Here is a 57,671-nt window from a genome sequence, read left to right as displayed (position 1 = left end):
CTCGAAGTGCCGCAATACGGACACCTCGCTCGGCTCATCCGTACATCAGTGCCTTACGGAGCCACACGCCCGTTCTTGTTGAAGGCCGCGTGGGTGAGCGGCATCAGCCGGGCCCACTGCTCCTCCATCTTCTCGCCGACCATCTCGATCTCCCGCTGCGGGAAGGACGGGACCTTGGCGAGCTCGTGCTGGGTGCGCAGGCCCAGGAAGTGCATCAGGGAACGGGCGTTGCACGTCGCGTACATCGACGAGAACAGGCCGACCGGCAGGACCGCGCGGGCGACTTCGCGGGCGACACCCGCGGCGAGCATCTGCTGATACGCCTCGTACGCCTGGCGGTAGGAGTCCTCCATGACGCGGCCCGTGAGCTCCTGCTGGGCCTGAGTGCCCTCGACGAAGACGTACTTGCCGGGGCGGCCCTCCTGGACCAGCTTGCGGGAGGCGTCCGGGACGTAGAACGTCGGCTGGAGCTCCCTGTAGCGACCCGACTCTTCGTTGTACGACCAGCCCACGCGGTGCCGCATGAACTCGCGGAAGACGAAGATCGGGGCGCTGATGAAGAACGTCATCGAGTTGTGCTCGAAGGGGCTGCCGTGGCGGTCCCGCATCAGGTAGTTGATCAGGCCCTTGGAGCGCTCCGGGTCCTTCTGGAGCTCCTCGAGGGACTGCTCACCGGCGGTCGAGACGCGTGCGGCCCACAGGACGTCGGAGTCGGTCGCGGCGTGCTTCACCAGCTCGACGGTGACCTCGCTGCGGAAGCTGGGCTTGAGGTCTTCGGTGGGGGTCTCGCTCACTGGCGGGGTCCTTCCATGTGCATCACTCGGGCGGCGCCCACTCTATGGCCCGGCACTGACAATCGGTCCCTCGGTGACCCGCTACGACATTCTTCGACCAATTTGCCGAAACAGGGCACCTTTTGGACGATTCGAGCGTCTGTCTAGTCAACAGAGTCACGTTCGATTCACGTGAGCCCCGTGTGTGATCCGTGTGAGGAGAAGCGCAACCCATGTTCCGTCGGCGCGAGCCCGTTCCGTTCGCCTTCATCGCCGAAGCCGACAAGTTCCGCAGCAATGTCACTCCACCGCCCCGTGAGCGCGCATCGGCCAGTCAGATCGTGGGCCGCACCCTGGTCGGACTCGTCGTGGTCGCCGGGCTCGTGGGGTCGATGCTCTTCGGCATGCCCGCCCTGTCGCCCGACCAGTCGCCGGCGCAGAACCAGCAGTCGGAAGCCTCCGACGGCCGCTGACCGTCGTAGGCGCCCCCTGACTCATCCGGACCCCCAAGGGTGGCTGGCGACAGCGGGGCTCGGTAGCCTCACCGGGCACAGCCCATGCGTGGATTGAGTGAGGTTCAGTCGTGCCCCTGCCCTTCCTGACGGCGGACCGCGCCTTTGACGAGGCAGCGGAAGACACCGCCCTGCCGTTCGACGATCGCGACCACTGGCGGCGTCCCTACCGGCCGGGACCGTGGCGGGTGGGGGCCGCGGCGCTGCTTCTGCTGCTCGCCTCGTACGTCCTGGTCGCCGCCGTGATCATCGCGTTCGCCGACTCCCTCGCGGGGGCGGCGGTCTGCGCGGGGCTCGCGGTGGCCATCATCGCGAGCGCGCTGCGGCTGCTGCGCATGGGCACGTGGGTGAGCGCGCACGGGCTGCGCCGGGTCGCCTTCCTCACGACGCAGACCGTGCCGTGGGAGCAGGTCGTGACGGTGCGTACGACACAGCAGCCCGTGCGGTGGATGGGGCTGCCCCGCACCGTGCAGGGGCAGGCACTCGTGCTCGTACGCCGTGATCGGCAGGCCGACGGGCAGGCGCCGTTGCTCACCGACCGCAACGCCGACTTCCTCGCCCGGCACGAGGCCTTCGACCGGGCGGCCGACTCCATCGAGGTGTGGGCCGACGAGTACCGCCGCACGGCTTGAGGCGCTAGGCGCTAGGCGCTGACGGGCCTGCCCGCGTGGAGGGCGATCGCGCGCTGCATCGCCTTGCGTGCCCGCGGAGTGTCCCTGGCGTCGTGGTACGCCACCGCGAGGCGGAACCAGCAGCGCCAGTCGTCCGGTGAGTCCTCGGTCTCGGCCTTGCGCCTGGCGAAGACCTCGTCGGCCGAGTCGCGGTCGATGCGACCGCCCGGGGTGCGCTTCAACTCGTCGACGGGGAGGCCGCCTTCGGCCTCAAGGTCGGCGGCCAGACGGTTGGCGCGCTGGACGAACTGGGTGTTCTTCCAGAGGAACCAGACGCCGATGACCGGCAGGATCAGGACCGCGACACCGAAGGTGACGGTGAGCGCGGTGCCGTGCTTTATCAGGAGCACGCCGCGGCTGCCGACCAGGACGAAATAGACGACCAGGACGGCAGCCGTGACGGCGTAAGTGATCTTTGCTCGCATGACGGTCAGTTCAACTCGGTTCAGCTCGCGTCAGTTCAGGTCAAGGAAGTGTTCCAGGCCGAACGTGAGGCCCGGAGTGTTCACCACACGGCGTACGCCGAGCAGGATGCCCGGCATGAAGCTGCTGTGGTGCAGCGAGTCGTGCCGGATGGTGAGGGTCTCGCCCTCGCCGCCGAGCAGGACCTCCTGGTGGGCCAGGAGGCCGCGCAGCCGCACGGAGTGCACCGGAACGCCGTCGACGTCCGCGCCACGGGCACCGTCGAGCGCCGTCACCGTGGCATCCGGCTGCGGGGCGCTGCCCGCCTCCGCGCGCGCCGCCGCGATGAGCTGGGCGGTGCGCTGGGCCGTGCCACTGGGGGCGTCGGCCTTGTTCGGGTGGTGCAGCTCGACGACCTCGACGGACTCGAAGTACGGCGCGGCGATCTGCGCGAACTTCATGGTGAGGACCGCGCCGATGGAGAAGTTCGGTGCGATCAGGACACCCGTCTCGGGGGACGCGGCCAGCCAGGTCTTCAGCTGCGCGAGGCGGTTGTCGGTCCAGCCCGTCGTACCGACCACGGAGTGGATTCCGTGGCGTACGCAGAACTCGAGATTGCCCATCACCGCGTCGGGGTGGGTCAGTTCGACCACGACCTGGGCGCCGGTCTCCACCAGCGTCTCCAGCTGGTCGCCGCGGCCGAGTGCCGCGACCAGTTCCATGTCGTCGGCGGCTTCGACGGCTCGCACGGCCTCGGAGCCGATCCGGCCCTTGGCCCCGATGACCGCCACGCGCAACTTGCTCATGTGCCTGATTCCTTAAGGGAGTTAAGGGGGTTAGGAGACCGCTTCGTGCAGGCGGGCGGCCTGCTTGTCCTTCAGCGGGCCGATGGCCGACAGTGACGGGCGGTGGCCGAGGACGTCGCGGGCGACCTCACGGACCTCGTCCGGGGTGACCGCCGCGATCTTGGCCAGCATGTCGTCGACCGACATCTGCTCGCCCCAGCACAGCTCGCTCTTGCCGATGCGGTTCATCAGCGCGCCGGTGTCCTCGAGGCCGAGGACGGTGGAGCCCGCGAGCTGGCCGATCGCGCGGCCGATCTCGTCGTCGCTCAGGCCGTGCTCGGCTACGTGGTCGAGCTCGTCGCGGCAGATCTTCAGTACGTCGTGCACCTGGCTCGGGCGGCAGCCCGCGTACACGCCGAAGAGGCCGGTGTCGGCGAAGCCCGACGTGTACGAGTACACGCTGTACGCAAGGCCGCGCTTCTCCCTGACCTCCTGGAAGAGGCGGGACGACATGCCGCCGCCGAGCGCGGTGTTCAGGACCCCGAGGGCCCAGCGACGCTCGTCGGTGCGGGCCAGGCCCGGCATGCCGAGGATGACGTGGGCCTGCTCGGTCTTGCGGTTGATGACCTCGACGCGGCCCGCCGTGCGCAGCGCGCGGGAGCCCTGGCGCGGGATGACCGGCGTCGCGTCGGTGCGGTGGAGGGCGCCCGCCTTCTCGAAGGCGGCGCGGACCTGGCGTACGACCTTGTTGTGGTCGATGTTGCCCGCGGCCGCGACCACCAGACGCGTCGGGTCGTAGTGCTTCTTGTAGAAGCGGCGGATCCGGTCGGCGGTGAGGGCGTTGATCGTCTCCTCGGTGCCGAGGACCGGGCGGCCGAGGGGGGTGTCGCCGAGCATCGTGTGCGCGAACAGGTCGTGCACGCAGTCGCCCGGGTCGTCCTCGGTCATCGCGATCTCTTCGAGGATGACGCCGCGCTCGGCGTCGACGTCCTCCTGGAGGATCAGGGAGCCCGTCAGCATGTCGCAGACGACGTCGATGGCCAGCGGCAGGTCGGTGTCGAGCACGCGCGCGTAGTAGCACGTGTACTCCTTCGCCGTGAAGGCGTTCATCTCGCCGCCGACCGCGTCGAGCGCGGCCGAGATGTCGAGCGCGCTGCGCTTCTTGGTGCCCTTGAAGAGCAGGTGCTCCAAGTAGTGCGTGGCGCCGTTCAGGGACGGCGTCTCGTCGCGGGAGCCGACGTTCGCCCAGATCCCGAAGGTCGCCGAGCGTACGGATGGCAGGGTCTCGGTGACGACGCGGAGGCCGCCCGGAAGCGTCGTACGGCGGACCGTGCCGATGCCGTCCTTGCCCTTGAGGAGGGTTTGGGTACGGGCGACGGCCCGCCCCTCCGAAGAGGGGCGGGCCGTCGTCGTGGTGCTACGCGACGTCACTTGTCGGTGTCGTCCTTCTGGTCGTCGCCCTCTTCGCCCTCGATGACGGGGATGAGGGAGAGCTTGCCGCGGGAGTCGATCTCGGCGATCTCGACCTGGACCTTCTGGCCCACACCGAGGACGTCCTCGACGTTCTCCACGCGCTTGCCGCCGGCGAGCTTGCGGATCTGCGAGATGTGCAGCAGACCGTCCTTGCCCGGGAGCAGGGACACGAACGCACCGAAGGTGGTCGTCTTGACGACCGTGCCCAGGTAGCGCTCGCCGACCTCCGGCATGGTCGGGTTGGCGATGCCGTTGATCGTGGCGCGGGCAGCCTCGGCGGCCGGGCCGTCGGCGGCACCGATGTAGATGGTGCCGTCGTCCTCGATCGTGATGTCGGCGCCGGTGTCCTCCTGGATCTGGTTGATCATCTTGCCCTTCGGGCCGATGACCTCACCGATCTTGTCCACCGGGATCTTGACGGTGATGATGCGCGGCGCGTTCGGGGACATCTCGTCCGGAACGTCGATCGCCTCGTTCATCACGTCGAGGATGTGCAGACGCGCGTCACGGGCCTGCTTCAGCGCGGCGGCCAGGACCGAGGCGGGGATGCCGTCGAGCTTGGTGTCGAGCTGGAGCGCGGTCACGAACTGCTTCGTACCGGCGACCTTGAAGTCCATGTCGCCGAACGCGTCCTCCGCACCGAGGATGTCGGTGAGGGCGACGTAGTGCGTCTGACCGTCGATCTCCTGGGAAATGAGCCCCATGGCGATACCGGCGACGGCGGCCTTCAGCGGCACACCGGCGTTCAGCAGCGACATCGTGGAGGCACAGACCGAACCCATGGACGTCGAGCCATTCGACCCGAGGGCCTCGGAGACCTGACGGATCGCGTACGGGAACTCCTCGCGCGACGGCAGGACCGGAACGATCGCGCGCTCGGCGAGCGCGCCGTGGCCGATCTCGCGGCGCTTGGGCGAACCGACACGGCCGGTCTCGCCGACCGAGTACGGCGGGAAGTTGTAGTTGTGCATGTAGCGCTTGCGCGTCACCGGGGAAAGGGTGTCGAGCTGCTGCTCCATGCGGAGCATGTTGAGGGTGGTGACGCCCAGGATCTGGGTCTCGCCACGCTCGAACAGCGCCGAGCCGTGCACGCGCGGGATGGCCTCGACCTCGGCGGCGAGCGTACGGATGTCCGTGACGCCACGGCCGTCGATGCGGACCTTGTCCTTGATGACGCGCTCGCGGACCAGCTTCTTGGTCAGCGCGCGGTACGCACCGGAGATCTCCTTCTCGCGGCCCTCGAACTGCGGGAGCAGCTTCTCGGCGGCGATCTCCTTGACGCGGTCCAGCTCGGCCTCGCGCTCCTGCTTGCCGGCGATGGTCAGCGCCTGGGAGAGCTCCGACTTCACGGCGGCGGTGAGCGCCTCCAGGACGTCGTCCTCGTAGTCCAGGAAGACCGGGAACTCGCCGGTGGGCTTGGCGGCCTTGGCGGCGAGGTCCGACTGGGCCTTGCAGAGGACCTTGATGAAGGGCTTGGCGGCCTCAAGACCGGCAGCCACGACCTCTTCGGTCGGCGCCTCGGCGCCGTCCTTGACGAGCTGGATGGTCTTCTCGGTGGCCTCGGCCTCGACCATCATGATCGCGACGTCGCCGTCCTCCAGGACGCGACCGGCGACGACCATGTCGAAGACGGCGTCCTCGAGCTCGGTGTGCGTCGGGAAGGCGACCCACTGGCCCTTGATGAGCGCCACGCGCGTGCCGCCGATCGGGCCCGAGAAGGGCAGGCCGGCCAGCTGCGTCGAGCAGGAGGCGGCGTTGATCGCGACCACGTCGTACAGGTGGTCGGGGTTGAGCGCCATGATCGTCTCGACGATCTGGATCTCGTTGCGCAGGCCCTTCTTGAAGGAAGGACGCAGCGGGCGGTCGATCAGGCGGCAGGTCAGGACCGCGTCCTCGGAGGGACGGCCCTCACGACGGAAGAACGAACCGGGGATCTTACCGGCGGCGTACTGCCGCTCCTCGACGTCCACCGTCAGGGGGAAGAAGTCGAGCTGGTCCTTGGGCCGCTTGGAAGCGGAGGTGGCCGACAGCACCATGGTGTCGTCGTCCAGGTACGCGACGGCGGAGCCTGCGGCCTGCTTGGCCAGGCGGCCCGTCTCGAAGCGGATGGTGCGGGTGCCGAAAGTGCCGTTGTCGATAACAGCCTCGGCGTAGTGGGTCTCGTTCTCCACTAGCGTTTTCTCCTCGTCTTCGTCCCTTGGCCCGTGTGGCACGGGGACGGTGGCGGAGAAGCGCCCTTCTGGTGCGGGCCGGTCTTCGATCGAAGCACCCGGGCGGTACGCGATTGCTCGATGCGCGAGTTCTCCTCGACGCTCTAGCTTTCGCCGTACCCCGGGGGCCACTACCGAGGACCGGCGGCGGCGTTCCTCGAGGTGCGCTTCTCCTCGTTCGTGTGACGTCGTCTCGTCGCTCCGTGCGACGCCGTTACGTCTTTGAACCGTGCAGTCCGATTCTGCCCAGTCCGGTATGGGTGTGCGTATGACGTTGTGCGACCAGACTACAAAGGGCCGGTGACACTTCGCACGTAGAGCATGCGTACATCACGTACGGCACGCTTGCATACAGCAAAGGGAGCGGCCCCCTCTTGCGTGGGGAACCGCTCCCTTCACGATGTCTTACTTCGCGCCCGCCGCACCGCGACGGATGCCCAGACGGTCCACCAGCGCACGGAAGCGCTGGATGTCCTTCTTGGCCAGGTACTGCAGCAGACGGCGGCGCTGACCGACCAGGATCAGCAGACCACGACGGGAGTGGTGGTCGTGCTTGTGGGTCTTGAGGTGCTCGGTCAGGTCCGAGATGCGGCGGGAGAGCATGGCGACCTGGACCTCGGGGGAGCCGGTGTCGCCCTCCTTCTGGCCGAACTCGGTCATGATCTGCTTCTTCGTAGCGGCGTCGAGCGACACGCTTACTCCTCGTAGTCTTTACGTGGCCACCGAGTGCCCCTGGTCTAAGTCTCAGGGGAGCTTCCGTTACTCGGGAGGCGAGGTCCGCTGGGCGCTGCCTCCAGGTCCTCTTCGAGGTGATCCGGGGGCGCGTACACATACGGCCGTTACACAGGGTACCAGGCGGTCCGCGGACGGCTGACAGGGGCTTGGCAAACCCCTGAACAGCGGCGGAGCACGCCAGTACTGTGGGCCGACAGCTCATACGTACGTCGCGAAGGGACCGTTCCACTATGACCGACGCCCAGGAGAAGGCCCGCAAGGAACGCGAGAAGAACGAGCTCTACGCCCTGGACATCTCCGACGTCGAGTGGCACAGCGCGCCGGGCACCGAGACGCACGAGGAGCGGGTCGAGATCGCGTACCTCCCCGCGGGCGCCGTGGCCATGCGGTCGTCCGTCGAGCCGGAGACAGTGCTTCGGTACACCGAGGCGGAGTGGCGGGCGTTCGTACTCGGGGCGCGGGACGGGGAGTTCGATCTGGAGCCGTCTCCTCGTAATGGCGGGGCGTTGGCGGAGTAGTCGCGCCGCTCCGGTGGTGTTGCGGCAAGACGTCTTGATTTGCCGCCTGTTGATGCCTGTTGGTGCCTGTTGGGGTGGTTTGGCCACGGCCTTTTGAGGGTGCGGAGAGCTTCGGGGTCGGGCGTGATGGAAAGGACAGCGTTCGGGGGGCGGGCTGCCCTGCCGTGCTGGTGCTTTTGGTGATTAGGCTGGGACAGGGCGCGACTCAAGAACCCGCGAGCGGGTCGTTCGCGTCTCTCACGGGGAGAGCCAAGGCGGATCGGACGACAGGAACGGTCGCCCCCCACCACGGCACGAGGGTGCTCGACCACACCAGGAGGCATTGTGAACAGCGATCGGGACGAGATCCGCGGGGGCTGGGACTCACCCGTCGATGATCAGTCCGACGCGGAGTCCGCTGCCGAGACGACGGGCGAGTTCACCATCGACTACGCCCCGCCCGCCTGGTACACGCAGAATGCGTCCGGCAGCGCGGGGGAGACTCCGTCGGCGCCGCCGGCTGCTGCTGAGCCTCCGGCTGCTTCCGCTCCGGCGACTGCTTCCGCTCCGGCGGCTGCTTCTGCCCCGCCGGCTGCTTCTGCCCCGCCGGCTGCTTCCACTCCGCCGGCTGCTTCCACTCCGCCAGCCGCTTCCGCTCCGTCTGCTGCTCCGGTTCCGCCCGTCGGGCCGCCTGTTGCTGTGCCGAAGCTGCCTGTGGGGAGCGGGTTCCAGCCGCAGCCCGCTGCACCTTCTTCCGATTCTTCCGAAGGTGTTTCGCCCTCGGGGGGTGCCGCCGACTGGAGTGGTGCCGTTGCCGGTGTGGCCTCTTCCGTGCATGTGACTGGGGTCGTTCCGAAGCCTGAGCCTGAGACTGCGCCTGAGCCTGTGGCCCCGGCCGAGGATGAGTCCGTTTCCGAGGACCTTGGCAGTGGCGATCTTGAGAGTGGCGCCACCATGCGGTTCTCCGCTGTCGCCCTGAAGCGGGAGATCGAGGAGCGGGCCGCCGCCGCGGAGGCGGATGAGGCTCCCGCCGCGTCCGCTGACGTGACCTCCGAGGACGTTGAGGTTGAGGTTGAGCGGGATGCGGGTGACGTAGGTGATGGCGGCGGCCTTGAGGGACAGGTTGAGGCTGCTGCGGAGGAGTCCCCCTCCGAGGATGAGTCCTCTTCTGTTTCTGTCGTTGAGCCCGTTGCGGGTCTCGGTGACCGTGGTGGCGACGAAGGCAGCGATGAGGACGCGGTGTCCGACTCTGTTCCGCCCTCCCTTGATCTTGATGTTGATGGGGCCGGCGACGGTGGCGATGGCGATTCCGATGCCCTTGTAGGTGTCGGGGGGCTCGATGACGTCGATGGGCTCGACGGCTCCGCCGAGATCAGCGACGCCGTTCCGGTGGACGCCGCCCCGAAGGACGTCGTCCCTGAAGACGCTGCTCCGGAGGATGCCGGTCCGCAGGATTCCGGTCCGCAGGATGCCGCTCCTGAGGGCATCGCTCCTCAGGACGCCGTGCCCGCCGTGCCCGTCGACGACGTGCAGGACTCGGTGCCGCCCTCCTGGACTCCCCCGCCCGCCCCGCACGGTGGGCTGCCGCCGCTGCCGCCCGCCTTCCAGCCTGCAGCGCCTACTTCCGCGCCCCAGTGGCCGGTTCCCGCGCAGGCCGAGTCGCCCGCGGAGCCGGCGCCCGCTCCCGAGCCGGTGCAGCCGCAGGTTCCGCAGCAGGCCGCGCCGGCCCCCGCGCCTGTTCAGCCGCAGGCTCCGCAGCCCGCGCCGCACGCTTGGCCCGCGCCCACCGGGCCCGTGGCTCCGGCTCCGGCACCGGCACCGGCACCGGCACCGGCCGCGAACGCTCCGGCTGCCGACGCTCCTGTGCCGCCGAGTGGGTATGGGTTCCCGCAGGCCGGTGCTCCGGTTCCTGCTCCTGCTCCGACTCCGGTTCCGCCGGCGCCTGCTCCGGCTCCCGCGCCCGCACCTGCCGCCGATGCGCCCGTGCCGCCGACCGGGTACGGCTTCCCGCAAGCGGCGGCCCAGGCTCCGGTCCCTGCGCCTGCCCCCGCCCCTGCGCCGAATCCCGCGCCTGCCCCGGCTCCCGCGCCCGTCGCCCCTGCTCAGCAGGGCAGTTACGGCTTCCCACAGCAGGGTGCACCCGCTCCCGCCGCCAACCCCAACTCCCCTGCCCCGCAGGGAAGTTACGGGTTCCCGCAGCCGCCCGCGCCGCAGGCACAGCAGCCGCTGCCGCCCGCCGGCGCACAGCCGCAGCCGCAGCCGCAGCAGCCCGTCGCCCCGGCCAACCCGAACCCCACCCCCAACCTGCCCGTCCCGCAGGCAACGGCCCAGCCCCCGGCCCCCGTACAGCCGCAGGCACAGCAGCCGCTTCCGGCCCAGCAGCAGCCTCAGCCGCAGCAGCCGCAGGCCCCGCAGCCCGGCCAGCAGCAGCCGCAGCCGCAGCCGCCGATCGACCCCCGTACCGGTGCCGCCTGGCCGCAGGCCGTGCAGCACGATCAGCGGGAGCGCACCAACCCCGGCGCGCCCCTCGGGTACACGGCCGCCGTCGAGCTCTCCTCCGACCGGCTGCTGCGCAACACCAAGCCGAAGGCGAAGAGCAGCCGGCCCGCGTCCGGCGGTTCGCGGTTCAAGCTCGGCGGCAAGAAGGAAGAGGCCGAGCGGCAGCGGAAGTTGGAGCTGATCCGGACCCCGGTGCTGTCCTGCTACCGCATCGCCGTCATCAGCCTCAAGGGCGGCGTCGGCAAGACGACCACCACCACCGCGCTGGGCTCCACGCTCGCCACCGAGCGGCAGGACAAGATCCTCGCGATCGACGCCAACCCCGACGCCGGTACGCTCGGGCGCCGCGTCCGGCGCGAGACCGGGGCCACCATCCGTGACCTCGTCCAGGCGATCCCGTACCTCAACTCGTACATGGACATCCGGCGGTTCACCTCGCAGGCCGCGTCCGGGCTCGAGATCATCGCCAATGACGTCGACCCGGCCGTGTCCACCACCTTCAACGACGAGGACTATCGGCGCGCCATCGACGTACTGGGAAAGCAGTACCCGATCATCCTGACCGACTCGGGCACCGGGCTGCTCTACAGCGCCATGCGGGGTGTTCTCGACCTCGCCGACCAGCTCATCATCATCTCGACTCCGTCCGTGGACGGGGCCAGCAGCGCGTCCACGACGCTGGACTGGCTGTCGGCCCATGGGTACGCCGATCTGGTGTCGCGGTCCCTCACCGTCATCTCCGGAGTGCGCGAGACCGGAAAGATGATCAAGGTCGATGACATCGTGTCGCACTTCGAGACGCGGTGCCGGGGCGTTGTCGTCATTCCGTTCGACGAGCACCTCGCCGCCGGTGCGGAGGTCGATCTCGACATGATGCGGCCGAAGGTGCGGGAGGCGTACTTCAACCTCTCGGCGCTGGTGGCCGAGGACTTCGTGCGGGCTCAGCAGCAGCAGGGGCTGTGGACTTCGGACGGGAATCCGCCGCCGACTGTGGCTCCGCCGATGCCGGGGCAGGGGGGTTACCCCGTGCCGGGGCAGCAGCCGTACGCTCCGCAGCAGCCTCAGCAGCAGCCGTACGCTCCGCAACAGCCTCAGCCGCAGCAGCCGGTGCAGCCTCAGCCGCCGGTGCAGCAGCAGCCGTACCCGCAGCCGGGCGCCCCGCAGGGGTGGCAGAACGCGGGTCCGCCGCAGGGGCCGGGGCAGCAGCCGTACCAGGCTCAGCCGCAACCGCAGCCGGGCCAGCCGCAGCCTGGGCAACTGCCCCCCGCACAGGCGCAGCAGCCGGTGCAGCCCGGTCAGCCGTACCAGCCCGGCGCCCCGTTCCAGCCGGGCCAGCCCCAGGCGCCGGACGCGCCGCAGCCTCCCCAGCAGTAGCCTCACTTGACCCAACTGGGCCCGCACCGCTCCTCGGTGCGGGCCCTCCCCGTTTCCCAGCCGCCTCGTTCATCGCTCACCCGGCAGCTGGGGCTGTGCCCACCCGTTCCGCCCTGCGGAACGCCTGCCCACAGCAACGGACGGCAGCGGGGCGGCTCGCCGAGGTGGATGGGGAGGTGGGGGTGCCGCAGGTTTGGGAAGGTGGGGGGTACCGCGGGGTTGGGGAAGGTGGGGGGTGCCGCGGACGCCCCCAGGACCACCGCCCCACCGACCGCCCCCCACCTGCCCCTCCCCCCACCGCCACCCCCCGACCAGCCACGCTTCACAGGTCTTGACCAATGCGGATGAAATCCGGGTCAACTCGTTATTTCCGCAGGCCACATGGGGTTCACCTGCCGTTGACTGACGCAGACTGGCGCTGGTAGACACACACATCAACCAGCTGGCGTTACTTGATCAACTAGCCATCCCTGTGCGAGTGATGACGCGAGGTCACCGACCCATGGACACACAAGATCAGCACGGCAGAGTACGGTCCCACACCCCGGCGAAGGCACCACCACGGAGCACGAGCCGCACCCGCGACCCCCGCCGGATCCGCATCCTCCTTGCATCCGCAGCCGCCGCCTTCACCCTCACCGCAGGCCTCGCCACGCCGCTCAACCCGGCGCCCCAGCAGGCCGAGGCCAAGGCCGACGGCGGGAAGAAGGTCCTCACCGTCGCCGTGGCGCAGAGCGTCGACTCGCTCAGCCCCTTCCTCGCGCAGCGGCTGCTCAGCACCAGCATCCACCGCCTCACGTACGAGTACCTGACGAACTACGACGCGAAGAACAACAAGGCGATCGACGGCTTCGCCACCGACTGGAAGCCCTCCGCCGACAAGCTGACCTGGACGTACACCATCCGGGACGACTCCAAGTGGTCGGACGGCAAGAAGGCGACCGCCGAGGACGCCGCGTGGACGTTCAACAAGGTGATGTCCAAGGAGGGCACCGCCACCTCGAACTCCAACTTCGTCACCAACTTCAAGAAGGTGACCGCGCCCAGCCCCACCAAGCTGGTCATCGAGTTGAAGGAGCCGCAGGCCACGATGGCCGCGCTCGATGTGCCGATCGTTCCCAAGCACGTCTGGGAGAAGGTCGACGACATCTCGAAGTTCAACAACGACAAGGACTTCCCCGTCGTCGGCAACGGCCCGTTCATCCTGACGGACTACAAGGTCGACCAGTACGTGAAGCTCAAGGCCAACAAGGACTTCTGGCGCGGCGCGCCCAAGTTCGACGAGCTGGTCTTCAAGACGTACAAGGACCAGGACGCGGCCGTCTCCGCCCTCAGGAAGGGCGAGGTGTCGTTCGTCGCCGGACAGCCCGCGCTCACTCCCGCGCAGGCCGCCTCCCTCAAGAACGAAGAGAACGTCAAGGTCAACGAGGGGCCCGGACGCCGCTTCTTCGCCATCGCCACCAACCCGGGCGCCAAGACCCTGGACGGCAAGAAGTTCGGCGACGGCCATCCGGCCCTCCTCGACCAGAAGGTCCGTCAGGCGCTCTTCCTCTCCGTCGACCGGAAGGCGCTCGTCGACAAGGTGTTCCAGGGGCAGGCCGTCGAGGGCGCGGGCTACATTCCGCCGCGTTTCTCCGACTACGCCTGGAAGCCCTCGGCCGACCAGGAACTGGCGTACGACCCGAAGAAGGCGGCCCGGCTCCTCGACGACGCCGGCTACAAGAAGAACGGCGACGGCAAGCGCGTCGGCAAGGACGGCAAGCCGCTCGACCTGCGCATCCTCTGTCATGCCACGGACCCGAACGACAAGGCCGTGGGCAAGTATCTGAAGGAGTGGTGGGGGGATCTCGGCGTCGGGCTCAAGGTCAACTGCCTCGATGACGTCTCCGTGCCCTGGTACGCGGGTGAGTACGACCTCGCCTTCGACGGCTGGTCCGTCAACCCCGACCCGGACTTCGTGCTCGGCATCCACACCTGTGCCGCGCTCCCGAAGAAGGCCAAGGAGAGCGCCGCCACCGACAACTTCATCTGCAACAAGAAGTACGACGACCTCTACGCGAAGCAGCTGGCCGATTACGACCCGGCCAAGCGCGCCGAGACCGTCAAGGAAATGCAGTCCTGGCTCTACGACTCCGGGTACATGAACGTGCTCGCGTACCCGAACGCCGTGGAGGCCTACCGCACGGACCAGATCAAGTCCATCACCACCATGCCGACGGCCGCGGGCAACATCTACGGCCAGGACGGATATTGGAGCTGGTGGTCCGCCGTGCCCGCGGATGGGAAGAGTTCCTCCAAGGATGGAAGCTCGACCGGTGTCATCATCGGTATCGCCGCCGCCGCGGTGGTGCTCGTCGGCGGTGGAGTCCTGTTCGCCCTGCGCCGCCGTTCGACCGCAGAGGACCGCGAGTAACGCATGACCGCTGACAGCAATCCCGCACTGCTCGACACCGAGGGCGCCGCGGCGACCGACGATCCGGCACCCGCCGGGCCGTCGGGCCGCGGCCCCCGGGCCCCGGGCACCCGCGCCTATCTCCAGTATGTGGCGGGCAAGCTGGGCGGCGCCGCCGTCTCGCTGTTCGCCGTCCTCGTCACCAGCTTCTTCCTGTTCCGTCTCATCCCGGGCGACCCGGTGAAGCAGATGACGGGCGGAAAGCGCGTCTCGGCCGAGCAACTGGCCGCGATGCGCAAGGAGTTCGGCCTCGACCAGCCGGTGATGACGCAGTTCTTCGACTACTGCGGCAACGCGCTGACGGGCGACTTCGGCACCTCGTACCAGTTCCACGCCCCGGTGATCGACAAGATCACCGACGCGCTGCCCGCGACGCTCCTTCTCACCGGCACCGCGTTCGTCCTCTACACCCTCATCGGCGTCTGGCTCGGCACCCGCACGGCCTGGCGCAACGGCGGGCTCGGGGACCGCGTGCACACCGGCCTCGCGCTGACCCTCTACTCCGTGCCGTCCTTCTGGCTCGGTCTCCTCCTCATCATCACCTTCTCGGTGGGTGCGGGCCCCATTCCGGGGCTCTTCCCGACCGGCGGGCTCGAATCGGGCGGCGAGACCGGCATCGCGTACGTCATCGATGTCGCGCACCACATGGTGCTTCCCGTCATCACGCTCGTCGCCGTCGGCTACGCACAGACGCTCCTCGTGATGCGCTCCTCGCTGCTCGACGAGATGGGCAGCGACTATCTGACGACGGCCCGCGCCAAGGGGCTTCGGGACGATCTCGTACGCCGTCGGCACGCCGTCCCGAACGCGATGCTGCCCACGGTCACGCTGATGTTCGTGAACCTCGGCACGGTGGTGGCGGGCGCGATCCTCGTCGAGACCGTCTTCTCCTGGCCGGGGCTCGGCGGGCTCTTCTACTCCGCGCTGAGCGTGCCCGACCTGCCGCTCGTCCAGGGTCTGTTCTTCGTGTTCGCCGCCGCAGTGATCCTGATGAACACCCTGGCCGACGTGATCTATCCGCTGCTCGACCCCAGGGTGGGCCGATGACGACCGATGCAACGAAGACCGACGTCCCGGTCGCCAAGAGCCCGCGGGCGCTCGCGTGGACCCGCAGACGCCACTCCGTCGCCCGCTTCTGGCGCGAGTACCGCACGCACCGGGCCGGTCTTTTCGGCCTGGCCGCACTCGTCGTGTTCGCGCTCGTCGCCGTCTTCGCGCCGCTCCTCGTCGGCTCGGACGCGCAGAGCGTGACCGACGCGCCGGGCAAGCCCATGGAGTCGCCGAGCGGCGAATTCCCCCTGGGCACCGACCAGTTCGGGCGCGATCTGCTCGGGCTTCTGGTGTGGGGCGCGCGGATCTCGCTCACCGTCGGGCTGCTCGCCGCCGTGCTCTCGGTGGCCATCGGCACGATCGTGGGGATCACCGCGGGGCACTTCAAGGGCTGGTACGCCACCGTGATCATGCGCGTCACGGACTGGTTCCTGGTGATGCCGACGCTGGTGCTCGCCATCGCGCTCGCCTCGGTGATGTCCAAGTCCATCTGGACGATCATCCTGGCGATCGGCGTGACGACCTGGCCGACGACCGCACGTCTGGTCCGCGCCCAGACCCTGGCCGTGGAGTCGCGCCCGTACATCGAACGCGCCCAGGCTCTCGGCGGCGGCCACGGCCATGTCATGGGCCGGCACGTGCTGCCCAACGTCATGCCGCTCGTCCTCGCGCAGACCACACTCGTCATCTCCAACGCGATCCTCACCGAGGCCACCCTGGCCTTCCTCGGCCTCGGCGACCCGACGGTCGTCTCCTGGGGCGGGCTGCTCCAGGACGCGCGCGAGGCGGGCGCGGTCAGCGCCGGCGACTGGTGGTATCTCGCCCCGCCCGGCCTGGCCATCGCCGTCGTGGCGCTCGCGTTCACGCTGTGCGGGCGCGCCGTGGAGTCCGTGCTCAACCCCAGGCTGGGGGTCTCCCGTTGAGTGGATCGAACAAGGTGACGGAGACCAAGGTGGCAGAGACCAAGGCAGCGGATCAGCGCCTCCTCGACGTAAGAAATCTCGAAGTGACGTACGCGTCCGGGGCCGCCGCCGTGCGCGGTGTGAACCTCACGGTCGACGCGGGCCAGAAGCTCGGCGTCGCGGGCGAGTCCGGATGCGGCAAGTCCACGCTCGCGCTCGCCCTGCTGCGGCTGCTGCCGGCGGGGACGAAGGTGACCGGCGAGGTACTGCTCGACGGCGAGGACGTCCTCACCATGAAGTGGGGCCAGGTCCGCGCGGTCCGCTGGGCGGGCGCATCGGTCGTCTTCCAGGGCGCGATGCACTCCCTCAACGCCGTGCACCGCATCGGCGACCAGATCGCCGAGCCGATCCTGCTGCACAAGAAGGCGACGCCGGCGGGCGCGAAGAAGAAGGCCGGGGAGTTGCTCGAACACGTGGGTCTGCCGGCCGCCCGCGCGGACGCCTATCCGCACGAGCTGTCGGGCGGCCAGCGCCAGCGCGTGATGATCGCGATGGCGCTCGCCTGCGACCCCCGGCTGATCATCGCCGACGAGCCGACGACGGCCCTCGATGTGATGATCCAGGCTCAGATCCTGCGCCTGATCGAGCAGTTGGTTGCCGAGCAGGACCTCGGCCTGATCATGATCAGCCATGACCTCGCGGTGCTCTCCGACACCTGCGACCGGCTCGCGGTGATGTACGCGGGCCGCGTCGTCGAGGAGGGCCCGGCCTCCGAGGTCTACGAGAACGCCCAGCACCCGTACGGAAAGGCCCTCTCGGCGGCCTTCCCGCGCATCGGCGACACGGCGTCGCGCTTCGCGCCGCGCGGCCTGCCCGGCGACCCGCCCGACCCGTCCCTGCTCCCCACGGGCTGCACGTTCCATCCGCGCTGCGCCGTCGCCCTGGACTCCTGCACCACGGAGGACCAGGTGCTGCGGGACGCGGGCCCCCGGCACCGGGCGGCCTGCGTACACGCGGGTTCTCAGCTCCCGGCGCAGCCGACATCGGCGCCGGCGACGGCGGAGCGTACACCGTGACCGAGACCCCCAGCACCGAGGAGCGGCGCAGCATGACCACCGACGAGCCCCTCCTTTCGGCGGGCGATCTGCACATCACGTTCCCCGGCCGCCGCGGCGCGCCGCCCGCGCGCGCGGTGGACGGCGTGGACCTCGACATCAAGCCCGCCGAGATCGTCGCCCTGGTCGGCGAGTCGGGCTGCGGCAAGACGACGCTGGCCCGCTCGCTGCTCGGCCTGGTGGCGCCGACCTCCGGGAAGGTGACGTTCGGCGGCAAGCCGCTGGACTACTCGGGCCGCGCGCTCAAGGCGTACCGCAAGCGCGTCCAGCTGGTGCTCCAGGATCCCAGCGGCTCCCTGAATCCCCGCCACACCGTGTACGAGGCGGTCGCCGAGGGGCTGCGCATCCACGGGTACGGGGGTGACGAGCAGGCGGCGGTCGCCGACGCGCTCTCGCGGGCCGGACTGCGCCCGCCGGAGCGGTTCTTCCTGCGCTATCCGCACGAGCTGTCGGGCGGTCAGCGCCAGCGCGTCGTCATCGCGGGCGCGCTGGTCCTGGAGCCCGAACTGATCGTCGCGGACGAGCCGGTGGCCTCGCTCGACGCCTCCGTACGCGGCGAGATCCTCGCCCTGCTGCTGCGCCTGCGCGACGAACTCGGCCTCTCCGCACTGGTGGTGACGCACGACCTGGGCCTCGCGTGGAACATCGCGGACCGCGTGGCGGTGATGTACCTGGGCCGGATCGTCGAGACGGGCACGGTGGAGGAGGTCCTGACCTCGCCCCAACACCCGTACACCCAGGCCCTGTTGTCGGTCCTCCCGGAGGCTCCCGGCGATCCGGTGGTCCTCGCGGGCGAGCCGCCGGACCCGTCCCGCATCCCGGGCGGCTGCCGGTTCCACGCCCGCTGCCAGGTGCTTGCCTCCGGCGAGGCAGAGCGGGCGGGCGTCGCGGACCGCTGCCGGACGGAGGATCTGCCGGTGCTGTCCGGCGCCGGCGAGACGCAGGTGGCGTGCCATTGGGCGACGGCCGACGTCAGCGCGTCCGGGGTCTGACCGGGGGTTGTACCGCCTTGCGGGAAGGGCGGAGCGACGCCCTGAGGCGGCGGATCGTTACCTCTTCCACGTTCGGGTGATACGGAGCCTATCGGGCGTGAGCGCTGGGGAGTCACAGAGTGCTCCGGGCCAATGACGGACCGTGAGCAACTCCAACTCCACTGAAATGAAGGAGATTTCCATGCGCCGTTCCGCCGCCGTCATCCTCGGGGCCTTCGCACTGATGGGGGCCCTCGCCGTGCCCGCCAGCGCCGTCCCGGACCCCGTCGGGACCGTCGACTGCGTGGCGCAGTCGGCCGGCGACGTCACCTCGCTCGTCGATCCGGCCAGCCCCGGCGTCCCCTCCGAGGTGCCGGGCACGGCGTGCCTCGCCCCGTGACCTGAACACCCCCGCATCGTGACGTACTTGCGCGGCCGCCCGGGAACCCGCGCAAGTACGGTGCGACCACGAGCAGTTCACCCCGTCAGTCCCACCTGTATCCGTCCCCGAAGTTGAGGGTGTGCTCCAGCACGTCCTCCAACGGGTCATCGATCTGGCCGGTGTTGATCAGCGCGACCCTGGGCGCGTTGTGCGAGTTCGCGTGCGTCTCATCCGCGTGTGCCGCGCCGGAGCACAGGGCGGATGGCACCACCGCCATCGCCGCGACCAGCGCCCAACGGGACGTCATCTGCACCCAACTGCCGTTCATTGCAGCCTCCTTGGACCGTGCATGTGCGGGCCGCCGGTCGCTGCCCGCTCGTCGTGCGTAACCCCGGGCACGACCAAGAAGTCACTGACGATCATACGAACGGGTCGTCGGACGCCGGGGAAACCGGAAGAACACGGAAGAAAGCAGAGACCTCATGCGTCATCGCCGCGTCCTGACCTGCACGCTGCTCGCAGCCCTCGCCCTGTCCGTCACAGCGATCACCGCTCCGGCCTCGGCGGCACAGCACACGGCGAACCCCGCCCCACCGCTGCCGCCCGTCGAGTCGCTGATCACCGAAGGAGTCACCGTCGAAGGCCCGCTGGTCAACAGCGTCGCCCTTCCGCACGTCCGGTAGGCGCGCAGGGCCGGGGGCGGGAGCCCCGCTTTCGGCCCCCTACTCCGGGAGGCCGTTGCCGGAATCGGCGGCTTCGATGAGCTCGCGGGCCTTCTTCACGTCGTCCGCGATGGCGACGAGCAGCTCGTCGATCGAGTCGAACTTCGCCTGGCCCCGCACGAAGGCCAGGAAGTCCACGGCCACGTGCAGGCCGTACAGATCGAGCCCGACGCGGTCGATCGCGTACGCCTCGACCGTCCGCTCGGTCCCGTCGAACTGCGGGTTCGTGCCCACGGAGATCGCGGCGGGCATCGCCTCGCCCTGCGCGTGCAGCCACCCGGCGTAGACGCCGTCCGCGGGGATGGCGGTGTGCGGCAGCGTCTCCACATTGGCGGTGGGGAAGCCCAGTTCGCGGCCGCGCTGCGCGCCCCGCACGACGACGCCCTCGACACGGTGCGGGCGGCCGAGGATCTCCGCCGCGCCCTCCACATCGCCCTCGGCGACCAGGCGCCGGGTGAGCGTGGAGGAGAAGGGCTCGCCACCGCCCGCCTCACCGCTCACGAAGAGGTCGATGACGTCGACTTCATAGTCGTACGTCGCGCCGAGCTCGGTCAGGAAGGCGACATTGCCCGCGGCCTTGTGGCCGAAGCGGAAGTTGGGGCCCTCGACGACCACGCGCGCGTGCAGCTTGTCGACGAGCACCTTGACGACGAAGTCGGCGGGCGACAGCTTCGAGAACTCCGTGGTGAACGGCAGGATGAGGACCGCGTCCACACCCAGCTCGGCCATGAGTTCGGCGCGCCGGTGGTGCGGGGCGAGCAGCGGCGGGTGGCTGCCCGGACGCACGACCTCGCTGGGGTGCGGGTCGAAGGTGACGACGACGGCGGGCACGCCGAGCTCACGCGCTCGTTCGACCGCACGGCCGATGATCAGCTGGTGCCCGCGGTGTACGCCGTCGTAGGAACCGATGGTGACGACGCTGCGCCCCCAGTCCTGGGGGATGTCCTCCAAGCCACGCCAGCGCTGCACTGTCTTTGCTCCTCGCCGAACCCGTGTACGTGTGTGTACGTCCCATTGCCCATTGCGCAGGTCTAAGACTGCCATGCCCGCGCGATCCGGATCGCATCGGATGGGGTGGCGGACCTCACGCCGGTACGCGCGCCCCGGCGACGTTCTCGATCATGCGGCGGGCGCTCGGGCCGACGAGGGCGGCCCATTCCTGCGGGGCGTCGCACATCCACCGGGCGACGGCCGCGGCGAAGCCGGGGACGGAACGGGCCAGCTCGACCAGGCGGCGGTCGAAGCAGGTCGCGCCGTCCGGGGTGCGGACGAGCAGCTGGCCCGTGCGGTGCACAAGAGCACGGAGCCGGCTCTCGTCGCCGCCGGCCGCGGCCGCGCACAGCACGGCGTCCAGGACTTCGGGCTCCCGCTCCCGGTCGAGCAGTACGTCGAGCAGTTCGCCGCGCAGGGCCCGCGATGCGTCGGTGCCGGGGGCCGCGACGGCGGCGGCGAGGGCGGCGCGCACGGCGGGCGGACGGCTGTTCAGGAGCCCCATCACGAGCGGCAGGAGGACGGCGCGGACGCCCGGCCCCTGCTCAAGACGGAGATCGAGGTAGGCCGCCACATGCCCCGCCAGGTCGGGACGGAGCTCCAGGACATCGCGTACGAGATCGGCCACCCGCCGCGCGAGCCCGGGCGCCGTCACGTCGGCCAGGCTGCGCAGGACGTCCCCCGGCGCGGGGCCCGGACCGTACAGACGCTTGCGGAAGGCGGCGATGACCGGCTCGGGGTGGGTGCCGAAGGCGGCGACCAGCGCGCTCGCGGGCAGCTGCGGATCCCCGGCGGTGAAATGCCGCAGGGCGGGCGGCAGATGGCGGGTGCGGGTCTGTGGGTCGCGGATGAGGAGGGCGAGCGCGGCGCCGTGCAGGGTCTCGTCGCCGGGGCGGGCCAGCAGGGCGAACGCCGCGTACCGCAGGAGTTCGCGGTCGGCGTCGGTGGTGGCGTGCGGGGCGGCGCGCAGGCCGTAGGCGACGGCGGCGACGCGGCGGGCGGGCCGCTCGTCGTGGACCCAGCGGTCGACGGCCCGGCAGATGGCGGAGGGCTCCTCTTCCGCGAGCACCGCGAGGAGTTCGTCGGCGCGGGGGTGTGCGGAGTCGACGAGGGCTTCGGTGAGGTCATCGATGGCGCGGTGCCGGTGGGTGTGGAGCAGGGCCTGGGCGGCGGAGGCGACGGTCGCCTGCGGGGTCGCCGCGAGCGGGCGTTCGTCGGTGAACCAGCGGGTCAGGTGGGGCTGGGCCTTGGCGGGGTTCCGGGCGAGGAGCTCGGCGACGGCGTCTAGGCAGCGGCTGCCCTGCGGGGAGCCGGGCGGGGGGTCGTGGATCACCGCGTCCCGCAGGAGGTCGAAGCGGTCGCCCTCCGGGAGGGGGAGGGCGAGCCAGAACTCGGCGTCGTACCGCCCCTGCCGGGCCAGCTCGGCGAGCAGGGTTCGGTACGGCGACGCGTCGGGCACCCTGGCTAGCGTCTCGCTCAGCAGGTGACTTGCCCACCACCCCGGTGCATCGGTGCCCGGCAGCGGAGGCTGTGCCCACCCGTCCCGCCCTGCGGGACGATTGCCCACAGCAAGGGCGGCGACGCCTTCCGCCTCCGTTGTGGGCAGGCGTTCCGCACGGCGGAACGGGTGGGCACAACGCCCACTGCCGGGCTCCGATGCACCGGGCAGTACAGAGCCCTCCCCGAACCGGGCCAACTCCCGTAGCCGAGGCTCCAGTTCGGCAGGGCCCAGCTGCAGCAGGGCCTGGATGACCGGGCCGATCCGGTGGCGGGGGACCGGCAAGGACGCCGCCCCGGCCCGCGGCGCAGCCGCCCCGTACCGATGCACCAACGACCACAACGCCCCGTCCACATCCAGATGCATCCCCTGGATCCAGTCCGCAACCTCCTCGTGCGCGAAGCGGTATCCGTCCCCCGCAGGGGTCAGCAACCCCTCCGTGAGGACCGCGGAGGCCCACCCCGTCCCCCACGGGAACACCTCCTCGAACGAAGCCCGGTCCAACTCCCCCTGCCCCGGCCCCAGACACCGCCGCGCAGCCTCGTGCACCTGCCCCGATACCTTCGCCGCGAGCCGCCGCACCGCCCCGCCCCGCAGCCCCTGCGAAGCAGCGAGCCGCACCGCGACCCGCAGGCACAGCAGGTCCAGATAGGCGGCGAAGATCTCCTCGCGCCCTGGCCGTCCCGGCGGCGGCGCGTCCGGCAGCGCGGCGCGCACCTCGGACAGGAGCCGCAGCGCCAGCGGATGGCGGGCGTCGGCGGCGGCCAGCGCGCCCTCCGGGATGCCGTACCGCGCCCGGGCGAGCCGCGCCTGCCGCTCGGGCAGATCCCCGAGGCGCACACACTCCTGCAGCAGCTCGGCAGGAAAGTGCTCCCCCGCCTGCTCCCAGTACTCCGCGCGGCAGGCCACGACCAGCCGCGCACCGGTGTCCCGCAGCCACTCGGCCGTACCGTCGCTCCACTCCGCGAGACGGTGCGCGAGCACCGGCGGCATCTCCTCGGGCCCGTCGAGCAGCAGCAGCAACGGCCGCCCCCGGTCCCGCACGAGCCGCGCGACCCGCCCCGCCGAGATGTCCCCGAGGCCGTCGTCCGCCCCGGCGAGCAGGTCCTCCGAGGCCTCGACGATGCGCCCGGCCCGCTCCAGCGCCCGCTCCACCGCGTCGCCCACGCCCGTGTCCGCGCCCTGCAGGTCCGCACCGCGCAGCCACAGCGTGGGGGCCGGCTCGGCGCCCCGCGCCCGGCGCGCGGCGAGGGCCACGAGTTCGGTGGTCCGGCCGGTGCCGGGGTCGCCGACCAGGCCGAGCACCTGTGCGGGGCCGTCGGTGAACTCCGCCAACTCCTTTGCCGTGTCCGGGCGTTCGACCGGTTCGAGGACGGCGGCGCGCGGCCCGTCGGAGCCCAGCGACGTCGCCGTCAGATGCAGCGCGCCGGCCAGGTTGAGATCCCTGCCGTACGCCGGAACGGTCGCCGCGTTGCGCACGAGGAGCTCGGCGAGCGGTCCCCCGGGATCGGCGGCCGCCGCGTCCCGCAGCGGCACGGCGATCCCCGCCGAGCTGTGCTCGCCGTGCAGCGCGGTGCCCAGGACGGCGAGCACGGCTCCGGACGAGGCGTCGACGACCGGGCCGCCCGCTGCCCCGCCGCCGAGCCGCAGCGCGTCCGCGCCGTCGGTGCCGATGGCGAGCTCCAGCGCGGCGTCGACCAGATGGAAGCGGTCCGTGGCGGTGTAGGTCACCGACGCCGGGCCGAGGATGCGTGCCTCGCGCCAGCCGCGCGCGGCGATCCGCACATAGCTGCCGACCGGAACGGCCTCGCGCACGGTGACGGGCAGCGGGCGCAGCCCGAGACCCTCCGTGCGGACGAGGGCCAGATCGACTCCCGGGAGAGGCGCCACGGCATCGGCGGTCACCACGCAGACGCGCTCACCCTCGGCGTGCAGCACGAGGCGTGCGAGGCCGTCGACCGTTTCGTGGCTGGTGATCACCGTGCCCTGGTCGTCGGCGGCGAATCCGGTCCCGCGCGGACGCCCCGCCAGGTCGCATATCCGCACCAGGGTCCTGTCGAGGGCCGCCGGGTCCCCCTGTCCCGTCATGCCCGAACCTCCCTGCCACGCGCCCCGTCCTTCCGACGGTAGGTCGGCGGTGATCAGCGGGACAGAACGCGCGGCGAACGCGCCCCCTTCCGCCCCCTCGGTTCACTCCGAGCGCCTGCCTGATGGGGTGAATCGGCGACGAGCGGTGGATACACCTTGGGGTGGGGGGGAGGGGGAAGCGTGGAGCGGCGGGCGGCTGCCCGCCGCTCCACGCTGAAGGTGCCGAGCCCGAGAGGGCCTCAGGCGAAGACGGCCAGGCTCTTGGCCTTGCCCTTCAGCTCCTCGGCCAGGACCAGGAAGCGGCCCTCCGGATCGAACACGGCGACGGGGCCCACACCGGCGTACTCACCGGGCATCTCGATCCGCACGCCGTTGAGCAGCAGCTTCGACCGCTTCTCGTCGACGTCCCAGCGCGGGAACGCGGCGGCGGCCGCGTCCGCCACCGGCATCACCGTCAGCTCCTCCTGGAGCTGGTCGATGGTCTTCGCCGAGTCGAGCTTGTACGGCCCGACGCGGGTGCGCCGCAGCGCCGTCAGATGGCCGCCGACCCCGAGGTCCGCACCGAGATCGCGGGCCAGGGCCCGGATGTACGTCCCGGACGAGCAGACCACCGACACGACCAGGTCGAGTACGGGGGTGCCGTCATCGGCGACGGCGTCCCTGACGTCGTACACGGTGAACGAGGAGATCTTCACGGGCCTCGCCGGGATCTCGAAGTCCTCGCCCTTGCGGGCGCGCGCGTACGACCGCTTGCCGTCGATCTTGATGGCGCTGACCTTCGACGGCACCTGCATGATGTCGCCGGACAGCTTGGCGATCCCCGCGTCTATGGCGTCCCGCTTGATGCGCGAGGCGTCGGCGGACGAGGTGATCTCCCCCTCGGCGTCGTCCGTGACCGTGTTCTGGCCGAGCCGGATCGTGCCGAGGTACTCCTTCTCCGTCAGCGCGAGATGGCCCAGGAGCTTGGTGGCCCGCTCGACGCCGAGGACCAGGACACCCGTCGCCATCGGGTCGAGGGTGCCCGCGTGGCCGACGCGGCGGGTCTTGGCGATCCCGCGCATCTTGGCGACCACGTCATGCGAAGTGAAGCCGGACGGCTTGTCGACGATGACAAGTCCGTCCGGCGTCTTGTTGCTGGTGTTGCTCATGAAGAGGCGTCGCCGTCCTCGTCGTCCTCGGGCTTGCGGTACGGGTCCGCGTCGCCGGCGAACTCGGCGCCCGCGGACACCTCGCGCACCTTCTCGTCCGAGATCCGGGCCTTGTCGAGGAGGTCCTCGATGGCCTTGGCGTTGTCCGGCAGCGCGTCCGCCACGAAGGCGAGGCTCGGCGTGAACTTCACGCCCGCCGCCGCGCCGACCGCCGAACGCAGGACGCCCTTGGCGCTCTCCAGGCCCGCGGCGGCAGCCGCGCGGTCCTCGTCGTCCCCGTAGACCGTGTAGAAGACGGTCGCCTCCCGCAGGTCACCCGTGACCCGGGTGTCCGTGATGGTCACATGCGTACCGAGCCGCGGGTCCTTGATCCCGCGCTGCAGCTTCTGGGCAACCACCTCTCGGATGAGGTCCGCCAGCCTTTTCGCGCGCGCGTTGTCGGCCACTGCTCCGTCTCCTTCTTCGCCTTGCTGTGCAATCAGTCTTCGTCGCTGTGGAGCCTGCGTCGAACGGAGAGCAGCTCCACCTCAGGACGGGCGGCGACCAGGCGCTCGCACCGGTCCAGTACGTCGGTGAGGTGCCCCGTCTCCCCGGAGACGATCGCCAGGCCGATCTCGGCCCTGCGATGGAGGTCCTGGTTCCCGGTCTCCGCCGCACTCACCGCGTACTTGCGCTGGAGTTCGGCGACGATCGGGCGGACGACGGAGCGCTTCTCCTTCAGCGATCGAACGTCGCCGAGGAGCAGATCGAAGGACAGTGTCCCCACATACATGTATGTCCGGATGTCCCGCCGGTTCGGGTTCGTGCCCCGCCAACCGCTTGGCAGGGACACAAGAACCGTACACGGAACGGCCGGGGCCGATCGACGGGATTTACCTCCCCTCGACCGGCCCCGGTTCGAGCTGCGTCGATCAGCCGCGAGGCTTCTCGCGCATCTCGTACGTCGCGATGACGTCGTCGATCTTGATGTCGTTGAAGTTGCCGAGGTTGATACCGCCCTCGAACCCTTCGCGGATCTCGGTGACGTCGTCCTTGAAGCGGCGCAGACCGGAGATGTTGAGGCTCTCCGCGATGACCTTGCCGTCGCGGATGAGGCGCGCCTTGGTGTTGCGCTTGACCTCGCCGGAGCGGACAAGAACACCGGCGATGTTGCCCAGCTTGGACGAGCGGAAGACCTCGCGGATCTCCGCCGTGCCGAGCTCGACCTCTTCGTACTCCGGCTTGAGCATGCCCTTGAGGGCCGCTTCGATCTCTTCGATCGCCTGGTAGATGACCGAGTAGTACCGGACGTCCACGCCTTCGCGCTCGGCCATCTGCGCGGCACGACCGGCCGCACGGACGTTGAAGCCGATCACGATCGCGTCGGAGCCGGTCGCCAGGTCGATGTCCGACTCGGTGACCGCACCCACGCCGCGGTGCAGGACGCGGATGTCGACCTCTTCGCCGACGTCGAGCTGGAGCAGCGAGGACTCGAGAGCCTCCACCGAACCGGACGCGTCGCCCTTGATGATGAGGTTGAGTTCCTGCACCAGACCGGCCTTGAGGGCCTCGTCCAGGTTCTCCAGGGAGAACCGCACACCCTTGCGGGCGAAGCGGACGTTGCGCTCACGGGCGGCACGCTTCTCGGCGATCTGACGGGCCGTACGGTCCTCGTCGACGACCAGGAAGTTGTCGCCGGCGCCCGGGACGTTGGTGAGACCGAGGACGAGGACCGGGGTCGAGGGACCCGCCTCTTCCACGTTCTCGCCCTTGTCGTCGAGCATCGCGCGGACACGGCCGTACGCGTCGCCGACCACCATGGTGTCGCCGACCCGCAGGGTGCCTCGCTGGACGAGGACGGTCGCGACGGCGCCGCGGCCCTTGTCCAGGTGGGACTCGATCGCAATACCCTGCGCGTCCTGCTCCGGGTTGGCCCGCAGGTCGAGCGAGGCGTCCGCGGTCAGGACCACGGCCTCCAGGAGGGACTCGATGTTCTGTCCCTGCTTGGCGGAGATGTCGACGAACATCGTGTCGCCGCCGTACTCCTCGGCCACCAGACCGAACTCGGTGAGCTGACCGCGCACCTTGGTCGGGTCGGCACCCTCGACGTCGATCTTGTTGACCGCGACCACGATCGGCACGTCGGCCGCCTTGGCGTGGTTCAGCGCCTCGATCGTCTGCGGCATCACACCGTCGTTGGCCGCGACCACGAGGATCGCGATGTCGGTGGACTTCGCACCACGGGCACGCATGGCGGTGAACGCCTCGTGACCGGGGGTGTCGATGAAGGTGATCTTGCGGTCTTCGCCGTTGACCTCGGAAGAGACCTGGTACGCACCGATGTGCTGCGTAATACCGCCGGCCTCGCCCGCAATGACGTTCGTCTTGCGGATCGCGTCCAGAAGTCGGGTCTTACCGTGGTCGACGTGACCCATGACGGTCACGACCGGCGGACGCGCGACGAGCAGTTCCTCGCCACCCTCGTCCTCGCCGAACTCGATGTCGAAGGACTCGAGCAGCTCGCGGTCCTCCTCCTCCGGGCTGACGATCTCCAGGACGAAGTTCATCTCGTCCGCCAGGAGCTTCAGCGTCTCGTCCGGGACGGACTGCGTGGCAGTGACCATCTCGCCGAGGTTCATCATCACGCCGACGAGCGACGCCGGGTTGGCGTTGATCTTCTCGGCGAAGTCGGTCAGCGAGGCACCACGGGACAGGCGGACCGCCTGGCCGTTGCCGCGCGGCAGCATGACGCCGCCGACCGACGGAGCCTGCATCGACTCGTACTCCTGGCGCCTCTGCCGCTTCGACTTGCGACCGCGACGCGCGGGACCGCCGGGACGACCGAAGGCGCCCTGCGTGCCACCACGGCCACCCGGACCACCGGGACGGCCACCGAAGCCGGGACGGCCACCGCCGCCACCGGGACGACCGGCGAAGCCACCGCCGCCACCGCCACCGGGACCACCGGGACGACCGGCGAAGCCACCGCCGCCGCCACCACCGGGACGACCGGCGAAGCCGCCGCCGCCACCGGGACGACCGCCGCCGCCACCGCCGGGACGACCGCCACCGCCGGGACCACGGCCACCGCCGGGGCCACCACCGGGACGCGGACCCGCAGCGGGACGCTGCGGCATCATGCCGGGGTTCGGACGGTTACCACCGGCGCCGGGCGCACCGCCACCGGGGCGCGGAGCGCCACCCTGCGGGCGGGGCATGCCACCGGGGCTGGGGCGAGCGCCGCCCTGACCCTGCGGACGGGGAGCACCCTGGCCGCCCTGGCCCTGCGGACGCGGGGCGCCGCCGGGACCACCGGGGCCGCCCTGGCCGCCGGGGCGCGGGGCGCCGCCCGGACGGGGCGCCTGCGGGCGCGCCATGCCGGTGGAGCCACCAGAGGTGAAGGGGTTGTTGCCGGGGCGCGGTCCTGCCGGACGGCCACCGGGGCGCGGGGCGCCACCCTGGCCGCCGGGACGCGGAGCGCCACCCTGACGGTCGCCGCGGTCGCCACGACCGCCCTGACCCTGACCGCCCTGGCCGGGGGCCGGACGGCCACCGGGCTTCGGGGCACCCGGGCGGGCGCCCGGACGGGGACCGGCCGGCGCCGAGGAGGCGGCCGGGGCAGCGGGAGCGGCCGGCGGAGCGGTGAACTCCGGGGCGGCAGGCGCTGCCGGGGTGACCGGAGCCGCGGGGGCTGCCGGAGCCGGCTTGGGCGTCGGCGGCTTGGGGCCGGGACGCGGGCCGGGAGCCGCAGGCGATGCGGCAGGCTTGTCGGCCGCGGCGGCGGGCTTGGGCGCCGGCGGCTTGGGCGCGGCCGGACCCGGACGGGCGGCCTGCGCGGGGGACGGTGCCGACGGCGTCGCCGGCTTGGGGGCGGCCTGCTTGCGCGGCGCTCCCGGCTTGGCGGCGGCGGGCTTGCCGTTGCCACCCTGCTGCAATGCGTCAGTCAGTTTGCGTACTACGGGCGCCTCGATCGTCGAGGACGCCGAACGTACGAATTCACCGAGTTCTTGGAGCTTGGCCATGACGACCTTGCTCTCTACGCCGAACTCCTTGGCGAGCTCGTATACCCGGACCTTAGCCACTTCGCTCCTTTTAGGTCCGGGTTACGCCGGACCGTCGCTACTTCATGGGCGTACTCATCGCGTGCTCATCGAGTGCTCATCGCAATCTCGACCTACTTCCAACTCGCGGAATACCAGGGCCGCGCGGGGTTCCGCGCGACCTTCCTTACGGTGTTGCCTGCTGGGCAACTGACTCGACGACTCGGCGCAACTCCGCCGTGTCGAGCGGACCCGGTCCTCGAAAGGCCCTCGGGAACGCCCGGCGGCGGACCGCCAGGTCGAGACAGACCGGGACGGGGTGTACATAGGCACCCCGGCCGGGCAGCGTACCGCTTGGATCAGGGACGCAGGCGCCCCTTTTCGCCACGATGCGCAGCAGATCGCTCTTGGCCGCTCGCTCCCGGCACCCCACACAGGTGCGCTCAGGGCATGCGCGGGCTTGCGTCCGGCCAGACACGATTAAGTCTACCTCCCCGTACCGACCTCACCCCTTTGGGGCAAAAATCGAACGGTTGTTGTCTTGATCAGATCTCGGTGGGCACTCGGTCAGGAGTCGGCCGAGCCCTGGGGCTGCTCGGTGTCCGGGCGGATGTCGATCCGCCAGCCGGTGAGCCGCGCGGCGAGGCGGGCGTTCTGGCCCTCCTTGCCGATCGCTAGCGACAGCTGGTAGTCGGGCACCGTCACCCGCGCGGAACGGGCCGCGAGGTCGACGATCTCCACCTTGCTGACCCGCGCCGGGGACAGCGCGTGGGCAACCATCTCGCCGGGGTCGTCCGACCAGTCGACGATGTCGATCTTCTCGCCGTTCAGCTCCGCCATCACGTTGCGCACGCGCTGGCCCATCGGACCGATGCAGGCGCCCTTGGCGTTGAGCCCCGAGCGGGTGGACCGGACCGCGATCTTCGTGCGGTGTCCTGCCTCGCGGGCGATGGCCGAGATCTCGACGGAACCGTCGGCGATCTCCGGCACCTCGAGCGCGAAGAGCTTCTTGACGAGGCTCGGGTGCGTACGGGACAGCGTCACGGAGGGGCCGCGGACACCCTTGGCCACCCGGACGACGTACGAACGAAGGCGCATCCCGTGCGGGTACTCCTCGCCGGGCACCTGCTCCTGCACCGGCAGGATGGCTTCGAGCTTGCCGATGTCGACCAGGACGTTCTTCGGGTCGCGGCCCTGCTGGACGACGCCCGTGACGATGTCGCCCTCGCGGCCCGCGTACTCACCGAGCGTCGCGTCGTCCTCGGCGTCGCGCAGCCGCTGCAGGATGACCTGCTTGGCGGTCGTCGCGGCGATACGGCCGAAGTCGGACGGGGTGTCGTCGAACTCCTTGGGCTCCTGGCCCTCTTCGAGGTCCGCCGGGTCCTCCGTCGCCCACACCGTCACATGGCCGCTGTCGCGGTCCAGCTTCACGCGTGCGCGACGGAAGCTGCCGTCGGTGCGGTGGTAGGCGATGAGGAGGGCCGACTCGATCGCCTCGACCAGCAGGTCGAAGGAGATCTCCTTCTCCCGGACCAGACCCCGCAGGGCACTCATGTCGATGTCCACGGCTACGCCTCCTCTTCCTTCTTGTCCTTGCGGTTGAACTCGACCTCGACGCGCGCCTTGGCGATCGCGTCGAAGGTGAGCCTGCGGGCGGTGGGCTTGCGCCCCTTCACGCCCGGTACTTCAAGATCCACGCCTTCGTCGTCCACCTCGAGGATGCGGGCGATCAGCTCGTCGCCGCCCTCCGTCAGCTGGAACTTCACGAGGCGGCCTACGGCACGCAGATAGTGGCGGTGCTCCGTCAGCGGGCGCTCGGCGCCCGGGGAGCCGACTTCGAGGGTGTACTCCCCCTCGCCCATCGCGTCGCTCTCGTCGAGCTTCTCGGAGAGTTCGCGGCTGACCTCCGCGATCTGATCCAGGTCCACGCCGTCGTCGGAGTCGATGACGACGCGCAGCACTCGCTTGCGTCCGACCGAGGCCACTTCGATCTCTTCGAGATCCAGTTCCTTCGAGCTGACGAGCGGTTCCAGCAGTTCTCGCAGCCTCTCGCTCTGGGTGGTGCTCATCCGGGTGACTCCTCGGCCGCGTGTGCTGTTGTGGGATCGTCGCGTGTCAGGTCAAAGGGTATCCGGTCCCGAAGGGTGTTGCCGCCCGCCGGTGGCCGTCGTCGGCCCGTTGTCGTCCGGCCGTCGCCCGGTTGTCGCACCGTCGTCCGACCGGCGCCGAGCCGCTCGCGAGTACGAAGCCAGGCCGAAGGTACGGTGATCACCAGGTTGACGGCGGCCTCGAACTCCCCGGCCCCGTCACCCGCCCCGCCTCTGCCCGCTTCCGCCGCTTTCGCCGCTTCCCCTCCCGCCCCCTCACCTCCCCCTGCTGACTGCCCGCCTTGCTGGCCTTCCTTCCGAGGACGTCTGCTGTGCCGTCGTATCCCATCCCCTCGCGCCACCGTTCAGGGCCGCGCCGGAGGAGCCTGCTGACCGGGGCCGCCGGCGCGGCCGGGGCCGTGCTGCTCTCGGGCTGCTCGGACTCCACCTCCACGGAGGACGCGGACGAGCGTCCTTCCGCCGCCGGGCGGCTGCGCGCGCGTGGCGCCCGGGACAGCGGTGAGCTTCTGGGGCGGTACGACGCCGTCCTCGCCGCCCATCCCGCGCTGGCCGCACGGCTCGATCCGCTGCGGGCGGAGGTGAAGCGGCACCAGGCGGCGTTCGCCGAGGGCCAGACCGCTCCGCCGTCCCCGTCGGCATCGGCCTCCGCACCGTCGTCGCCGGCCCCTTCCCCGTCCGTGCCCGGGGACGAGAAGGCCGCCGTACGCGATCTGGCGAAGGCCGAGCGCGACCTTGCGGGGCAGCGGGCGAGCGACCTGCTCGACGCGCCCGCCGAGCTCGCCAGGCTCCTCGCGTCGGTGGCGGCGGCTGGCGCGGCACATGCGTATCTGCTGACGGAGGGCGCCAAGTGAGCGATTCCAAGGACGAGTTGAAAGCGGTGCAGGCCGCTCTCGGTGCCGAGCACGCCGCCGTGTACGGCTACGGGGTCGTCGGCGGCCGGATCGGCAAGGACCGCAAGGGGGAGGCGCGCACGGCGTACGACGCGCATCGCGCACGCCGCGACGAGCTGCAGCGCGCCGTACGCGATCTGGGCGGTGAGCCCGAGCCCTCGGCGGCCGCCTACAAGCTGCCGTTCGCGGTGCCGGACTCGGCGGCCGCCGTGCGGCTGGCAACGGAGCTGGAGGAGCGGGTCGCGGCGGTCTACTCCGATCTCGTACGCGCCTCCACCGGCGCCCGGCGTGGCAGCGCCGCCGAGGCGCTGCGGGAGGCGGCGGTCCGTGCGGCGCGCTGGCGGGGCGGGAGCGTAACCTTCCCTGGTCTCGCCGAGCGGTCCGCCACGTCCGGCTCTTCGGCACCTCAGGCATGACCGCTCATGACCCGCTCATGACCCGCTCATGAGCCGCTCAGGAAGGAAACAACTCGCGCATGGCTTTCGAACCGCCGCAGCGTCTGATCACCGCACTCGGTGAGACGGCGCAGGACGGCGACGACTGGCTGGAGAAGCTGCCCCAGGCGGTGGAACAGGCCGTCGCGCTACGCGAGTTGACCGTCGAGCGGGTCCATGTGCCCGGCGGGCGCAGCAGCCTCGTCGTCCTGGTACGGCGCGCGGACGGCACGCCCGCCGTCCTGAAACTGGTGCCGCCGCGGTCGCGGCCGCAGAGCGAGCGGGCGGCCCTTGCGCACTGGGCCGGGCTCGGTGCCGTACGGCTCCTGGACCCGTCCGCCACGGACGGCGCGCTGCTCCTCGAACGGCTGCACCGCGACGTGTCGGTACGTTCGCTGCCCGAGGCCAAGGCGCTCCTCGAAGCGGCGGGCACGCTGCGCCGCCTGTGGGTGGAGCCGCCGCCGGACCACCGCTTCGAGACGGTCGCCGAGCGGACCGGGCGGCAGGCGGATGCGATGCGGGCATCGGCGTCCGCCGACGGGGAGGTCGCGCCGCTGGTGGACGCGGCGCTGGCGGCGCGGGAGGAGCTGCTTGCCGGGGCGCCGGATGTGCGGTTGCTGCACGGCACGTTCCGGCAGAGCAAGGTGCTTCAGGGGGACCGGGTGCCGTGGCTGGCGGTGGGGCCCGGCCCGGTGGTCGGGGAGCCCGCCTTCGACCTGGCCCGCCTGGTGCGGGACCGGGTGGAGGACCTGATCGCGTCCCCCTCGGGGGCGTCGATCACCCGCCGCCGGGTGAAAAAGCTGGCGGAGTCCCTGGACGTCGACCAGGAGCGGCTGCGGGGGTGGACGCTGTTCCGGGCCGTGGAGTCGGGCGTACGGGCACGCCGCGTCGGCCGCGAACAGGACGCGGAACTGCTGCTGGAGTTCGCGGGGTGGCTGTAGGGGGCAGTCCCTGCGGGGCTTCACCGGCTCCGCCGAGTTGCTCCTCATACACCGGACGGGCTGAAAGGGCGGGCCACGCCGGGTAACCGAGTGGGTGGGCGGGAAAGCTTTCGCCGCGAAGCGGCGGTACGGCGCCGCGGCCGACGACGGCGCGTCGGCGTGATGCCGGGTAAGTGAAAGGGGGCCCGGGGGCGCAGAGCCCCCGGGCCCCCACCCGACTCAGGCCGTCAGCCGCGCGACAGCCTCAGCCACGGTCAGCTCTTCCCGCTCCCCGGTCCGGCGGTCCTTCAGCTCCACGACGCCCTCGGCGGAGCGGCGGCCCGCGACCAGGATGGTCGGGACGCCGATCAGCTCCGCGTCGGTGAACTTCACGCCGGGCGAGACGCCCGCCCGGTCGTCGACCAGGACACGGACGCCCGCGGCGTTCAGCTGCTCGGAGACGTCGAGCGCGAGCTCCGTCTGGAGCGCCTTGCCCGCGGCCACCACGTGGACGTCGGCGGGGGCGATCTCCTTGGGCCAGCACAGACCCTTGTCGTCCGCCGTCTGCTCGGCGAGCGCCGCCACCGCGCGGGAGACGCCGATGCCGTACGAGCCCATCGTCACGCGCACCGGCTTGCCCTGCTGGCCGAGCACGTCCAGCTGGAAGGCGTCGGCGAACTTGCGGCCCAGCTGGAAGATGTGGCCGATCTCGATGGCGCGGTCCAGCTTCAGGCCGGTGCCGCACTTGGGGCAGGGGTCGCCCTCCTCGACGACCACGACGTCGAGGTAGTCGTCGACCTCGAAGTCACGGCCGGCGACGACGTTCTTCGCATGCGTGTTGATCTTGTTCGCGCCGGTGATCCAGGCGGTACCGGCCGCCACCCGCGGGTCGGCGATGTAGCGGACCTTCTCCAGGCCCTGCGGGCCGACGTATCCGCGTACGAGATCGTCGCGGCCCACGAAGTCCTCGGCCGTCACGAGCTCCACGACGGCGGGCGCGAGGTGCTCGCCGAGCTTGTCCAGGTCGACCTCGCGGTCGCCGGGGACGCCCACGGCGACGATCTCGCCGTCGACCTTGACCAGGAGGTTCTTCAGGGTCGCGGACGCGGGCACGCCGAGGTGCGCGGCGAGCGTCTCGATCGTCGGGGTGTCGGGGGTGTCCAGGTCCTCGACGGGCCCGTGCGCCGACGCGTCGACAGCCTCGGTCGCGACGAAGGACACGGCCTCCGTGTTGGCCGCGTAGTCGCACGCGGGGCAGTCCACGAACGTGTCCTCACCGGCCGGCGCGGGCGCCAGGAACTCCTCGGAGGCCGAGCCGCCCATCGCGCCGGAGACGGCGGAGACGATGCGGTGGTCGAGGCCGAGGCGCTCGAAGATCTTGATGTACGCGGCGCGGTGCAGGGCGTACGACTCGGCGAGGCCCTCGTCCGTGGTGTCGAAGGAGTACGAGTCCTTCATCTGGAACTCGCGGCCGCGCAGCACACCGGCGCGGGGGCGGGCCTCGTCGCGGTACTTGGTCTGGATCTGGTAGAGGATCACCGGCAGGTCCTTGTAGGACGAGCACTGGTCCTTGACGATCTGGGTGAAGATCTCCTCGTGCGTGGGGCCGAGGAGGTAGTCCGCGCCCTTGCGGTCCTTGAGGCGGAAGAGCAGGTCGCCGTACTCGTCGTAGCGGCCCGTCGCGTCGTACGACTCCTTGGGAAGGAGCGCGGGCAGGAGGACCTCCTGGGCGCCGATGGCGTCCATCTCCTCGCGCACGACGTGGGTGATGTTCTCCAGGACCTTCTTGCCGAGGGGCAGCCAGGACCAGATGCCGGCGGCGGTGCGGCGGACGTATCCGGCCCGCACGAGCAGCTTGTGGTTGAGCGTCTCGGCGTCCGCCGGGTCGTCGCGCAGTGTCTTGATCATCAATCGGGACATGCGCTGGACCTGGGCCATGGTGAACTCCTGCGTGGAAAGAATGATGTGCAGGAGGTTAGCCGGGGGCCGGGCGCGTGCGGAAATCGGTTAGGCGCCGGGCCGCCTGAGCGGCAGGGGCGCGCCCATCACCGCGTACGGCTTCGGGGCGCTGGGGAACAGGACGTTGCGGGCCAGGTCCGTGTAGCCGAGGGAGCGGTAGAGGCCGCGCGCCGGGCTCTCGATGTCGATCGCGGAGAGGATCGAGCGGGGCTGCGCGGCGCTGTCGGTGATGGTGGTGATGAGCGTGCGGCCGACGCCGCGGTTCTGGTGGCCTGGCTGCACATGGAGCTCGGTGATCACGAAGGAGTCGTCGAGCCAGCCGTCCAGGTCCCGGGCCCGCAGATACGGCTCGACGACCGTGGACCACCAGTGGGAGCGGTCGTTGGGCATGCCGTAGACGAAGCCGATGAGCCGCCCCTCGGGCGTGCGGGCGCCGAGTGCGCGGGCGCCGGGGTAGGTGATGTGCCGCAGCACGATCTGCCGCCGCACGGCCACCTCGTCGTCGCTGAGCCCGAACGCGTGGGCCTGCACGCGCAGCGCGTCGTCCACGTGCGTGGCGAGGTCCAGGGGCCCGATCACGACGTCGTCAGTCATGCGCCGAACTTTAACTCGCGGACGGGGGTGCGTGAGGGGCGCGGTACGAGACGTCGGGGCGCTAGAACAGGACGCTCATGAACGCCCCGACCTCCTGGAACCCCACGCGCCGGTACGCCGCCCTGGCCGCGGTGTTGAAGTCGTTGACGTAGAGGCTGACGACCGGGGCAACGTCCGCGAGGGCGTAGGCCAGGACGGCGGCCATGCCGGGGGCGGCAAGGCCCTTGCCGCGGTACTCGGGGGCTACCCAGACGCCCTGCACCTGGCAGGCCTGCGCCGTGGCGGCGCCGATCTCGGCCTTGAAGACGACCTTGCCGTCGCCGTCGAGGCGGGCGAACGAGCGCCCCGCGCCGACCAGTTCGGCGACCCTTGCCTGGTAGAGCAGGCCGCCGTCGCCGGAGAGCGGCGAGATGCCGACCTCCTCGGTGAACATCGCCACGCACGCCGGCATGATCGTCTCCATCTCGTCCTTGCGTACGCGACGGACGTACGGGTCGGGCGTGATGTCCTGCGGGAGCCGGTCGGTGACCATCAGCGGCTGCTGGGCGCGGACCTCGCGGGCGGGGCCCCAGGACGGTTCGAGCAGGCGCCACAGCTGGGCCGTGGGTTCGGCGGGGCCGACGATGGAGGAGCAGCGGCGGCCGGCCCTGCGGGCGCGGTCGGCGAAGGCGCGTACGGCGCGGGGGGTGGCGCAGATGGGGACGAGGTTGGCGCCCGCGTAGCAGAGCGACTCAAGGATTCCGTCCTCGTACCAGCCCCACATCTCGCCGCCGAGACGCCACGGGTCGAGGCCCGCGACGCGGACCCGCGAGGTCACGAAGGCGTTGGCCACCGGCTCGCGGTCGAGCACGGCGAGCGCGGCGTCCAGGTCGCTCGGTTCGAGGACCCGGGAGGTGGTCTGAGTCAACACGAGCGGGGGGCCTCACGGGGACGGGCTGCTGATCTCCGCACTGTACCTGGCGGGGGCGCCTTGTGCCGGGGCGTCCGCTTGGCCCCTACCGGGGCTGGCTCGTCCTCGCTCCTTGCCCCGGGGCGGGGGTGGCTGCTTGACCGCCCGCGGCCCGGGGCGGGGGTGGCTTCTACGCCGTCTTTGGCCCGGGGCGAGGGTGGCTACTTCACCGCCTTTGGCCCGGGGCGAGGGCGGCTACTTCACCGCCTTTGGCCCGGCGCGGGGGCGGCTACTTCACCGCCTGTGGCCCGGCGCGGGGGCGGCTACTTCACCACCCGTGGCCCGGGGCGAGGGCGGCTTCTTCGCCGCTCCGCGGCGGGTTTCCCGCCCACCCGCCCGATTGCCCGGCGGGGTGAACGGGGTGGGTGGGACAGATCCGGGGTGATCGGGTGGGTGGGCGGGACGGATCCGGCGCGAAGCGGCGGGACAGGAGGGAGACGGCCCACAGACGGACAGGACATCGGGCGCGAAGCCGCCCCGGCATGCCAGGCCCAGCACCCCGACCCCATCCGCCCCGCATGCCAGTCCGGAAGAAGCCCGCGCCCCGGACCCCGGAGTGAACGGGTGGGTGGGTGGGACAGATCCGGCGCGGAGCGGCGGGACAGGAGGGAGACAGCCCGCAGACGACAGGACGTCAGGCGCAGCCGCCCTCGCATGCCAGGCCCGGCACCCCGACCCCGTCCGCCCCGCATGCCAGTCCGGAAGAAACCAGCCCCCCGGACCCCGGGGTGAACGGGTGGGCGCGTGGGACAGATCCGGCGCGGAGCGGCGGGACAGGACGCAGACGGCACGACGCCAGGCGCAGCCGCCCCCGCAGGGGCGGGGGCACCGCCACCCCCGGCGGCAAGGCCCCACGTAACGGTCAAAGTGCGCGCAGCCGCCCTCGCAGGGGCGAACGCACGTGGGCCCCGCCACCCGGTGGCGGGGCCCACGTCACGGTTCAAGCGCGCGCAGCGGCTAGCCCGCCACCGCCACCGACGGCTCGCCCGACGGGACGCCGTCCTTCTCCATCTGCTCGGCGATCTTCAGCGCTTCCTCGATGAGGGTCTCCACGATCTTCGACTCGGGCACGGTCTTGATGACCTCGCCCTTGACGAAGATCTGCCCCTTGCCGTTGCCGGAGGCGACGCCGAGGTCGGCCTCGCGGGCCTCGCCGGGGCCGTTCACGACGCAGCCCATGACGGCGACGCGGAGGGGAACCTCCATGCCGTCGAGGCCCGCGGTGACCTCCTCGGCCAGCTTGTAGACGTCGACCTGGGCGCGGCCGCAGGAGGGGCAGGAGACGATCTCCAGGCGGCGCTGCTTGAGGTTCAGCGACTCCAGGATCTGCATGCCGACCTTGACCTCCTCCGCCGGAGGGGCGGAGAGGGAGACGCGGATCGTGTCGCCGATGCCCTCGGAGAGCAGCGCACCGAAGGCGACCGCCGACTTGATCGTGCCCTGGAAGGCCGGACCGGCCTCCGTCACGCCGAGGTGCAGCGGGTAGTCGCACGCCGCGGCCAGCTGGCGGTAGGCGTTGACCATCACGACCGGGTCGTTGTGCTTCACCGAGATCTTGATGTCCCGGAAGTCGTGCTCCTCGAAGAGGGACGCCTCCCAGAGGGCCGACTCGACGAGCGCCTCGGGCGTCGCCTTGCCGTACTTCTTAAGAAGACGCGCGTCCAGCGAACCCGCGTTGACGCCGATCCGGATCGGCGTGCCCGTGTCCTTCGCGGCCCGCGCGATCTCCGCGACCTTGTCGTCGAACTGCTTGATGTTGCCCGGGTTCACACGCACCGCCGCGCAGCCCGCGTCGATCGCCGCGAACACATACTTCGGCTGAAAGTGAATGTCGGCGATCACCGGAATCTGCGACTTGCGCGCGATCGTCGACAGCGCGTCCGCATCATCCTGCGTCGGGCACGCCACCCGCACGATCTGGCAGCCGGACGCCGTCAGCTCGGCGATCTGCTGCAGCGTCGCCCCGATGTCGGACGTACGCGTCGTCGTCATCGACTGCACCGACACCGGTGCGTCCCCGCCGACGGCGACCGTTCCGACCTGGATCTTCCGGCTGACCCTGCGGTCGGCGAGCTTGGTCGGAACGGACGGGATTCCGAGCGATACGGCAGTCATCTGGCGAGCATCCCCAAGAGTGTGGATCACAGTGTGGATCAAGGTCCCGAGATCGGCGGGCTCCAGGCTTCGAGATTACGGCACCCCATAGGGCTCGGGCACATCACGCCCCGGAGTCCACCCAATAGTGGGCGGCCGGACACATACTGTGCCCGGCCGCCGCAAACTTCGCTTAATCAGGCCCTTCTCAGGAGATCCTTACCGGGTTCACCACGTCCGCGATCAGCACCAGGATCGTGAAGCAGATGAAGATTCCCGCGACCACGTAGGCGACCGGCATCAGCTTCGCCACGTCGAAGGGGCCCGGGTCGGGCCGCTTCAGGAGCTTGGCCGCCTTCCGACGCACCGACTCCCACAGGGCGCCCGCGATGTGCCCGCCGTCCAGCGGCAGCAGCGGAAGCATGTTAAAGAGGAACAGCGACAGGTTGAAACCCGCGACCAAGAACAGCATCATCGCGATCTGGTTCTCCGGCGGGATGTCCAGGGTGAAGACCTCGCCGCCCACGCGGGCCGCGCCCACGACGCCCATCGGGGAGTCCTGCTTGCGGTCGCCGTCCCCGAAGGCCGCGTCCCACAGGTCGGGGACCTTGGACGGCAGGGCGATGAGCGACTCGACGCCGTTCTCCATCATGTCGCCCATGCGGTCCACGGAGTCGCCGAAGCCCTGCTGGACGATGCCGGTGGCCGGGGTGAAGCCGAGGAAGCCGGCGTAGACGTATTTGCCCTCTACGTAGCCACCGTCCCCGTCGGTCTTGCTGACCTGGTTCTTGATCAGGTTGGCGTGCAGGTCCACCCGCTTGCCGTCGCGCTCGACCGTGATGGTGGCCGGGCCGATGGTCTCGCGGATCTTCGACTGGAGCGTGGACCAGTCGTCGACGGGCTGCCCCTGGAAGCCGACGATCTTGTCGCCCAGCTTCAGTCCCGCGGCCTTGGCGGGCGAGGGCTTGTCGCCCTTCTCGCAGGTCGAGCGGTTCTCGCTCTGCTGGATGACACAGTCCGAGACCTTGCCGACCTGGTTCGTCTGGGTGCTGATGCCGAACGTCATCATCACGCCGAGGAAGATCGCCACGGCGAGGATCAGGTTCATGAAGGGGCCCGCGAACATCACGATCACGCGCTTCCAGGGCTTGCGCGTGTAGAAGAGGCGGGTTTCGTCGCCGGGCTTGAGCTCCTCGAAGGCGGCCGACCGGGCGTCCTCGATCATGCCGCGCCAGGGAGAGGTCGAGCGGGCCTCGATCTTGCCGTCCGGGCCGGGCGGGAACATGCCGATCATGCGGATGTAGCCGCCCAGGGGGATGGCCTTGATGCCGTACTCGGTGTCGCCCTTCTTGCGCGAGAAGATCGTCGGGCCGAAGCCGACCATGTACTGCGGCACGCGGATGCCGAACAGCTTGGCGGTCGACAGGTGGCCCAGCTCGTGCCAGGCGATCGAGAACAGCAGTCCGACCGCGAAGACGACTATGCCGAGGATCATCATCAAGGTCGTCATGCGCGGGCCTCCGCGGTCGCCTTCGCCGTCAGTTCACGGACCCGGGCACGTGCCCAGGTCTCCGCTTCGAGGACGTCCGCGACGGTCAGGGAAGTTCCCGACGCCGGTGTGCCGTGTTCGGCCACGACCTGTGTCACGGTCTCCATGATCCCGTTGAAGGGCAGGGCGCCGTTCAAGAACGCGTCCACGCACTCCTCGTTGGCGGCATTGAACACTGCCGGGGCCGTGCCCGCGAGCTTCCCCACGTGCCGGGCGAGCCCGACCGACGGAAAAGCGTCGTTGTCGAGCGGGAAGAACTCCCAGCTCGACGCCTTCGTCCAGTCGAACGCGGGGGCCGCGTCCGGCACCCGCTCCGGCCAGCCGATGCCGATGGCGATCGGTCCTCGCATGTCGGGCGGCGTGGCCTGGGCCAGCGTCGAGCCGTCGGTGAACTCGACCATGGAGTGCACGTAGGACTGCGGGTGCACGACGACCTCGATGCGCTCGAACGGGATGTCGTAGAGGAGGTGCGCCTCGATGACCTCCAGGCCCTTGTTGACGAGCGTCGCCGAGTTGACGGTGATGACCGGGCCCATGGCCCAGGTGGGGTGCGCGAGCGCGTCGTCCGGGGTGACGTCCGCCAGCTCGGCCTTCGTACGTCCCCGGAACGGGCCACCGGAAGCGGTGACGACCAGTTTTCGTACGTCGGCGCGGGTGCCGGCGGCGAGCGACTGGAAGAGGGCTGCGTGCTCGGAGTCGACGGGGATGATCTGGCCCGGCTTGGCGAGGGCCTTCACCAGGGGGCCGCCGACGATCAGCGACTCTTTGTTGGCGAGCGCGAGCGTGCGGCCCGCTTCGAGGGCAGCGAGGGTGGGCGCGAGGCCGATGGAACCGGTGATGCCGTTCAGGACCGTGTGGCACTCGGACGCGGCGAGCTGGGTGGCCGCGTCGGGCCCGGCGAGGATCTCGGGGAGCGGCTCCCCGTCGCCGTACTGCCCCTTGAGGGCCTCGCGCAGCGCCGGTACGACGTCCTCGCGGGCCACCGCGACGGTCCGCACGCGCAGCTGCCGTGCCTGCTCGGCGAGCAGCCCGACGCGGCCGCCCGCGGCGGAGAGCGCGGTGACGCGGAAGCGGCCGGGGTTGCGCAGGACGAGGTCGATGGCCTGGGTGCCGATCGACCCCGTCGAGCCGAGGATGACGATGTCCCGCGGGCCGGCTGTGGCCACAGGGACCACGGGGTCGAAGACGAGATGCGGGTCCGCGAGGGGGGCAGGGCTGTCGCTCATGCCCCCATTCTTGCGTGGGCGGCTGTGTGCGGGTGCACTGCGCCCCGATCCGGTCACTCGGTCCCGTGTTCCGGGGCGTGGCTGTCCGGTCGTGCGGCGTAGCGCAGGGGCGGGACTCGGGGGGTGGTGCCGTGTCGGACGCGTGGGTCCGTGCCCGGGTGGGGATCCGCCAGCGCTTCCCTCAGGAAGGGCACGATGCCGCGTTCCAGGAGTGCGATGTGCCAGGCTTCCCTGGCTCGGGCGATCTCGTCCTCCCGGTCGTCGGTCTGCAGCCCCGCCGCGGTGGAGCGATGGCGCAGCGCGGTGACCACCAGGCCGACCGCGGCGAACAGCAGACCCGCGGCGGTGATGGCACCGAAGAACCACCCCGCATCGATCAGGGCGTCTGCGATGTCGGGCTCGGGGCTGAGCATCTTCAGTACGCAGCCGATGAGCAGGAAGATCGCGGCGGCCGTCCCGGCGAGTACGGGTACGAGCACGGCGAGGACCGCCGAGAGACCGCCGCCGGTCTCCTCGCGGGCCTCTCCCCTTGCCGCGACGACACCGGCCGCCGGGGCCGATGGGCGCGACTCGTCGCGCACCCTCACGTAGTGGAGGTACTCCGCCGCGGCGGCCGAGGTGATGAGTGCGGACGCGTCCGTGGCCATGGTGCGCAGCTGCTCGATGTTGACGCGCTGCCCCACCGAGGCGAGTTCGGGCCGCTCATGGGTGGTGCGCAGCACCCCGTCGAGCAGCGAATCGAATGCCGCGCGGTCCTCGGGGAGCAGGTACGGCGCGGTGCGGGACGCAGGGGGACGCGGAGGGCGCTGCGAGGTCGCGGGCTCGGACCGCGGCGGTTCCGGCGCGGGCTGCTCGGGTGCCGGGGAGGGGGCCGGAGTCGGGACCGGAGACGAGGCCGCGGCCCTCTGCGGCGCGCTCACGCGGATGCCGAGGAGCGCGGCGAGCACCCGGCGGCCGAGCTGGAGTTCGGCCCTGCGGAGGGCGCCCGTCGGCCGGGCGGAGGTGCGGCCGACGCCGAGCACCGCCGAGCCGATCCTGCGGTTCATGGAGGGTCGGGTCACAGCGCCGTCCCCTCCTCCCCGGCGGGGGATCCATGGATGCGGCGGGGCTGCGGGCGGGGCTCGGCCAGCGGTTCCTGGGCCTGAGCGGGCTCAGGCACCACCGTGGGCCGGACGCGCGGCCCGAGCGGCTCGGTCTGCTGCGCCCCGGCCGCCTCGGGAGCGGGCGCGGGCGCGGGCGCCGTCGGCGCACCGGTGACGGCGTCGCTCACCGCCTGGATGCGCCCGAGCTGGGTCAGGATCACCGGGGCCGACACTCCGACGACGAACGCCGCGTACGCGCCGCTGATCTGGCCGGTGGTGCCGAAGAGCACGGCGGCACCGGCGCCCATCCCGCTGTGGATGACGGCCGCGGCCGTATCGGCCACGGGGTCGAAGTAGTCCCGGAACAGCGGCGGTCGGGACTCCTGCCCGGCGGCAGGCGCCTGCCGGTGTTCGCGTCGCGCCGCCTGCCAGTCGAGTACGCAGTTGTAGGCGTCGAGCACGCCGCGCAGCACACCCCCCGCCGCCCCCAGCAGGATGAGCATCGGCACGTCCACGGCATCCCCCGGCGCTACGACGGCGGGACTCCGGTTCCAGGAGTCCGCCGCATGAGCGTAGGGCCGGGGCTGCCGCGGAGGAAGGACCGCAGAGCGCTCCGCGATCAACGGATGGGGCGATGGACGTTCTCCCGTTTCGTCGCACCCGGGGTCGCGGCCGCGATCCAGGGTCCTTCGCCGCTGGGGTCGATGACGCCGGACTCCAGCCACGTGTACGTACCGGAGAGGACGCCCTTGACGACCTTGCGGTCGATGTCGTCGGTGTTGGTCCACAGGCGGTCGAAGAGCTCGTCGACGCGGATGCGGGACTGGCGGCAGAAGGTGTCGGCCAGCTGGTAGGCCTCGCGGCCGTACTCCTCCGTGGTCCGCAGGAGTTCGGCGCGCACGCAGGCCGCGCTCATCGCGAAGAGCTCGGCGCCGATGTCGACCACGCGGCCCAGGAAGCCCTGCTTGGTCTCCATCTTTCCCTGCCAGCGCGACATCGCGTAGAAGGTCGAGCGGGCCAGCTTGCGGGCATTGCGTTCTACGTAGCGCAGGTGCGGGGAGAGGTCCGCGTGCCCGCTGGGGTGGAACTCGGCGTACGAGCGCGGGAGTTGGCCCGCCCCTGTGACCAGCTTCGGAAGCCAGCGGGCGTAGAAGCCGCCCGCCTTCGCGCCCGCCTTCGCCTTGTCGGAGAGGGACTTGTCCGGGTCGATCAGGTCGCCCGCGACCTTCAGGTGCGCGTCCACGGCCTCGCGGGCGATCAGCAGGTGCATGATCTCCGTCGAGCCCTCGAAGATGCGGTTGATGCGCAGGTCGCGCAGGACCTGTTCGGCGGGGACCGCGCGTTCGCCGCGGGCCGCGAGGGACTCGGCGGTCTCGAAGCCGCGGCCGCCGCGGATCTGGACGAGTTCGTCCGCCATCAGACAGCCCATCTCCGAGCCGTACAGCTTGGCGAGGGCGGCCTCGATGCGGATGTCGTTGCGGTCCTCGTCGGCCATCTGCGAGGAGAGGTCGAGTACGGCTTCGAGGGCGAAGGTCGTCGCCGCGATGAAGGAGATCTTCGCGCCGACCGCCTCGTGGAACGCGACCGGCTTGCCCCACTGCTCGCGCGCCCCCGACCACTCGCGGGCGATCTTCAGACACCACTTGCCGGCGCCCACGCACATCGCGGGCAGCGAGAGGCGTCCGGTGTTGAGGGTCGTGAGGGCGATCTTCAGGCCCGCGCCCTCGGGGCCGATGCGGTGCGCGGCCGGGACGCGGACCTGGTGGAAGCGGGTGACGCCGTTCTCAAGGCCGCGCAGCCCCATGAAGGCGTTGCGGTTCTCGACGGTGATGCCGTCCGACGCGGCCTCTACGACGAAGGCGGTGATGCCGCCCTTGTGTCCCTCGGACTTCGGCACCCGCGCCATGACCACGAGCAGATCGGCGACGACGCCGTTGGTGGTCCACAGCTTCACGCCGTCCAGGACGTAGTCGTCGCCGTCCGGTACGGCCGCCATCGCCATGCGCGCCGGGTCGGAGCCGACGTCCGGCTCGGTGAGCAGGAACGCGCTGATGTCCGTGCGGGCACAGCGCGGCAGGAACTCGTCCTTCTGCTCCTGGGTGCCGAACTGCTTCAGCGGCTGCGGTACGCCGATCGACTGATGGGCGGAGAGCAGCGCGCCGATCGCCGGGTTCGCGGAGCCGACGAGGGCGAGGGCCTTGTTGTAGTACACCTGGGTGAGGCCGAGCCCGCCGTACTTCGTGTCGATCTTCATGCCGAGGGCGCCGAGCTCCTTGAGCCCGTTGATCACCTCGTCGGGGATCTGCGCCTCGCGCTCGATGCGCGCCGAGTCGATCTTCGTCTCGCAGAAGTCGCGGAGCTTGGCCAGGAACTCCTCGCCGCGCTGGGCGTCCTCGTCGGGGGGCATCGGGTGCGGGTGGATCAGGTCGAGCCGGAAGCGGCCCAGGAAGAGTTCCTTGGCGAAGCTGGGCTTGCGCCAGTCCTGCTCACGAGCGGCCTCGGCGACCTGCCGGGCCTCGCGCTCGCTGACGGACGGTTTGGGGGTTGGTGCGGACATGAGGAGCTCACCTCGCCGCGGAGTGGGGCCGGTCGGTGCCGATGGGACCGATCATGACCCGGTCGGTTACTGACTGGTGCTACTCGATCGTATGGATCGTATGTACCCGATCCACCCGAACCCCACCAGTCCTCGCGCAGCGTTTGGCCGCACCGCGTCCGCCTCGCGGACCGGACACGAGAACGGCCGGAGCCCCCGCACAGTGGGCTCCGGCCGTTCGGTTCGTGAGAGGTCTTGCGGGTGCCTTACAGGGCGAGGCCCGTCAGGACCATGACCCGCTCGTACGTGTAGTCGTCCATCGCGAACGCCACGCCCTCGCGGCCCACGCCGGACTGCTTGACGCCGCCGTACGGCATCTGGTCGGCGCGGTAGGACGGGGCGTCGCCGATGACCACGCCGCCGACCTCGAGGTCGCGGTGGGCGCGGAAGGCGGTCTGCAGGTCGTGCGTGAAGACGCCCGCCTGGAGGCCGTACTTGGAGTCGTTGACGGCGGCGAAAGCCTCCGCCTCGCCGTCCACCTTCTTGAGGGTGAGTACGGGGCCGAAGACCTCCTCGCAGGCGATGGTCACGTCGGCCGGTACGTCGGCGAGCACGGTCGGCGCGTACGCGGCGCCGTCCCGCTTGCCGCCGGCGAGGAGCTTCGCGCCCGCGTTGACGGCCTCGTCGACCCAGGCCTCCACGCGCTTGGCGGCGTCCTCGTTGACGAGCGGGCCGACCTCGGTGGCCGGGTCGGACGGGTCGCCGGTGACCTGGGCCTCGACGGCCTTCACGACGCGCGGCACGAGGCGGTCGTAGACGGACGCGTCGGCGATGACCCGCTGCACCGAGATGCAGGACTGGCCGCCCTGGTAGTTGGAGAAGGTCGCGATGCGCGAGGCGGCCCAGTCCAGGTCCTCGTCGGAGGAGAAGTCGTCCAGGACGACGGCCGCGCCGTTGCCGCCGAGCTCAAGGGTGCAGTGCTTGCGCGGCACCGAGTCCATGATCGCGTAGCCGACCTTGTCGGAGCCGGTGAAGGAGATGACCGGCATCCGCTCGTCCTGGACCAGGGCGGGCATCTTGTCGTTGGCGACGGGGAGCACGGACCAGGAACCGGCCGGGAGCTCGGTCTCGGCGAGGAGCTCGCCGATGAGGAGGCCGGACAGGGGGGTCGCGGGCGCCGGCTTCAGGATGATCGGCGCGCCGACGGCGATCGCCGGGGCGATCTTGTGGGCGCAGAGGTTCAGCGGGAAGTTGAACGGCGCGATGCCGAGGACGACGCCCTTGGGGAAGCGGCGGGTCAGGGCGAGGCGGCCCTGGCCGCCGGCGTCGGTGTCCAGACGCTGGGCCTCGCCGCCGTTGAACCGGCGGGCCTCCTCCGCGGCGAACCGGAACACGGAGACCGCGCGGCCGACCTCGCCGCGGGCCCACTTGATCGGCTTGCCGTTCTCCGCGGAGATCAGCTGGGCGATCTCCTCCGTGCGCTCGACCAGGCGGTTCGACACGTGAGAGAGGGCCGCGGCGCGGACGTGGGCCGGGGTCGCGGCGAACTCGTCGCGCACGGCGTACGCGGCGGCGACAGCCTCCTCGACCTGGGCGTCGGTCGGGACGGCCGCCTTGCCGACGAGCCGCCCGTCCCAGGGCGAAGTGACGTCGAGAGTGGTCTCACCGGTGGTCTGGCGACCGGCGAGCCAGAAGGCGTGGATGGAAGTCATGTCGATTCCCGGCCCTTCCGCGAAAGGTGTGTCTTGGGGGGTACGTTCCCCACCGTAGGGGCGGTATGGGTGCGGGGCGTTTGTCCGACGCGGAGCGTTGGACACTGGGTCTGCGCCGCTTTGGCAGGGGCGGGGGGCTTGCGCACCGCCGATGGCCCGGCCGTCGCTCGTCTGCGGCTGTGTTGTGGCTGGTCGCGCCCACGCGGCGGAGCCGCACATGTCGCAGCCCCGCGCCCCTTCGGGGCGCTCAGTCCGTGCCGCTCGACGTCGCCTTCAGCGAGAGCCACAGCTCCATCCGGACGTCCGGGTCGTCCAGGCTGCGGCCGAGGATCTCCTCGACCCTCCGCATCCGGTAGCGCAGCGTGTGCCGGTGGACGCCGAGGTCCGCCGCCGCCGCGTCCCACTGGCCGTGCCGGGACAGCCAGGCCCGCAGCGAGGCGATCAGATCGCCCCGGCCGGTGGCGTCGTGCTCGTACAGCGCGCGCAGGAGACCGTCGGCGAACGCGCGTACCGCGTCGTCGGCGAGGAGGGGAAGGACGGAGCCCGCCGCCAGCTCCTCGTGCTCGACCAGCGTGCGGCCCCGCCGCCGGGCCACTGACAGGGACTGGTCGGCCTGCTTGTACGCCGTGGCGGCCGCGATCGGCCCGGCCGGCGCGGAGAGCCCCATCAGGAGCGATGCGTCGTCGCCCGCGCCCTGCTCGCGCACCTCCGAGCGGCCGGACTCCAGCTGCTCCGCGTAGGCGACGCAGGCCGCAGCCCCCGCCCCGCCGTCCACGACGAGCAGCACGAGCCGCTCGCCGTACGGCACGACGAGGAGCGCCTCGCCGGCGCGCGCGGCGGCCGACTCGACGGCGTCGGTGAGCCCGGCGAGCGGGTCGCCGCCCTCGGGGGCGGAGGCCGGGACTTCAGCCACCACGAGGCGGAACGGGGCGTCGAGGAGCCCTCCGTACAGCTCCCCCGCCACGGTCCGCGCGTGATCCGGCTCCCCCGCGAGCAGCATCCGAAGCACCGCGGCCCCGATCCGCGCCTCGGCGGCGTGCAGTGAGCGGTTGCGCTCCGTGGTGAGGGTGAGGAGGGCTATGGCGGAGTGCAGGGCGTACCGCTCGGCCGTGCCGAGGGTGGATGCCGTGCCGACGGCGAGCGCGGCGCGTGGCCGCCGCCCGGTGCCGATCGAGTGCAGCTCCACGCGGTCCTCGGCGCCGGCGACGACCGCGCTCGCGGGGGCCGTCCGGTCCCGCAGCCGCTCGACGTCGGAGGTGAGGCGGGCGGCCCTGCGGGACGCCCACTCGGGTGCCGTTGCGACGACGGCGCCCGAGGCGTCGTACAGCGCCGCCCAGCCGTCGACCTGCCCGGCCAGCGCGGCGAGCAGCCCTTCGGGGCCGTCGCTCAGCGCCTGCTTGGTCAGCTCGCGCTGGGCGGCGAAGCCCGCCGTCACCGCGCGGTACTGGTCGGCGGCGATCGCGGCCGACACGGCCTTGCTGATGGCGAGGAACGGCGTGCGCCGAGGCACCTCCAGGAGCGGGAGCCCCTCGCCCTCCGCGGCCTCGACCAGTGCCAGTGGAATGTCGTCGTAGTGCACGCCGACCGCGAAGCCGAGCCCGACGACGCCGGCCGCCGCGAGCCGCTTCACATAGCGGCGCATCGCGTCGGGATCCTCCGCGTCCAGCTTGAGCGCGGTGATCAGGAGGAGCTCGCCGCCCTCCATGTAGGGCACGGGGTCGGTGAGCTCACTGGCATGCGCCCAGCGCACGGGCGCGTCCAGATGCTCCTCACCGGCGCGCACGGTCAGCTTGAGCGCGGAGTGGTGGACGAGGGAGGCGAGCGTGGGCGGCATGGGACCTTCAGGTCGGGTCAGCGGCAGGTCTGGGAGTCGACGGCGTCGGGTGAGACGGCACCCGTCCGGTCCGTACATCGAATCGCGGACGAGATGTGGATCTTTTGGCCGCTACGTATGAACGACCTGTGTCGATTCTGCCTCACCGTACGGTACGTACGAGACCGATTACCCCGTACGTACATCCCTACCTACGCCCCGGCGACTAACCCCGAAGGTCCACGAGCAGCGGCGGCGCGTGCTCGCCGCGGACGTCGGTGAGGGAGAGTACGGCGTGGCCGGGGGGCAGGGCGTGGGCCAGCTCGGATGCCGACCAGCGCTCTCGTTCGACCTGCCGCACGGTCACCGCCCGGGCGGTCGGCGCGTTGCCGGTGATGACCCGGCGCAGCATGTGCACGGTCTTGCCGAGCGGGGTCTCGGCGATGATCTGCCGGTCGGTGACGTCCCGTGCCTCGATCCACTCCTTGCCCCAGACCTCCGCGAAGTCCTGCCCGTCCCACGGGGTGAGCCCGGAGAGCGCCATACGGCAGCCGATCGAGCCGAGCAGCGGGGTGCGCAGCGGGCGGGGTGCGTCGTCGAGCGTACGCAGGGTCAGTACGACGCCGGCGTTCGCGGACCGCAGCCGCTGGACCCGGCGTACGGCCTCGGGGGTGATGGTGCCCGTCGCGTCGTCCAGGACGAGGCAGGCGAAGAGCGAGCGGTCCTCGCGGGCGGCGGCGCTCGCCATGAACTGGGCCAGCATCAGCCGGGCGAGGATCCGTGAGGCGTCGGCGTGGCCGCGCTCGGGGAGGTCGATGCGGACGCGTACGGGGTGGTCGAGGGCCCGCAGCGAGAAGGGGCGGCCCTGGCCCGACGTGTCGAAGAAGGAGGCGAAGGCCGGGCGGTCGAGCAGCGCGATGCGGTCGGCGATGACGGCCCCCGGGTCGCCGGGGTGGCCCAACTGCCGCTCGCGGGCGTCGAGTTCCCGCAGCATGGCCTCCTGCCCCGACTCCTGGAGCGCCTTGCGCAGCGCGCCGAGCGGGCCGGGGGCGCCGTCGAGCAGGGCGCGCAGCTCGGGCACGGAAGGGAAACGCCGGTGCACGGCGTGGTACGGGCCGAGCAACTGGGCGAGGACGGTCGTCGAGCGGCGGCTGTCACCGCCGGGATGCGGGTCGACGAGATCGCCGACGAGCGCTTCGGCGAGCACGGCGGCCGCCTCGTCCGGATCGCTCGTCCCCCCGTACAGATCGAGGTCGTACACGGAGTCGGGATGCCCGACCCGTACGACGACGTCGTAGTCCTCGGCGGGCCCGAGCCCCGCGCCCGCCGCGCCGACCACCACCACGGCGGCCCGCCCGGCGAGCGCCCCCAGGCAGAGGGCCTCGGCGATCGGCCATACGACGCTGCTGGTCTTGCCGGACCCGGCGGGCCCCACGGCGAGCAGCGAGGTACCCAGGAGCTCGGGCCCGATGCCGAGTCCCGCTCCTCGGTAGGCATACGGATTGCGCGGGTCGTCGACGGTCGTGCCGATGCGTACCTGCGCCGTGGCGAGGTCGTGGCGTGCGGCGCGCGCGGGCAGGTCGCGGTCTCCGGAGGGGTGCGGGCAGGCGGCGGCCCCGTCGCGTACGACGGAGTCGCTGAACGCGCCGATGGTGTTGCGCCCCGCCCGCACGGACCGCCAGGCCCGCGAGATCCGGGCGTGGTCGACGTCCCGCATCAGCCCGGCCCGGGCGTCCGCGGCAAGCCGGTCGGCGGCCGCCTCGGCACCGGCGTCCCGCAGTTGGGGCCACTGGGCGGGGTCCTCGCCGGGGGCGGGCGCCGGCTGCTGGGGGGCCGGCCGGCGGAAACGGGGCGCGACGAAACGGCGCCAGACCTCGCTCCAGCGGCCGATGCGGCCCACGCCGATCATGATGCCGAGCACGATGAGCGTGTAGTAGCTGTACCAGACGACGGCGTTGCCGATCCGGTCCTTCGTGTAGATCCAGGCGTCGGGCAGGAACAGCTCGAGCGGCAGCACCCACCATCCCCCGAGATAGCCGTTCCACAGCAGCGACCAGAGCAGCCACCCCACCAGGAACGCGATCAGCGCCCCGCTGAGCAGCTGCCGCGTCGGGGTGACCTCCGGCTCCTGCTCGGGCCGCGGCTGATGCCCGAACCGCCAGACGCCGGGCTGCGCACCGGGCCGGGGCGTGCGCAGCCACCGCAGATACGCGGAACCGTCGGGCTGCGGCGGCACTCCCGGCGCCTGCGCGGGGCGCGGCGGCGTACCGGGCGCACTCGGCCGACCGGCGGAGCCCGGAGGCACCGCCGGCCGCGGCACCGGTGTGGCGTGCGTGCCGCGTGCGTCGTAAGTGCCGTCGGAGTCCATGACCCTTGCCCCCTGACCTGCCGCTCTGCTGTTCCGCGGGTCAATCTAGTGCCCCCACAGGGGGAGTTCACCGGATACGTGGCCGGGCCTGCGGGAATGGGGCGGTGCGGGGCGGCGCGAGCTGGGCCGCGCATCGCTGTCCCGCTACCGTCGTCCGATGGCCGATCACCAGGACCACGACACAGAGGACCACGACCCAGCCGTCGGAACGCGGGAACACGACCCGGTCGCCGCGCCGCCTCCCGGGAAGCCCGCCACCGCCTGGGACGCTCCGTCGACCCGTCGCGCCTGGCGCCGGCACACGGTCAGAACCGTCCTCGCCCTCGCCGCCTGGATCGGCGGCTGGTTCGTGCTGCTGTGCGGCGGCAGCCGCAGTCGTGGCCCGGCTACAAGTCTTCGGGCAGAAGCCGGAAGGCATCATGTGCGGTGAGTGGGCGCATCATGCGGAAGTGCCGGTCGGTGGTCAGCATGTCGGCGGTCCGGAAAGCGGCGGCAAGCGCCACGTTCATGGCATCGGCGAGGCCGACCCCTTTCCCGCCACTCGCGTCGTTGTAACCACGCATCACTGCCATGGCACCCCGGAGGTGCACGGCCGTATCGGGAATCTCGAAGCGCCTGGCTTCCACCTGTCCTGCGATGAACTCCAGGGCGTTCATCGCGGCACCGGCACCCACCCTCTCCGTGACGAGATAGTCGAGTTCGGTAAGCACCATGGGCGAGATGACCAGGTGCCCGACACGAGCGAGGGCACCCTTGTGGGCCGCATGCCGTGCGTCCCTGGGTGTGAACAGCCGGTACAACGCGTTGGTGTCGGCAATGGCGACCGGAATCTCAGTCATCGATCGCGCCCATGCCTCGCAGTGTCGCGTCGATCTCGTCATCACTCAGCGCGGGCCCACCCAGATCCGGAAGGTCGAGCAACCCCATCGGGTCCGTCCGGAACGCGTACACAGGCGGGCTCATGCCGTCACCTCGGGGAACGATGTCTCCTATCGGCACCCCGTCTTTGGTGATCGTGACGGTCTCGCCCGCCGCGACCCTCGCCAGGACCCGCGAGGTCTGCTGGTTGAGCTCCCGGAGCGGTACATCCTTGCTGCTGCCCATGCACCCAGCGTACTACGCGTTCTACACCTCACCCAGTGGCGCTCTGAAGCACCCGACGTCCACCCGCTTCCACCGAGCGACCCCCGCTATGTCCACCACGGACAACCGCCACGCCCAACAACTCCCCCGTGGAGCATGACCACCCCCGGTCCGCGGCCCTAACCTGCGAAGAAAGCATCAGTGCGTCCGTAACGCCCCCACCCCCAGGAGCCCTCCATGACCGAAATTCCGCAGGAGCGCCGCGTCGTCACCGCCATTCCCGGGCCGAAGTCCCAGGAGCTGCAGGCCCGCCGGACCGCCACGGTCGCCGGTGGGGTGGGTTCCGTGCTGCCCGTGTTCGCGGCGCGTGCCGGTGGCGGCATCATCGAGGACGTCGACGGGAACCGCTTCATCGACTTCGGCTCCGGCATCGCCGTGACGTCGGTCGGTGCGAGCGCCGAGGCCGTCGTGCGCCGCGCGACCGCGCAGCTCGCCGACTTCACCCACACCTGTTTCATGGTCACGCCGTACGAGGGGTACGTCGCCGTCGCCGAGCAGCTCGCGGAGCTGACGCCGGGTGACCACGAGAAGAAGTCCGCGCTCTTCAACTCCGGCGCCGAGGCCGTCGAGAACGCCGTCAAGATCGCCCGTGCGCACACCAAGCGCCAGGCCGTCGTCGTCTTCGACCACGGCTACCACGGCCGTACCAACCTGACGATGGCGCTGACCAGCAAGAACATGCCGTACAAGAACGGCTTCGGGCCGTTCGCGCCCGAGGTCTACCGCGTTCCGGTCGCGTACGGCTACCGCTGGCCGACGGGCGAGGAGAACGCCGGTCCCGAGGCCGCCAAGCAGGCCATCGACCAGATCAGCAAGCAGGTCGGCGCGGACAACGTCGCCGCGATCATCATCGAGCCGGTGCTCGGCGAGGGCGGCTTCATCGAGCCGGCCAAGGGCTTCCTGCCGGCGATCGTGCAGTTCGCCAACGACAACGGCATTGTGTTCGTCGCGGACGAGATCCAGTCCGGCTTCTGCCGCACCGGTCAGTGGTTCGCGTGTGAGGACGAGGGGATCGTCCCGGACCTGATCACGACCGCCAAGGGCATTGCCGGTGGCCTGCCGCTCGCCGCCGTCACCGGTCGCGCCGAGATCATGGACTCCGCGCACGCCGGCGGCCTCGGCGGCACCTACGGCGGCAACCCGGTGGCCTGCGCCGGTGCGCTCGGCGCCATCGAGACGATGAAGGAGCTCGACCTCAACGGCAAGGCCAAGGCGATCGAGGCGACGATGAAGTCCCGCCTCTCCGCCATCGCGGAGAAGTACGACATCGTCGGCGACATCCGCGGCCGCGGCGCCATGATCGCCATCGAGCTGGTCAAGGACCGCGCCACCAAGGAGCCGAACCCGGAGGCGACCGGCGCCCTGGCCAAGGCCTGCCACGCGGAGGGCCTGCTGGTCCTCACCTGTGGCACGTACGGCAACGTGCTGCGCTTCCTGCCGCCGCTGGTGATCGGCGACGACCTCCTCAACGAGGGCCTGGACATCATCGAGGCGGCCTTCGCCCGCATCTGACGCCGTCGGCGGCGGCCGGACCACGGCGGGCGCCGCCGATAGCGGTCAACGGAGCCGGGATCATCCCATAGCGGGAAGATCCCGGCTCCGTATGTATCCGTACATGCCCTGACGTGTGTGTACCTCACGCGGTGAGAGAGCCGTGACCTGGGGTGACGGGCAGGGCGTGTGAAGAACGTGTGGGGGCCCGATGGCGGGTTGCCGTTCCGCCTGTCGGCCCGTCACCACCTGACGTACGGTTTCTGCAGATGAGAGAAACACCCCGCCCACAGGCAACTGTGGGCGACACCGGGACGGAGCCTCCCCAGCCCCGTCTTGGTCGTGCCCTCGCGCACACACCCGGAGCTTCTGGCTCCGGAACTCCTCACCGATCGGATGGCCGCACGCCCCAAACCCCCCGGGGCGCGCGGTTCGCCGATCAGCCCGGCCACTTCGGAACTACCCCCCCTGTTCCGAAGTGGCCGGCCTTTTTTCTTTCCCTCTGTGCGCTGTTCTTCGCGCTCATCACCTGGCAGGTGATCGCCGACGGCCCCCTCCGCGACGCGGACGAGCGGCTCGGCCCCTGGATCACCGGAAGCCGGCTCCCTGACGGCGCCGCCGAGTTCCTCGCCGACCTCGGCGGAGTCGCCGTCGCCGCACCCGTGCTCGCGGCCGTCGCCGCCTGGACCGCCTGGCGGGGCCGGCTCGACGGTGTCTTCCGCTGGTGGCTCGCCCCGGTCACCGCCGCCGTCGCGCTGGCGGCGGTCCCGGCTCTGGTGATCCCGCTCAAGGTCATCGTCGACCGCACAGGACCGCCCGGCATGGACGGCAGCGGCTACTACCCGTCGGGCCACACCGCCACCGCCATGGTCGCCTACGGCGGGGCGGCGCTGCTCCTGCTCCCGCATCTGCGCGGCACGTACGCCCGACGCGAACTGGTCATCTCCTGCGCCCTGTTGAACTTCGGGGTCGGACTCGGTCTGGTGCGGCGCGGATACCACTGGCCGCTGGACGTGGTGGCCGGCTGGCTGCTGTTCGGGATGGTGCTGCAGGTGATGGCGATCGTGATCGCGCGGCACGGTCGTGGGCCGGCCGAGGAGGGTGAACCGGCCCAGGAATAGGGCGAGTTCGAAGGGGACGCGGTGACCGCAGGCACAGCGACGGAACGAGTGCTTGCCCCCTACGAGCGGCGGGAGTACGCGCTGTCCCTGTCATCGTCGAAGAGGGGCAGCGAGCCGGAGTCCGTGAGATGCGGGCACGCGGGGTCGTGATGGAGCTGGGTGCCCTGCTTCGGCAGGAGCACGCGCCCCAGGGGCACTCGCCGCCTTCGAGCCCGCCCGGCACGTGCTCGCCCAACCAGCCGGCCGGCGAGGCCTCGGCCTGCGTGCTGCTGCATCCAGGCGGGGCGGCGGCGCCTCGGGCAAGCGTCGCGGCGCGGCGCTGGGACGGGGGCACGTCGGCGCGGGTGCGGTCGGTGCCGGTCGATCTGCCGTCGCTGCTCGGCGCGTTGGGCGGACCAGGGTGGCGCGAGACGCTGGTGCGGCTGGGGGATCAGGTGCTCGACTGACCCCGCGCCGGTCCGCCCGGGGGGGGGCGCGTCAGCCGAAGTACGCGTCGAAGTTCTTGGAGAACTCCCAGTTGTTGAAGCGGTCCCAGTTGATCGACCAGGTCATCAGGCCGCGCAGGTCCGGCCAGGTGCCGTGCGTCCGGTACGAGCCGCAGCTGGTGCCCTTGGTCAGGCAGTCCAGGGCCTTGTTGACCTCGCCCGTCGGCACGTGGCCGTTGCCCGCGTTGGTGGAGGCGGGCATGCCGATGGCCACCTTCTCCGGGGGCAGGGCGGGGAAGACGTTGTTCGCGTCGCCCGCCACGGGGAAGCCGGTGAGCAGCATGTCCGTCATCGCGATGTGGAAGTCCGCGCCGCCCATGGAGTGGTACTGGTTGTCCAGGCCCATGATCGGCCCCGAGTTGTAGTCCTGGACGTGCAGCAGGGTGAGGTCGTCGCGCAGGGCGTGGATGACCGGCAGGTACGCGCCGGCGCGGGGGTCCTGGCCGCCCCATTTGCCGGTGCCGTAGTACTGGTAGCCGAGCTGGACGAAGAAGGTCTCCGGCGCCATCGTGAGCGTGAAGCCGCTGCCGTACTTGGACTTGAGGGTCTTCACCGCGGAGATCAGGTTCACGATCGACGGGGTCTTGGGGTTCTTGAAGTCCGTGTCGTCGGCGTTCAGGGAGAGGGAGTGGCCCTCGAAGTCGATGTCCAGGCCGTCGAGTCCGTACTCGTCGATGATCGCGGAGACGGACGACACGAAGGTGTCGCGGGCCTGCGCGGTGGTGAGCTGCACCTGGCCGTTCTGGCCGCCGATGGAGATCAGGACCTTCTTGCCCGCCGCCTGCTTGGCCTTGATCGCGGCCTTGAAGTCTTCCTTCGACTCGACGTTCGGGCACTCGGTCTGCGGACAGAGGCCGAAGCGGATGTCGCCCGACGTGGCGGACGTCGGCTCCCCGAAGGCGAGGTCGATGATGTCCCAGCTGTCGGGGGTGTCCGCGAGCCGGGTGTAGCCGGAGCCGTTGGCGAAGCTGGTGTGCAGATAGCCGACAAGGGCGTGGTCGGCGGCGGCCTTCGGTTGTGCGGTGTCCGCCGCGGCGGTCGTGGCCGGGAGGCCGGACGCGGCGAGCGCGCAGGCGGCGGCCGCGGCCACGGTGAGACGTCTGAGAGCGTGCGACAAGGAACGATCCACAACTGCCTCCGGGCATGGGGGGATTGGAGGGCGGGTCGCGCTTAATTTGGTCCAGACCAATACGTCTGTCAAGACCTCAACAACTCCCGTGCCCCCGGGCTCCCCTACCGCGTCTACTGCCCCGGCTCCATCCCCTCCCGCGCGAGGCCCGCCGCCGCCTCGTGCATCGCGAGTTCGAGCAGCGCCGGATCGGTCAGCGTGCCCGAGCCGTCAGGCGGGATCAGCCAGCGCGCCGCGCCACTGGCCCGCCCGGGATAGGGCACGACGATCCAGGTGCCGCGCCCCGCACCGCGAATGCCCGTACCGATCCAGCGGGCGACCGTGCCCGCCGGGACGAAGAACCCCATGCGGGCGTCGCCGAAGTCGGCGAGCACGGGCCCTGGGCGGTCGATGCAGCGGGTGAGCACGTCAAGGGTGGGATAGCCGAGTTCGCCGGGCAGGATGAGTACGTCCCAGAGCCTGCCCGCCGGCAGCAGCGCGACCCCGAGGGGGTTTCGCTCCCACTCCCAGCGGCAGGCCTCCGGATCCGGCGCCACCGACACCAGCCATTCGACCGCCGGCTTCGTCCTCGAGGCATTCATGGCGGGGCCTCCCTCTTCCTGTGCGCCAGCTGTGCCTGTCACAGGTGAGAGGGGGTCGGGGGATCCTGCGCTCGCCGCGCGGCCCGCGGACCACGAACTCGGCGTCGAGCGCCAGCGCGAGCAGGCACCACTCCGACGGCGCATCCCCGGCCTGGACCCCCCTCCCGGTCCAGTACGCCGACTACACCCTCTGGCAGCGGGAGTTGCTCGGCGACGAGG

General features: G+C 71.0%; 48 protein-coding genes and 1 pseudogene. 17 read left to right on the top strand and 32 right to left on the bottom strand.

The features are described 5' to 3' along the window. Positions 1 to 53: 53 nt before the first annotated feature. Entirely contained in the window at positions 54 to 794 is a 741-nt protein-coding gene (gene thyX / locus AB0G47_RS39955) for an FAD-dependent thymidylate synthase (RefSeq protein WP_360780723.1), read from the bottom strand. A gap of 212 nt (positions 795 to 1,006) precedes the next feature. On the opposite strand from thyX, the gene AB0G47_RS39950 reads away from it, so the two are divergent. Then, positions 1,007 to 1,246: a hypothetical protein gene (locus AB0G47_RS39950; protein WP_360780720.1), complete on the top strand. Its 240-nt coding sequence runs from the start codon at positions 1,007 to 1,009 to the stop codon at positions 1,244 to 1,246. 110 nt (positions 1,247 to 1,356) lie between these two features. Next, positions 1,357 to 1,917: a hypothetical protein gene (locus tag AB0G47_RS39945; protein WP_360780716.1), complete on the top strand. Its 561-nt coding sequence runs from the start codon at positions 1,357 to 1,359 to the stop codon at positions 1,915 to 1,917. 11 nt (positions 1,918 to 1,928) lie between these two features. On the opposite strand, the gene AB0G47_RS39940 is transcribed toward AB0G47_RS39945, so the two are convergent. From AB0G47_RS39940 to rpsO, 5 genes are all read right to left on the bottom strand, one after another. Then, complete coding sequence (locus AB0G47_RS39940) at positions 1,929 to 2,381, bottom strand: tetratricopeptide repeat protein (RefSeq protein ID WP_360780712.1); 453 nt, start codon at positions 2,379 to 2,381, stop codon at positions 1,929 to 1,931. A 30-nt stretch (positions 2,382 to 2,411) separates the two neighbouring features. Next, complete coding sequence (gene dapB, locus AB0G47_RS39935; RefSeq protein WP_360780709.1) at positions 2,412 to 3,164, bottom strand: 4-hydroxy-tetrahydrodipicolinate reductase; 753 nt, start codon at positions 3,162 to 3,164, stop codon at positions 2,412 to 2,414. Between the two features lie 30 nt (positions 3,165 to 3,194). Beyond that, positions 3,195 to 4,574, bottom strand: coding sequence for a pitrilysin family protein (locus AB0G47_RS39930; protein WP_360780706.1), 1,380 nt, complete (start codon positions 4,572 to 4,574; stop codon positions 3,195 to 3,197). Next, positions 4,571 to 6,787: a polyribonucleotide nucleotidyltransferase gene (locus AB0G47_RS39925; protein WP_360780703.1), complete on the bottom strand. Its 2,217-nt coding sequence runs from the start codon at positions 6,785 to 6,787 to the stop codon at positions 4,571 to 4,573. Before AB0G47_RS39925 ends, AB0G47_RS39930 begins: the two co-directional genes overlap by 4 nt. Before the next feature lie 444 nt (positions 6,788 to 7,231). Further along, the gene (gene rpsO, locus AB0G47_RS39920) at positions 7,232 to 7,519 is read right to left on the bottom strand and encodes a 30S ribosomal protein S15 (RefSeq protein ID WP_007385095.1); all 288 of its coding nucleotides are present in this window, start codon (positions 7,517 to 7,519) and stop codon (positions 7,232 to 7,234) included. Between the two features lie 272 nt (positions 7,520 to 7,791). Between rpsO and AB0G47_RS39915 the strand changes: the two genes are divergently transcribed. The 8 genes from AB0G47_RS39915 (at position 7,792) to AB0G47_RS39880 (ending at position 18,821) form a co-directional block, all read left to right on the top strand. After that, entirely contained in the window at positions 7,792 to 8,079 is a 288-nt protein-coding gene (locus AB0G47_RS39915; protein ID WP_360780699.1) for a DUF397 domain-containing protein, read from the top strand. Between the two features lie 324 nt (positions 8,080 to 8,403). Continuing rightward, the gene (locus AB0G47_RS39910; protein ID WP_360780696.1) at positions 8,404 to 11,931 is read left to right on the top strand and encodes an SCO5717 family growth-regulating ATPase; all 3,528 of its coding nucleotides are present in this window, start codon (positions 8,404 to 8,406) and stop codon (positions 11,929 to 11,931) included. A gap of 502 nt (positions 11,932 to 12,433) precedes the next feature. Next, positions 12,434 to 14,344 carry an ABC transporter substrate-binding protein gene (locus tag AB0G47_RS39905; protein ID WP_360780693.1) on the top strand — a complete coding sequence of 637 codons (1,911 nt, stop codon included), beginning with the start codon at positions 12,434 to 12,436 and terminating at the stop codon, positions 14,342 to 14,344. Between the two features lie 3 nt (positions 14,345 to 14,347). Then, on the top strand, positions 14,348 to 15,430 hold the full coding sequence (locus AB0G47_RS39900) for an ABC transporter permease (protein WP_360780690.1): 1,083 nt from the start codon (positions 14,348 to 14,350) through the stop codon (positions 15,428 to 15,430). Continuing rightward, a complete protein-coding gene (locus tag AB0G47_RS39895; protein ID WP_360780688.1) occupies positions 15,427 to 16,356 on the top strand; it encodes an ABC transporter permease in 930 nt (309 codons plus the stop codon). Before AB0G47_RS39900 ends, AB0G47_RS39895 begins: the two co-directional genes overlap by 4 nt. A gap of 29 nt (positions 16,357 to 16,385) precedes the next feature. Further along, positions 16,386 to 17,411, top strand: a complete 1,026-nt coding sequence (locus tag AB0G47_RS39890; RefSeq protein WP_360780686.1) for an ABC transporter ATP-binding protein — start codon at positions 16,386 to 16,388, stop codon at positions 17,409 to 17,411. Between the two features lie 32 nt (positions 17,412 to 17,443). Then, a complete protein-coding gene (locus AB0G47_RS39885; protein ID WP_360780735.1) occupies positions 17,444 to 18,442 on the top strand; it encodes an ABC transporter ATP-binding protein in 999 nt (332 codons plus the stop codon). A gap of 181 nt (positions 18,443 to 18,623) precedes the next feature. Beyond that, the gene (locus AB0G47_RS39880) at positions 18,624 to 18,821 is read left to right on the top strand and encodes a hypothetical protein (protein WP_266871200.1); all 198 of its coding nucleotides are present in this window, start codon (positions 18,624 to 18,626) and stop codon (positions 18,819 to 18,821) included. A gap of 85 nt (positions 18,822 to 18,906) precedes the next feature. On the opposite strand, the gene AB0G47_RS39875 is transcribed toward AB0G47_RS39880, so the two are convergent. Next, entirely contained in the window at positions 18,907 to 19,110 is a 204-nt protein-coding gene (locus tag AB0G47_RS39875; RefSeq protein ID WP_360780731.1) for a hypothetical protein, read from the bottom strand. 175 nt (positions 19,111 to 19,285) lie between these two features. Here AB0G47_RS39875 and AB0G47_RS39870 point away from each other — a divergent pair, with 175 nt between their 5' ends. Then, positions 19,286 to 19,486 (top strand): hypothetical protein, encoded by a 201-nt coding sequence (locus AB0G47_RS39870; RefSeq protein WP_360780682.1) that lies wholly within the window; start codon positions 19,286 to 19,288, stop codon positions 19,484 to 19,486. 39 nt (positions 19,487 to 19,525) lie between these two features. On the opposite strand, the gene AB0G47_RS39865 is transcribed toward AB0G47_RS39870, so the two are convergent. The 9 genes from AB0G47_RS39865 to rimP all read right to left on the bottom strand — a co-directional run bounded on the left by AB0G47_RS39865 (position 19,526) and on the right by rimP (position 31,337). Next, positions 19,526 to 20,494 (bottom strand): bifunctional riboflavin kinase/FAD synthetase, encoded by a 969-nt coding sequence (locus AB0G47_RS39865; RefSeq protein ID WP_360780679.1) that lies wholly within the window; start codon positions 20,492 to 20,494, stop codon positions 19,526 to 19,528. A gap of 115 nt (positions 20,495 to 20,609) precedes the next feature. Continuing rightward, entirely contained in the window at positions 20,610 to 24,101 is a 3,492-nt protein-coding gene (locus AB0G47_RS39860) for a trypsin-like peptidase domain-containing protein (RefSeq protein WP_360780676.1), read from the bottom strand. A gap of 239 nt (positions 24,102 to 24,340) precedes the next feature. Continuing rightward, entirely contained in the window at positions 24,341 to 25,249 is a 909-nt protein-coding gene (gene truB / locus AB0G47_RS39855) for a tRNA pseudouridine(55) synthase TruB (protein ID WP_360780674.1), read from the bottom strand. Continuing rightward, positions 25,246 to 25,695 (bottom strand): 30S ribosome-binding factor RbfA, encoded by a 450-nt coding sequence (gene rbfA / locus AB0G47_RS39850; RefSeq protein ID WP_360780671.1) that lies wholly within the window; start codon positions 25,693 to 25,695, stop codon positions 25,246 to 25,248. The genes truB and rbfA overlap by 4 nt, the downstream gene beginning before the upstream one ends. A 32-nt stretch (positions 25,696 to 25,727) precedes the next feature. After that, complete coding sequence (locus AB0G47_RS39845; RefSeq protein ID WP_135330982.1) at positions 25,728 to 26,021, bottom strand: DUF503 domain-containing protein; 294 nt, start codon at positions 26,019 to 26,021, stop codon at positions 25,728 to 25,730. Positions 26,022 to 26,160: 139 nt separating this feature from the next. Further along, a complete protein-coding gene (gene infB / locus AB0G47_RS39840) occupies positions 26,161 to 29,310 on the bottom strand; it encodes a translation initiation factor IF-2 (RefSeq protein ID WP_360780668.1) in 3,150 nt (1,049 codons plus the stop codon). A gap of 145 nt (positions 29,311 to 29,455) precedes the next feature. Further along, a complete protein-coding gene (locus AB0G47_RS39835; protein ID WP_266871192.1) occupies positions 29,456 to 29,746 on the bottom strand; it encodes a YlxR family protein in 291 nt (96 codons plus the stop codon). Positions 29,747 to 29,835: 89 nt separating this feature from the next. Next, positions 29,836 to 30,834, bottom strand: coding sequence for a transcription termination factor NusA (gene nusA / locus AB0G47_RS39830; protein WP_360780665.1), 999 nt, complete (start codon positions 30,832 to 30,834; stop codon positions 29,836 to 29,838). 2 nt (positions 30,835 to 30,836) lie between these two features. After that, entirely contained in the window at positions 30,837 to 31,337 is a 501-nt protein-coding gene (gene rimP / locus AB0G47_RS39825; protein ID WP_360780662.1) for a ribosome maturation factor RimP, read from the bottom strand. Positions 31,338 to 31,687: 350 nt separating this feature from the next. On the opposite strand from rimP, the gene AB0G47_RS39820 reads away from it, so the two are divergent. Genes AB0G47_RS39820 through AB0G47_RS39810 form a run of 3 tightly spaced genes read left to right on the top strand, consistent with a single transcriptional unit; the run spans position 31,688 to position 33,641 of the window. Beyond that, entirely contained in the window at positions 31,688 to 32,227 is a 540-nt protein-coding gene (locus AB0G47_RS39820; protein WP_360780659.1) for a hypothetical protein, read from the top strand. Further along, positions 32,224 to 32,682 carry a ferritin-like domain-containing protein gene (locus tag AB0G47_RS39815; RefSeq protein ID WP_360780656.1) on the top strand — a complete coding sequence of 153 codons (459 nt, stop codon included), beginning with the start codon at positions 32,224 to 32,226 and terminating at the stop codon, positions 32,680 to 32,682. Before AB0G47_RS39820 ends, AB0G47_RS39815 begins: the two co-directional genes overlap by 4 nt. A 59-nt stretch (positions 32,683 to 32,741) precedes the next feature. After that, the gene (locus AB0G47_RS39810; RefSeq protein WP_360780653.1) at positions 32,742 to 33,641 is read left to right on the top strand and encodes an aminoglycoside phosphotransferase family protein; all 900 of its coding nucleotides are present in this window, start codon (positions 32,742 to 32,744) and stop codon (positions 33,639 to 33,641) included. Between the two features lie 219 nt (positions 33,642 to 33,860). On the opposite strand, the gene AB0G47_RS39805 is transcribed toward AB0G47_RS39810, so the two are convergent. The 14 genes from AB0G47_RS39805 to AB0G47_RS39740 form a co-directional block, all read right to left on the bottom strand. Next, entirely contained in the window at positions 33,861 to 35,558 is a 1,698-nt protein-coding gene (locus AB0G47_RS39805) for a proline--tRNA ligase (RefSeq protein WP_360780651.1), read from the bottom strand. Between the two features lie 69 nt (positions 35,559 to 35,627). Further along, the gene (locus AB0G47_RS39800) at positions 35,628 to 36,173 is read right to left on the bottom strand and encodes a GNAT family N-acetyltransferase (protein WP_360780648.1); all 546 of its coding nucleotides are present in this window, start codon (positions 36,171 to 36,173) and stop codon (positions 35,628 to 35,630) included. A 61-nt stretch (positions 36,174 to 36,234) separates the two neighbouring features. Next, entirely contained in the window at positions 36,235 to 37,083 is an 849-nt protein-coding gene (locus AB0G47_RS39795) for a GNAT family N-acetyltransferase (protein WP_360780646.1), read from the bottom strand. Between the two features lie 996 nt (positions 37,084 to 38,079). Next, a complete protein-coding gene (ispG, locus tag AB0G47_RS39790) occupies positions 38,080 to 39,237 on the bottom strand; it encodes a flavodoxin-dependent (E)-4-hydroxy-3-methylbut-2-enyl-diphosphate synthase (RefSeq protein WP_360780643.1) in 1,158 nt (385 codons plus the stop codon). Between the two features lie 187 nt (positions 39,238 to 39,424). Continuing rightward, on the bottom strand, positions 39,425 to 40,726 hold the full coding sequence (locus AB0G47_RS39785; RefSeq protein ID WP_360780641.1) for a site-2 protease family protein: 1,302 nt from the start codon (positions 40,724 to 40,726) through the stop codon (positions 39,425 to 39,427). Next, on the bottom strand, positions 40,723 to 41,991 hold the full coding sequence (gene dxr / locus AB0G47_RS39780) for a 1-deoxy-D-xylulose-5-phosphate reductoisomerase (RefSeq protein ID WP_360780639.1): 1,269 nt from the start codon (positions 41,989 to 41,991) through the stop codon (positions 40,723 to 40,725). Before dxr ends, AB0G47_RS39785 begins: the two co-directional genes overlap by 4 nt. A 53-nt stretch (positions 41,992 to 42,044) precedes the next feature. Then, complete coding sequence (locus AB0G47_RS39775; RefSeq protein ID WP_360780636.1) at positions 42,045 to 43,052, bottom strand: hypothetical protein; 1,008 nt, start codon at positions 43,050 to 43,052, stop codon at positions 42,045 to 42,047. Next, a complete protein-coding gene (locus AB0G47_RS39770; protein WP_360780727.1) occupies positions 43,049 to 43,576 on the bottom strand; it encodes a hypothetical protein in 528 nt (175 codons plus the stop codon). The genes AB0G47_RS39775 and AB0G47_RS39770 overlap by 4 nt, the downstream gene beginning before the upstream one ends. A 116-nt stretch (positions 43,577 to 43,692) precedes the next feature. Beyond that, positions 43,693 to 45,630, bottom strand: coding sequence for an acyl-CoA dehydrogenase family protein (locus tag AB0G47_RS39765; protein ID WP_360780633.1), 1,938 nt, complete (start codon positions 45,628 to 45,630; stop codon positions 43,693 to 43,695). Between the two features lie 245 nt (positions 45,631 to 45,875). Further along, positions 45,876 to 47,321 carry an aldehyde dehydrogenase family protein gene (locus tag AB0G47_RS39760; RefSeq protein ID WP_360780631.1) on the bottom strand — a complete coding sequence of 482 codons (1,446 nt, stop codon included), beginning with the start codon at positions 47,319 to 47,321 and terminating at the stop codon, positions 45,876 to 45,878. Positions 47,322 to 47,568: 247 nt separating this feature from the next. Continuing rightward, on the bottom strand, positions 47,569 to 49,155 hold the full coding sequence (locus tag AB0G47_RS39755; RefSeq protein ID WP_360780628.1) for a PucR family transcriptional regulator: 1,587 nt from the start codon (positions 49,153 to 49,155) through the stop codon (positions 47,569 to 47,571). A 205-nt stretch (positions 49,156 to 49,360) separates the two neighbouring features. Further along, positions 49,361 to 51,502, bottom strand: coding sequence for an ATP-binding protein (locus AB0G47_RS39750; protein WP_360780625.1), 2,142 nt, complete (start codon positions 51,500 to 51,502; stop codon positions 49,361 to 49,363). 386 nt (positions 51,503 to 51,888) lie between these two features. Continuing rightward, positions 51,889 to 52,341 (bottom strand): PIN domain-containing protein, encoded by a 453-nt coding sequence (locus AB0G47_RS39745; RefSeq protein WP_360780622.1) that lies wholly within the window; start codon positions 52,339 to 52,341, stop codon positions 51,889 to 51,891. Next, a complete protein-coding gene (locus AB0G47_RS39740; RefSeq protein WP_360780620.1) occupies positions 52,334 to 52,606 on the bottom strand; it encodes a type II toxin-antitoxin system prevent-host-death family antitoxin in 273 nt (90 codons plus the stop codon). Before AB0G47_RS39740 ends, AB0G47_RS39745 begins: the two co-directional genes overlap by 8 nt. 216 nt (positions 52,607 to 52,822) lie before the next feature. Between AB0G47_RS39740 and gabT the strand changes: the two genes are divergently transcribed. The 3 genes from gabT (at position 52,823) to AB0G47_RS39725 (ending at position 55,703) form a co-directional block, all read left to right on the top strand. Then, positions 52,823 to 54,157: a 4-aminobutyrate--2-oxoglutarate transaminase gene (gabT, locus tag AB0G47_RS39735; RefSeq protein WP_360780617.1), complete on the top strand. Its 1,335-nt coding sequence runs from the start codon at positions 52,823 to 52,825 to the stop codon at positions 54,155 to 54,157. A gap of 515 nt (positions 54,158 to 54,672) precedes the next feature. Next, entirely contained in the window at positions 54,673 to 55,257 is a 585-nt protein-coding gene (locus AB0G47_RS39730; protein WP_360780614.1) for a phosphatase PAP2 family protein, read from the top strand. A gap of 128 nt (positions 55,258 to 55,385) precedes the next feature. Beyond that, positions 55,386 to 55,703: a hypothetical protein gene (locus tag AB0G47_RS39725; protein WP_360780611.1), complete on the top strand. Its 318-nt coding sequence runs from the start codon at positions 55,386 to 55,388 to the stop codon at positions 55,701 to 55,703. 31 nt (positions 55,704 to 55,734) lie between these two features. Here the strand turns inward: AB0G47_RS39725 and AB0G47_RS39720 are convergent. Together AB0G47_RS39720 and AB0G47_RS39715 are read right to left on the bottom strand one after the other, a co-directional pair. Next, positions 55,735 to 56,739: pseudogene (locus AB0G47_RS39720) on the bottom strand (chitinase); the annotation flags it as partial. Between the two features lie 245 nt (positions 56,740 to 56,984). Further along, positions 56,985 to 57,452, bottom strand: coding sequence for a hypothetical protein (locus AB0G47_RS39715; RefSeq protein WP_360780608.1), 468 nt, complete (start codon positions 57,450 to 57,452; stop codon positions 56,985 to 56,987). Positions 57,453 to 57,671: the final 219 nt, after the last annotated feature.

It is taken from the genome of Streptomyces sp. NPDC021622, assembly GCF_040640795.1.
In the GTDB taxonomy this organism is placed as follows: Bacteria; Actinomycetota; Actinomycetes; order Streptomycetales; family Streptomycetaceae; genus Streptomyces.
This window is presented reverse-complemented; position numbering and strand designations above follow the sequence as displayed.

What these genes read in the sequence shown, in the direction of transcription:
- AB0G47_RS39950 (WP_360780720.1), top strand. Translation starts at nt 1,007, where the DNA reads ATGTTCCGTCGGCGCGAGCCCGTTCCGTTCGCCTTCATCGCCGAAGCC.
- AB0G47_RS39940 (WP_360780712.1), bottom strand. Translation starts at nt 2,381, where the DNA reads ATGCGAGCAAAGATCACTTACGCCGTCACGGCTGCCGTCCTGGTCGTC.
- dapB (WP_360780709.1), bottom strand. Translation starts at nt 3,164, where the DNA reads ATGAGCAAGTTGCGCGTGGCGGTCATCGGGGCCAAGGGCCGGATCGGC.
- AB0G47_RS39915 (WP_360780699.1), top strand. Translation starts at nt 7,792, where the DNA reads ATGACCGACGCCCAGGAGAAGGCCCGCAAGGAACGCGAGAAGAACGAG.
- AB0G47_RS39905 (WP_360780693.1), top strand. Translation starts at nt 12,434, where the DNA reads ATGGACACACAAGATCAGCACGGCAGAGTACGGTCCCACACCCCGGCG.
- AB0G47_RS39900 (WP_360780690.1), top strand. Translation starts at nt 14,348, where the DNA reads ATGACCGCTGACAGCAATCCCGCACTGCTCGACACCGAGGGCGCCGCG.
- AB0G47_RS39895 (WP_360780688.1), top strand. Translation starts at nt 15,427, where the DNA reads ATGACGACCGATGCAACGAAGACCGACGTCCCGGTCGCCAAGAGCCCG.
- AB0G47_RS39885 (WP_360780735.1), top strand. Translation starts at nt 17,444, where the DNA reads ATGACCACCGACGAGCCCCTCCTTTCGGCGGGCGATCTGCACATCACG.
- AB0G47_RS39880 (WP_266871200.1), top strand. Translation starts at nt 18,624, where the DNA reads ATGCGCCGTTCCGCCGCCGTCATCCTCGGGGCCTTCGCACTGATGGGG.
- AB0G47_RS39875 (WP_360780731.1), bottom strand. Translation starts at nt 19,110, where the DNA reads ATGACGTCCCGTTGGGCGCTGGTCGCGGCGATGGCGGTGGTGCCATCC.
- AB0G47_RS39870 (WP_360780682.1), top strand. Translation starts at nt 19,286, where the DNA reads ATGCGTCATCGCCGCGTCCTGACCTGCACGCTGCTCGCAGCCCTCGCC.
- AB0G47_RS39860 (WP_360780676.1), bottom strand. Translation starts at nt 24,101, where the DNA reads ATGACGGGACAGGGGGACCCGGCGGCCCTCGACAGGACCCTGGTGCGG.
- truB (WP_360780674.1), bottom strand. Translation starts at nt 25,249, where the DNA reads ATGAGCAACACCAGCAACAAGACGCCGGACGGACTTGTCATCGTCGAC.
- AB0G47_RS39845 (WP_135330982.1), bottom strand. Translation starts at nt 26,021, where the DNA reads ATGTATGTGGGGACACTGTCCTTCGATCTGCTCCTCGGCGACGTTCGA.
- rimP (WP_360780662.1), bottom strand. Translation starts at nt 31,337, where the DNA reads ATGAGCACCACCCAGAGCGAGAGGCTGCGAGAACTGCTGGAACCGCTC.
- AB0G47_RS39810 (WP_360780653.1), top strand. Translation starts at nt 32,742, where the DNA reads ATGGCTTTCGAACCGCCGCAGCGTCTGATCACCGCACTCGGTGAGACG.
- AB0G47_RS39805 (WP_360780651.1), bottom strand. Translation starts at nt 35,558, where the DNA reads ATGGCCCAGGTCCAGCGCATGTCCCGATTGATGATCAAGACACTGCGC.
- AB0G47_RS39800 (WP_360780648.1), bottom strand. Translation starts at nt 36,173, where the DNA reads ATGACTGACGACGTCGTGATCGGGCCCCTGGACCTCGCCACGCACGTG.
- ispG (WP_360780643.1), bottom strand. Translation starts at nt 39,237, where the DNA reads ATGACTGCCGTATCGCTCGGAATCCCGTCCGTTCCGACCAAGCTCGCC.
- AB0G47_RS39785 (WP_360780641.1), bottom strand. Translation starts at nt 40,726, where the DNA reads ATGACGACCTTGATGATGATCCTCGGCATAGTCGTCTTCGCGGTCGGA.
- dxr (WP_360780639.1), bottom strand. Translation starts at nt 41,991, where the DNA reads ATGAGCGACAGCCCTGCCCCCCTCGCGGACCCGCATCTCGTCTTCGAC.
- AB0G47_RS39770 (WP_360780727.1), bottom strand. Translation starts at nt 43,576, where the DNA reads ATGCTCATCCTGCTGGGGGCGGCGGGGGGTGTGCTGCGCGGCGTGCTC.
- AB0G47_RS39765 (WP_360780633.1), bottom strand. Translation starts at nt 45,630, where the DNA reads ATGTCCGCACCAACCCCCAAACCGTCCGTCAGCGAGCGCGAGGCCCGG.
- AB0G47_RS39760 (WP_360780631.1), bottom strand. Translation starts at nt 47,321, where the DNA reads ATGACTTCCATCCACGCCTTCTGGCTCGCCGGTCGCCAGACCACCGGT.
- AB0G47_RS39755 (WP_360780628.1), bottom strand. Translation starts at nt 49,155, where the DNA reads ATGCCGCCCACGCTCGCCTCCCTCGTCCACCACTCCGCGCTCAAGCTG.
- AB0G47_RS39750 (WP_360780625.1), bottom strand. Translation starts at nt 51,502, where the DNA reads ATGGACTCCGACGGCACTTACGACGCACGCGGCACGCACGCCACACCG.
- AB0G47_RS39745 (WP_360780622.1), bottom strand. Translation starts at nt 52,341, where the DNA reads ATGACTGAGATTCCGGTCGCCATTGCCGACACCAACGCGTTGTACCGG.
- AB0G47_RS39740 (WP_360780620.1), bottom strand. Translation starts at nt 52,606, where the DNA reads ATGGGCAGCAGCAAGGATGTACCGCTCCGGGAGCTCAACCAGCAGACC.
- gabT (WP_360780617.1), top strand. Translation starts at nt 52,823, where the DNA reads ATGACCGAAATTCCGCAGGAGCGCCGCGTCGTCACCGCCATTCCCGGG.
- AB0G47_RS39725 (WP_360780611.1), top strand. Translation starts at nt 55,386, where the DNA reads ATGCGGGCACGCGGGGTCGTGATGGAGCTGGGTGCCCTGCTTCGGCAG.
- AB0G47_RS39715 (WP_360780608.1), bottom strand. Translation starts at nt 57,452, where the DNA reads ATGAATGCCTCGAGGACGAAGCCGGCGGTCGAATGGCTGGTGTCGGTG.